The organism is Pseudomonas sp. B16120, from assembly GCF_044218845.1.
Classification (GTDB): Bacteria; Pseudomonadota; Gammaproteobacteria; order Pseudomonadales; family Pseudomonadaceae; genus Aquipseudomonas; species Aquipseudomonas paracarnis.
Genome location: NZ_CP162588.1, coordinates 1,083,707 through 1,138,639 on the forward strand (window position 1 = coordinate 1,083,707; position 54,933 = coordinate 1,138,639).

Below are 54,933 nucleotides of genomic sequence, written 5' to 3' on the forward strand. Positions count from 1 at the left end.
CATTGGCGCCTTGCCCAAAATCCCTGTCGTTGTTAGAGTTTGCCGCACTTTTTTACCCACGCGTTGCCTAGGGTCCTTTCCCCATGTTCAAGAAACTGCGTGGCATGTTTTCCAGCGATCTCTCCATTGACCTGGGCACTGCCAACACCCTTATTTACGTGCGCGAGCGCGGAATCGTTCTGAATGAGCCATCGGTTGTGGCCATTCGGACCCATGGTAATCAGAAAAGTGTCGTTGCCGTTGGCACCGAGGCCAAGCGCATGCTCGGCCGTACACCAGGCAATATTGCTGCCATTCGTCCGATGAAGGATGGCGTGATCGCCGATTTCAGCGTCTGCGAAAAGATGCTGCAGTACTTCATCAACAAAGTTCACGAAAACAGTTTCCTGCAGCCCAGCCCTCGCGTGCTGATCTGCGTTCCGTGCAAGTCCACCCAGGTGGAGCGTCGTGCCATCCGTGAATCGGCCCTTGGCGCCGGTGCCCGTGAAGTATTCCTCATCGAAGAGCCGATGGCGGCTGCGATCGGTGCCGGCCTGCCGGTGGAAGAAGCGCGCGGTTCGATGGTGGTGGATATCGGTGGTGGTACTACCGAAATCGCCCTGATTTCCCTGAACGGTGTGGTGTATGCCGAATCCGTGCGCGTGGGCGGCGACCGCTTCGACGAAGCGATCATCACTTATGTGCGTCGTAACTACGGCAGCCTGATCGGCGAATCCACCGCCGAGCGCATCAAGCAGGAAATCGGCACCGCTTACCCAGGCGGCGAAGTGCGCGAAGTCGATGTGCGCGGTCGCAACCTGGCCGAAGGCGTTCCACGTGCCTTCACCCTGAACTCCAATGAAGTGCTGGAGGCTCTGCAAGAGTCCCTGGCCACCATCGTTCAGGCTGTGAAAAGTGCCCTGGAGCAATCGCCGCCGGAGCTGGCTTCCGATATCGCCGAGCGTGGCCTGGTACTGACCGGTGGTGGCGCCTTGTTGCGCGACCTCGACAAGTTGCTGGCCCAGGAAACCGGCCTGCCGGTGATCGTCGCCGAAGACCCGTTGACCTGCGTTGCCCGTGGCGGTGGTCGTGCGCTGGAAATGATGGATAAACACACCATGGACCTGCTCTCCAGCGAATAAGATTGCCTGGATGGTTCATGCTTCGTCGGCAGGCAGCACTTTGCAGTGCTGCCTGTTGGCGTTTATCTTCTTCAATCTGCATCCAGGCCGGTTTGATGCCGTATGAATAAAGAGAACATTTGCCTGGGAGGAGCGGCTTATTAAACCGCTTTTCGCCAAAGGCCCCTCATTGGGTGTGCGCTTATTGGTGCTGACCGTGCTTTCGGTCGCGCTGATGGTGGTCGATGCCCGCTTTGCACTGCTCAAGCCGGTGCGCAGCCAGATGTCGCTGGTGTTGATGCAGACCTACTGGATCACCGACCTGCCGCAACGTCTCTTCCAGGGCGTGTCCAGCCAATTTGGCAGCCGCACCGAACTGGTCGCCGAGAACGAAAAACTCAAGACTGAAAACCTGCTGTTGCAGGGGCGCATGCAAAAGCTGGCGGCCCTCACCGAGCAGAACGTTCGGCTGCGCGAGTTGCTCAATTCTTCCGCACTGGTCAACGAAAAGGTCGAAGTGGCCGAACTGATCGGTATGGACCCCAACCCCTTTACCCACCGCATCATCATCAACAAGGGTGAGCGCGACGGTGTGGTGCTTGGTCAGCCGGTGCTCGACGCCCGTGGCCTGATGGGCCAGGTGGTGGAGTTGATGCCCTACACCTCGCGGGTGCTGTTGCTGACGGACACGACCCATAGCATTCCGGTACAGGTCAACCGTAACGGTTTGCGCGCGATTGCCAGCGGCACCGGTAACCCGGAACGCCTGGAACTGCGCCATGTGGCCGACACCGCTGACATCAAGGAAGGCGACCTGTTGGTCAGCTCTGGCCTGGGCCAGCGCTTCCCGGCGGGTTATCCGGTGGCGACGGTCAAAGAGGTGATCCACGATTCCGGCCAGCCGTTCGCTATCGTTCGGGCGGTACCGACTGCCGCGCTGAACCGCAGCCGTTACCTGCTGCTGGTGTTCAGCGACAACCGCACCCCGGAAGAGCGCGCTAACGACGCTGCCCAGGCCCAGGAAGCGGAGGACCAGCAGAATGGCACCGCGCCTATCGTGCCGGCCACGGTGCCAAAACCTGCTTTTGTTGGTCCGCCTGCACCCGCGCCAGCCACGTCACCTGCACCGGCAGCACCTGTGGCAACGCCGGCCAAACCTGCCGCGCATAACGCGCGCCCGGCTAAACCGACCGCCGCTCCGGCCACCACACCGCAGAGGGGGGACTAATGGCGGGTACTCATTCACGCAATGGCTGGATCGTCTGGCTGACCTTCGCCATCGGCTTGCTGCTCAGCGTTTCGCCGCTGCCGCAGTTCATGGAAATCCTGCGCCCGCTCTGGCTGGCCTTGTTGCTGGCGTTCTGGTCGTTGAACCTGCCGCACAAGGTGGGCATGGTCACGGCCATGTGCCTGGGGTTGGCCGAAGATGTGCTGTATGGCACCTTGCTGGGCCAGAACGCGTTGATCCTGACACTGATTACCTTCCTGGTGCTGTCGTTGCAACAGCGCCTGCGCATGTTCCCGATGTGGCAGCAGTGCCTGGTGATCCTGGTGATCTTCGGCCTGGCGCAGTTGGTGCAACTGTGGCTGAGCGCCTTGACCGGCAACCGTCAGCCTACGCTGGCGTTGGTCTTGCCGGCGCTGGTCAGTGCATTGTTGTGGCCCTGGATCAGTTTTGGCCTGCGCGGGCTGCGTCGGCGCTATAAAATCAATTGAATGGTTGCGAGGCTCTGCCTGGTTATCGAACTCAACAGGGAGAGGCTGCAATGAATTCGCTTTACCTGGCCTCGGGCTCCCCGCGGCGACGTGAGCTGTTGACCCAGATCGGTGTGCCCTTCACCGTGGTCAGCGCCGCTATTGATGAAACCCCTCTTGTCAACGAGCCTGCCGTTGCCTATGTCGAGCGCCTTGCGCGCGGCAAGGCGACGGCGGGTTTTATTGCGCTTGGCCAAACCTTGGGCGCCTGTGTATTGGGCGCCGATACGGCTGTGATCGTGGATGGCCAGATCCTGGGCAAGCCCGTTGACCAGGCCGATGCGCTGGCGATGCTGATGGCGCTTTCCGGTCGAGAACATGAAGTGCTCACCGCCATTGCCCTGACTGACGGCCAGCGTTGCGAAACCCGATGTGTAAGCAGTCGTGTACGTTTTCGCGAGGTGTCTGTTCAGGAGGCTACCGCCTACTGGCACAGTGGCGAACCGCAGGACAAGGCCGGCGGCTATGCTATCCAGGGGTTGGGTTCGGTGTTCGTTGCCGGGCTCAATGGCAGTTATTCCGCGGTGGTGGGCCTGCCTGTGTGCGAAACCGCGCAACTCCTGGCGCAATTCGGCATACCCTGTTGGCAAAACCTTACCGTGTGCTGAACGCCGTATTCCAGCGCCAAGCCTTAAGCGACCGGTCACTATTGTGAAAACGCCTGAACGAGACCCAGCCATGAGTGAAGAGATTCTGATCAATATCACGCCGATGGAATCGCGCGTGGCGGTGGTAGAGAACGGTGTTCTGCAAGAAGTGCATGTCGAACGCACCCAAAAGCGCGGGATCGTCGGCAATATCTACAAAGGCAAGGTGGTGCGTGTATTGCCGGGCATGCAGGCGGCCTTCGTCGACATCGGCCTGGACCGTGCAGCGTTTATCCATGCCTCGGAAATTTCCCTGCGCGAGGGCCCTGCGGTGGAAAGCATCAGCGCTCTGGTGCACGAGGGCCAGAGCCTGGTGGTGCAAGTCACCAAGGACCCTATCGGTTCCAAGGGCGCCCGCTTGACCACCCAGTTGTCGATTCCCTCGCGCTACCTGGTGTACATGCCGCGCACTGCCCATGTGGGCATTTCCCTGAAGATCGAAGATGAAGCCGAGCGCGAGCGCCTGAAGAAGGTGGTCAGCGACTGCGTCGCCGCCGAGGGCATCAAGGAAGCGGGTGGGTTTATCCTGCGCACCGCCGCAGAAGGCGCTGGCGCTGACGAGATCCTCATGGATATTCGCTACCTGCGGCGCCTGTGGGATCAGATCGACGCGCAGATCAAGACCATCGGCGCGCCCAGCGTCATCTATGAAGACCTTGGCCTGGCGCTGCGCACGCTGCGCGACCTGGTCAGCCCGAAGATCGAGAAAATTCGCATCGACTCGCGGGAAACCTTCCAGCGCACCACGCAATTTGTCGCTGAGTTGATGCCAGAAATCGCCGATCGCCTGGAACACTACCCCGGCGAGCGGCCGATATTCGACCTGTATGGCGTCGAAGACGAAATCCAGAAAGCCCTGGAACGCAAGGTGCCACTCAAGTCCGGCGGCTACCTGGTGGTAGACCCGGCAGAAGCCATGACCACCATCGACGTCAATACCGGCGCATTCGTGGGCCATCGCAACCTTGAAGAGACCATCTTCAAGACCAATCTCGAGGCGGCTACCGCTATTGCCCGCCAACTGCGCCTGCGCAACCTGGGCGGCATCATCATCATCGACTTCATCGACATGGAAGATGAAGAGCACCAGCGCCAGGTGCTGCGTACGCTTGAGAAGCAACTGGAGCGCGATCACGCCAAGACCAACATCATCGGCATCACCGAGTTGGGCCTGGTGCAGATGACTCGCAAGCGCACGCGTGAAAGCCTGGAACAGGTCCTGTGCGAGCCGTGCAGCAGTTGCCAAGGGCGCGGCAAACTGAAGACCCCGGAAACGGTTTGCTACGAGATTTTCCGCGAGATCCTGCGGGAGGCACGCGCCTATCAGGCCGAAGGTTATAGAGTACTTGCCAATCAGAAAGTGGTGGATCGCCTGCTGGACGAAGAGTCCGGTAACGTCGCCGAACTGGAAAGTTTTATCGGTCGCACGATTCGCTTCCAGGTCGAAACCATGTATTCCCAGGAACAATACGACGTGGTGTTGCTCTGATCCCCAACTGTGCACTTTCTTCGAGACCGGCAGACCTTGATCTGCCGTCCGCTAACTGTTTTTTGAGGGTCGCCTGACATGGAGCGTCTGATACGCTTTTTTGCCGCTTTGACCCGTTGGGGCCTGGGCCTGTGTGCGTTGTCGCTGGTATTGGCGGCGGTGTATGTGAGCCTGGGGCGCGAACTCACCCCGCTGGTGGCTGAATACCGCGCCGAAGTCGAGGCCAAGGCCCAGGCTGCGCTGGATACGCCGCTGCACATCGGTAGTCTTGAAGGCCGTTGGAGCGGGTTTGCCCCGGTATTGCTGGCCCACGACGTCATGGTCGGCGAGGGCAGCAGTGCCTTGCGCCTGGACCAGGTGGAAGTGGTGCCGGATATGTGGGCCAGCCTGATGGCCCGCGAAGTGCGTATCGCCCATCTGCAAGTCAGTGGCTTGCAACTGAGTGTCAAGGAGAACCAGGACGGCCGCTGGACCCTGCAAGGCTTGCCGGTGCAGGACGACCAGCCGTTGGACCCGCAACAACTGCTGACGCGCATGCAAATGGTCAAGCGCGTGTCGGTGCTGGACAGCCAGGTGACCCTGCAACCCTTCGACCAGGCACCAGTGACCGTGACCTATGTGGGCCTGAGCCTGCATACCGGCATGAGCCAGCAGCGTCTGGACGCTCGCCTGACATTGCCCGATGGCCAACCGTTGGCGGTCAGCCTGCGCAGCCGCATTCGCGCCAGTCAGTGGAAAGACGCTGAGGTCGATGCCTACCTGAGCCTGCCGCAAAGCGACTGGGCCAAGTGGATTCCCGCCAGGCTGACCCAGCAATGGAAGCTGACGCAATTGAAGGCCGGCGGTGAGTTTTGGCTCAGTTGGGCCAAAGGCACGGTGCAAAGCGCGGCGGTACGCCTCAATTCGCCCCAAGTGAAGGGCAGCTACGCCGACCGTAAGCCGGTGCACCTTGAAAACCTGTCCCTGACCGCCTACCTGCAACGCAGTGACACTGGCCTCAAGGTGCTGTTTGATTCCCTGGCGATGAACATTGGCGAAACCCGCTGGGAATCGCGCCTGCAATTGCAGCAAAACCTGGCGACCGACAAAGAACAGGAGGTGTGGAAATTGCAGGCCGACCGTCTCGACCTGGCCCCCATTACCCCGCTGCTCAACGCCTTGGCGCCGCTGCCGGACGGTTTCGCCAAGGCCGTCGAACACCTCAAAGCCACTGGCCTGTTACGCAATGTGCTGGTGGACTTCCGACCGCAAGACACCACCGACCGAAAACTCAGTTTTGCCGCCAACCTGGAACGTGTCGGCTTCGATGCCTACTTTGGCGCGCCAGCCGCACGCAATGTGTCCGGCAGCATCAGTGGCGACCTGGGCCAGGGCGAATTGCGCATGGACAGCAAGGACTTTTCCTTGCATCTGTATCCGATCTTCGCCAAGCCGTGGCAGTACATCCAGGCCAATGCACGCCTGACCTGGAAGCTGGACAAGCAAGGCTTCACCCTGATCGCCCCATATATCAAGGTACTGGGCGAGGAAGGCAAGGTGGCGGCGGACTTCCTGATTCGCCTGCATTTCGACCACAGCCAGGAAGACTACATGGACCTGCGGGTCGGCATGGTCGATGGCGATGGCCGTTTCACCCCCAAGTACCTGCCCGCCGTGTTGAGCCCGGCGCTGGATGAGTGGTTGCGCACAGCGATCCTCAAGGGCGCGGTGGACGAAGGCTTCTTCCAGTACCAGGGTTCGCTCAGCCACAATGCACTGCCCGCGTCGCGCAATATCAGCCTGTTCTTCAAGGTGCATGATGCCGAACTCGCCTTCCAGCCGGGCTGGCCTCATGTGAACAAGGTCAATGGCGAAGTGTTTGTCGAGGAGAGCGGCGTACGCATTCTGGCGAGCAAGGGCCAATTGCTCGACACCCAGGTCAAGGATGTCTACGTCAATATTCCCCACGCCCCAGCGGGCGGCGACAGCCATCTGCTGCTCACGGGCGGGTTCTCCGGCGGTTTGGGCGACGGCCTCAAGATCCTTCAAGAAGCCCCGATTGGCACGGCGTCTACGTTCGCTGGCTGGAAAGGCGAGGGCGACCTGCAAGGTAGCCTGGACCTGGACGTACCGCTGGCCAAAGGCACTGAGCCCAAGATCGTGGTGGACTTCAAGACCGACAAAGCGCGCCTGCAATTGGCGGAACCGCCGCTGGACCTGACCCAGCTCAAGGGTGATTTTCGCTTCGACAGCGCCAAGGGCCTGAGCGGGCAGAAGATCTCGGCCCAGGCGTTCGACCGCCCCATCACGGCGCAGATCTTTGCCGAAGGCAAACCGGGTAATATCAGCACGCGGGTGACTGCCAATGGCCAGGTCACCGTCAAGCGCCTTACGGACTGGTTGAAAATCAGCCAGCCGTTGCCGGTCTCCGGCGATATTCCGTACCAGTTGCAAGTGATCCTCGACGGCGCGGACAGCCAATTGATGGTCAACTCCAACCTCAAGGGTGTCGCGGTGGACCTGCCGGCACCGTTCGGCATGCCGGCCAGCCAGGGACGTGACAGCACCTTCCGCATGACTTTGCAGGGCGCTGAACGCCGTTACTGGTTTGATTACGGCGAGCTGGCTAACTTCACCTTTGCTGCGCCGCCGGACAAGTTCAATGATGGCCGCGGCGAATTGTTCCTCGGCGATGGTGATGCCGTGTTGCCCGGTGCCAAAGGCCTGCGCATTCGTGGCGTGCTGTCGGAACTGGATATCGATCCCTGGAAGAAACTCGTGGATCGCTACGCGGGCAATGATCCAGGTGGCAACGCCAAGCAACTGCTCAGCGGTGCGGACTTCAAAGTGGGCAAGCTGACCGGGTTTGGTACCCAGTTTGACCAGGTCAGCTTGCAGCTCGATCGCAAACCAGCGGCCTGGGGCCTGCAACTCGATAGCCAGCAAGCCAAGGGCGCGGTGAACCTGCCGGACGCCAAAGGCGCGCCGATTGCGGTCAACCTCAAGTATGTGAAATTGCCTGCGCCAGACCCGACCGCGCAGGCGGACGAAAACGCGCCGGACCCGCTGGCCGATATCGACCCAAAAAGCATTCCGGCACTGGATATTGCCGTCGACCAGCTGTTCCAGGGCTCGGACCTGATCGGGGCCTGGTCGCTGAGAATCCGCCCGACCGCCAAGGGCCTGGCCTTCAATAACCTCGACCTTGGCCTCAAGGGCATGCTGCTCAAGGGCGCTGGGGGTTGGGAAGGTGCGCCAGGCGCCAGCAGCAGTTGGTACAAGGGCCGCCTCGATGGGCGCAACATTGCCGACGTGCTCAAGGGCTGGGGTTTTGCGCCTACGGTGACCAGCGAAGACTTCCATCTGGACGTGGATGGCCGCTGGCCGGGGTCGCCGGCCTGGGTCGGGCCCAAGCGGTTTTCCGGCAGCCTGGATGCCGCGTTCCGTAAAGGTCAGTTCGTTGAAGTGGAGGGCGGGGCCCAGGCATTGCGAGTGTTTGGCCTGCTTAACTTCAACTCCATTGGCCGGCGTTTGCGTTTGGACTTTTCCGACTTGTTCGGCAAGGGCTTGAGCTACGACAGGGTCAAAGGCTTGTTGGCCGCCAGTAATGGCGTGTTCGTGACCCGCGAGCCCATCACCATGACCGGGCCTTCCACCAATCTGGAGCTTAACGGCACCCTGGATCTGGTTGCCGATCGCGTCGACGCCAAATTGCTGGTCACCTTGCCTGTGACCAACAACCTGCCGATTGCGGCGCTGATTGTCGGTGCGCCGGCCATTGGTGGTGCGCTGTTTTTGATCGACAAGCTGATCGGTGACCGGGTTTCGCGCTTCGCCAGTGTGCAATACAAGGTGCAAGGCCCCTGGAAGGATCCAAAAATCACCTTCGACAAGCCATTTGAAAAGCCAAACTGAGAGCCTGTGGAGTAGCATGGCCCCATGCCCTGTATGGAGTGTCGGCCCATGTCCTTTGCGGTAATTCAAATGGTCAGCCAGAGTGACGTGCTGGCCAACCTCGCCCAGGCGCGTCGCCTGCTGGAGCAGGCGGCGGCCGATGGCGCGAAACTCGCGGTGCTGCCAGAGAATTTCGCCGCCATGGGGCGCCGCGATGTGGCCGACATTGGCCGCGCCGAGGCGTTGGGGCAAGGCCCTGTGCTGCCCTGGTTGAAACAGGCCGCCCGCGACCTCACCTTATGGATAGTGGCCGGCACATTGCCGTTGCCGCCCAAGGACCAGCCCCATGCCAAACCCAATGCTTGCTCGCTGCTGATCAACGATCAGGGTGAAATAGTCGCTCGCTACGACAAACTCCACCTGTTTGATGTGGACGTAGCGGATGCTCGCGGTCGTTATCGCGAATCTGACGACTATGCTTTCGGTAACCAGGTGGTGGTGGCGGATACGCCGGTGGGCCGTGTGGGGTTGACGGTGTGTTACGACCTGCGTTTCCCCGAACTGTACAGCGAGTTACGTGCGGCGGGAGCTGAACTGATTACCGCGCCCTCGGCCTTCACGGCAGTGACCGGGGCTGCGCATTGGGATGTGCTGATTCGCGCACGTGCCATCGAAACCCAGTGCTACCTGCTGGCAGCTGCCCAGGGCGGTGTGCACCCAGGCCCACGGGAAACCTTTGGCCACGCGGCGATTGTCGACCCTTGGGGCCGAGTGCTGGCGCAACAGGATCAAGGCGAGGCGGTGTTACTGGCCGAACGCGATAGCAGTGAACAGGCGTCGATACGGGCGCGCATGCCGGTGGCCAATCACCGGCGCTTTTTCTCGCAGGGCGCGCAGCGGCCTGCTTCAGAACGATGAATTTAAGGCCAAACCTATGAGCGAGTTGTTGTCCTCAGTCAGTGATCACCTCCTGGCACCCGGTGGCGTGACCATCGAAAGCCTGCAAACCGTGCTCGGCGATCTGGCCGGGCCGGGTATCGATGCGGCTGACCTGTATTTCCAGGGGCAGATTTCCGAGTCCTGGGCGCTGGAAGATGGGATCGTCAAGGAAGGCAGTTTCAACCTTGACCAGGGCGTAGGCGTTCGCGCGCAATCGGGTGAGAAAACCGGCTTTGCCTACAGCAATGCGATCACCCTGGAGGCCCTGGGCCTGGCGGCGCGTGCCGCCCGTTCGATTTCCCGTGCCGGGCAGAATGGCACGGTGCAGGCGTTCAGTACCCAGGACGTGGCGCAGTTGTATGCGCCGGATAACCCCTTGGAAGTGATCAGCCGTGCGGAAAAGGTCGAGCTGCTCAAGCGAATCGACGCAGCCACCCGCGCCTTGGACCCGCGTATCCAGCAAGTGACCGTGAGCATGGCGGGCGTGTGGGAGCGCATCCTCGTGGCGTCCACAGACGGTGGGCTGGCGGCGGATGTACGGCCGCTGGTGCGTTTCAATGTGAGTGTGATCGTCGAACAGAACGGGCGCCGCGAGCGCGGTGGGCATGGCGGCGGCGGGCGCACCGACTACCGTTATTTCCTCGCTGACGACCGTGCCATGGGCTATGCCCGTGAGGCGCTGCGCCAGGCATTGGTCAACCTGGAAGCGATTCCGGCACCCGCCGGCACCTTGCCGGTGGTGCTGGGCTCGGGTTGGTCTGGCGTGTTGCTCCACGAAGCCGTGGGCCATGGCCTGGAAGGCGATTTCAACCGCAAGGGCAGTTCTGCCTACAGTGGGCGCATGGGCGAAATGGTTGCGTCCAAGCTGTGCACCATTGTCGATGACGGCACCCTGGCCGGCCGCCGTGGTTCGCTGAGTGTCGATGACGAAGGCACGCCGACCGAATGCACCACCCTGATCGAAAACGGCGTGCTCAAGGGCTACATGCAAGACAAGCTCAACGCGAGCCTGATGGGCGTGGCGCGCACCGGTAATGGTCGTCGTGAATCCTATGCGCATCTACCAATGCCGCGCATGACCAACACCTACATGCTCGGTGGCCAAAGCGATCCGGCAGAAATCATTGCCTCGGTAAAACGCGGTATCTACTGCGCCAACCTCGGCGGCGGCCAGGTGGACATCACCAGCGGCAAGTTCGTGTTCTCCACCAGCGAGGCGTACCTGATCGAAGACGGCAAGATTACCGCGCCGGTCAAAGGGGCGACGCTGATTGGTAACGGCCCGGAAGCCATGAGCAAGGTGTCGATGGTCGGTAACGACCTGTCGCTGGACAGCGGGGTGGGCACGTGCGGCAAGGATGGGCAGTCGGTGCCGGTAGGTGTCGGCCAGCCAACCTTGAAAATTGATGCGATCACCGTGGGTGGTACGGGATCGTAGGAACGCAAGCTTCGGGTGGCGAAGACCGCCACCCGGGGAAGAGGATCAGCGCAGGCCGCGTTGAGTCTCGTCCAGCTCACGGATGTATTTGAAGATTTTACGGCTGGTGGCCGGCGCCTTGTTATGCGCCAGCTCGTGCTGGGCCTGACGGATCAGGGAGCGCAATTGCTGGCGGTCCGCGTCCGGGTAGTCCAGTACGAATTTCTCCAGCACCGCGTCATCGCCCGAGATCAGGCGGTCACGCCAACGTTCCAGGTTGTGGAAGCGTTCGTTGTACTGGCGAGTGGAGGCATCGGTTTGATCGAGCAAAGTCAGAATGGCGTCAATGTCTTGGTCGCGCATCAGTTTGCCGATAAACGAGATGTGCCGTTTACGCGCGATATTCGCGGTGTGCTTGGGCGCATCCGCCAGGGCCCGACGCATTTCGTCGGTCAGTGGCAGTTTGGCGACCAAATCCTTTTTGAGCGTTGTAAGGCGCTCGCCAAGGTCAACCAGAGCATGCAGCTCACGTTTGACCTGGGTTTTGCTTTTCTCCCCATCGAGGGAGTCGTCGTAAGAATCAACCATGGTGGCAGTCCGCAAAGAAACGCCGCCATGATAACCAGTCGGGGGCCGCTTGTCCGGCCCGGTCGCTCGATGGCCATTACCGAAAGCAGAATTTGAGTGGAGAAAACCATGAGTGCAGCCCAAAGCGTCGGTCCACAAGCGTTACCGGCCCTGCAGGAACAAGTCGAGCAGATCCTTGCCGAGGCCAAGCGCCAGGGGGCCAGCGCCTGTGAAGTGGCGGTGTCGCTGGAGCAAGGGTTGTCGACTTCGGTGCGCCAGCGGGAAGTGGAAACGGTTGAATTCAATCGCGACCAAGGGTTTGGCATTACCTTGTATGCGGGCCAGCGCAAAGGCTCGGCCAGCACTTCCGCCAGTGGCCCTGAGGCGATTCGCGAGACCGTCGCCGCAGCACTGGCGATTGCCAAGCACACCTCCGAGGATGAAAGCTCGGGCCTGGCCGACAAGGCGTTGATGGCCAAGGATGTGCAGGATTTTGACCTGTTCCACGCCTGGGATATCACGCCTGAGCAAGCCATCGAGCTGGCGCTGACCTGCGAAGCGGCAGCCTTCGATGCCGATGCCCGCATCAAGAATGCGGACGGCACCACCTTGAGTACCCATCAGGGTTGCCGCGTCTACGGCAACAGCCATGGCTTTATCGGTGGCTATGCGTCCACGCGTCACAGCCTCAGTTGCGTGATGATCGCCGAAGCCAACGGGCAGATGCAGCGTGATTACTGGTATGACGTAAACCGCCAAGGCGATTTACTGGCAGACCCTGCAAGCATTGGCCTGCGTGCGGCGCAACGGGCTGCGAGCCGCCTGGGCGCGCGCCCGGTGCCGACCTGCGAAGTGCCTGTGCTGTTTTCCGCAGAGCTGGCCGGTGGTTTATTCGGCAGCTTTCTCGGCGCGATTTCCGGTGGCAACCTATATCGCAAGTCTTCGTTCCTGGAAGGCGCCATCGGCCAGAAGCTGTTCCCTGAGTGGCTGACCATCGACGAGCGCCCGCATCTGATGCGCGCGATGGGCAGTTCGTCGTTCGACGGCGATGGCCTGGCGACCTATGCCAAGCCGTTTGTCGAGCAAGGTGAGCTGGTGTCCTATGTGCTGGGCACTTATGCCGGTCGCAAGCTGGGCCTGCCAAGCACCGCTAACGCAGGCGGCGTGCATAACCTGTTCGTGACCCACGGTGATGAAGACCAGGCGGCGTTGTTGCGGCGGATGGGGCGTGGGTTGCTGGTGACTGAATTGATGGGCCATGGCCTGAACATGGTCACCGGTGACTACTCGCGTGGTGCGGCGGGCTTCTGGGTGGAGAATGGCGAGATTCAGTTCGCCGTCCAGGAAGTGACCATCGCGGGCAATATGCGCGATATGTTCAAGCAGATCGTTGCCGTGGGTAACGACCTTGAACTGCGCAGCAATATCCGCACGGGTTCGGTGCTTATTGAACGCATGACGGTCGCTGGCAGCTAATCCCTCCCGCACGTTCTGAAAGGCGCGCCATCGCAAAGATGGCGCGCCTTTTTTATTGCGCCTCTTTTGACAGGATTAATGGGCCACTCTTGTTTTGATTCTCAATATCATTTAATAATAAATATCATTACCGAATGAGTGTGTCTCATGAGTTCTGTCTTGCATGAGGATCCCTATCTGGAAAGCTGGCGTTGGATGAGCCGCCAGATTCGCTGTGGCCTGGATCCCAATGAACCCCGCCTGATTGAGCATTACCTGAACGAAGGTCGGTACCTGGCGTGTTGCACCGCAACCCATCCGTGGACCATCGCTGAAACCTCATTTCGTTTGTTGATCGACACCGCCGCTGATGTCGCCTTGCCCTGGCATTGGCGCTCTCTGTGCCTGGACCAGGCCTGGCGACCACTGCGCGACCTGGAAAAACTCTCCCACTGTGCCTGCCGCCTCAAGCGCTGGCAGACCTTTGCCTGGCAATTGGCGAGCTGCGAATTACTGCCTTCGATTTCCGTTTCTGACTTGGTGCAAGGATCTAATGATGAGTAACACCCGTATCGAACGCGACAGCATGGGCGAACTGCATGTGCCGCAAGAAGCTTTGTATGGCGCACAAACACAGCGTGCGGTGAACAACTTTCCGATCAGTCATCAACCCATGCCGGCGCAATTTATCCGCGCGCTGATCCTGGCCAAGACAGCCGCGGCCAAGGTCAACGTCGACCTCAAGCAAATCAGCGAAGGGCAGGGCAAGGCTATTGTCGATGCTGCCCAAGGATTGCTGGAAGGCGACTACATGCAGCACTTCCCGGTGGATATCTTCCAGACCGGCTCCGGCACCAGCTCCAACATGAACGCCAATGAAGTGATCGCGACCCTTGCCAGCCGTTTGCTGGGCGAGGCGGTCAACCCCAACGATCATGTGAATTGCGGCCAGAGCAGCAACGACATCATCCCCACCACCATTCACGTCAGTGCTGCGTTGGTGCTGCACGAGCAAACGTTGCCGGCCCTGCTGCATCTGGTGCAGGTCATCGAGCAAAAAGCCGAGGCGGTTCACCCGTTCATCAAGACCGGCCGCACGCATTTGATGGACGCCATGCCGGTGCGCATGAGCCAGGTGTTGAACGGCTGGGCGCAGCAGCTCAAGGCCAATATCGGTCACTTGCAGGACCTGCTACCGGCGCTGCAAGCATTGGCTCAGGGCGGCACGGCGGTCGGCACCGGGATCAACGCACACCCCGAGTTTGCCGGGCGTTTCAGCCAGCAACTGAGCCTGTTGACCGGAGTGAAGTTCACACCCGGCAAGAACCTGTTTGCGCTGATTGGCTCCCAGGACACCGCCGTTGCGGTCTCTGGTCAGTTGAAAGCCACGGCGGTGTCGCTGATGAAGATCGCCAATGACCTGCGCTGGATGAACTCCGGGCCATTGGCCGGCCTGGGTGAAATCGAACTGGAGGCGCTGCAGCCGGGCTCGTCGATCATGCCGGGCAAGGTCAACCCGGTCATCCCGGAAGCGACCGCCATGGTGGCCGCCCAGGTTATCGGCAATGACACAGTGATCACGGTGGCCGGTCAGTCGGGCAATTTCGAGCTGAATGTGATGCTGCCGATCATTGCCCAAAACCTGCTCAGCAGCCTGGAGTTGCTGGCCAATGCCAGCCGGTTGCTGGCGGACAAGGCCATTGCCAGCTTCAAGGTCAACGAACCCAAGCTCAAGGAAGCGCTGTCACGCAATCCGATCCTGGTCACCGCACTTAACCCGATCATCGGCTACCAGAAAGCCGCTGAAATCGCCAAGAAGGCGTATCAGCAAGGCCGCCCGGTGATCGATGTCGCCCTCGAACACACCGACCTGCCTCGCAGCCAACTGGAAGTCCTGCTGGACCCGGAAAAGCTCACCGCCGGCGGCGTGTAATCAACGACCCCGCTTTGGAGGCTCACCATGGAGCACTGGAAACGCACGATCGAACGGGCCAATCGCTGCTTTATGGCAGGCGAGTTGGTTGACGCTCGCGAGGCCTATCTGCAAGCCCTGGCCCTGGCCCAAGTGTTGTTCGAACGCTGGGCGGATGCTGACGAAGCAGTGGCGGCTTGCGTCATTTCCCATCACAACCTGGCGGACCTGCACTTGCGCCGGAACCAGCCTGAGGAAAGCGCGGAATACCTCTGCGCTATCCATCAGCGCCTCTTACAGACCATGCAGAACCCGCGACTCAGCCCGTCACTGCGCGAGGCCGCGCTGCGCCAAAGCAGCAAGACCTACGTCGAGCTGCTGAATTTCATCAGCGATCACGGCGAATACCCACGCACTCATCGGCTGCTGGGCAGTGCTGCGACGCCAACGTCCACGTCCCACTATGGAGCACATTGATATGACCTATACCTTGCCGGCCTTGCCTTACGCCTACGACGCCCTCGAGCCGCATATCGACGCGCAAACCATGGAAATTCACTACACCAAGCACCACCAGACCTACATCAATAACCTCAATGCTGCGGTCGAGGGGACTGAGTTCGCCGGCTGGCCGGTGGAGAAGCTGGTGTCCAGCGTCCAAACATTGCCGGAGAAATTACGCGCTGCTGTGGTCAACCAAGGAGGCGGGCATGCGAACCACTCGTTGTTCTGGGCAGTCATGTCACCGACAGGGGGCGGCAAACCCGAGGGCGCGCTGGGCAAGGCTATCGACGAGCAATTGGGTGGTTTCGACAGCTTCAAGGAGGCGTTCACCAAGGCGGCCTTGACGCGATTCGGCAGCGGTTGGGCCTGGCTGAGCGTTACGCCACAAAAAACGCTGGTGGTGGAAAGCAGCGGCAACCAGGACAGCCCGCTGATGAGCGGCAATACGCCGGTGCTGGGCCTGGACGTCTGGGAGCACGCTTACTACCTGCAATATCAAAACCGACGACCGGAGTACATCAATGCATTCTATAGCGTCATCAACTGGCCGGAGGTTGCCGCGCGCTATCAGGCCGCTTTGGCCTGACATTCACTCCATAACAAGATCTAAGGCCGACTATGGGCACTCAAACACTGGCGATCGGTAGCGTGCGAATGTTTCGTTATGCGTTTGGCACGCTGCTGCTATTGGCAGGTACTGCGTTATTGGTGGCCCATGGGCTGGCCTGGTTGAACCTGGAACCGCGCATACTGCGTGCTTTGCAGGGTGGGGCGATCTGCGCGCTTGGCACGGCGCTGGGCGCGGTGCCGGTGTTGGTGATTCGGCGCATGCCGATGGCGCTTAGCGACACCCTGCTGGGCTTTGGTGCCGGTGTGATGCTGGCGGCGACTGCGTTTTCTCTGGTGGTACCGGGCATCGCCGCCGCCGAAAGCCTGGGACTTTCACCTTGGGGCGCCAGTGGCTTGATCAGCTTCGGCATCATGCTCGGGGCGTTCGGCCTGTACCTCGTAGACCGCAAGGTTTCTGGCGCCAGCCCGGAAATGCTGGTGGGTACACCGGATAAACCGGTTATCCCGCCGCGTATTTGGTTGTTCGTGTTTGCCATCATTGCGCACAACATTCCGGAAGGCATGGCTGTGGGGGTTTCTGCGGGCGGAGGCATGGCGGATGCCGACAGCCTCGCCATGGGCATTGCCCTGCAGGATGTGCCTGAAGGGCTGGTGATTGCGCTGGTATTGGCTGGGGCGGGAATGTCGCGGATCAAAGCCTTTTTGATTGGCGCTGCATCAGGCTTGGTTGAGCCGGTATTTGCGGTGCTCTGTGCATGGCTGGTGAGCCTTGCCGAAGTGTTGTTGCCGCTGGGTTTGGCGTTGGCCGCCGGGGCAATGTTGCTGGTCGTGACTCATGAAGTCATCCCCGAGTCGCGCCGCAATGGCCATGAAAATCTCGCCAGCCTTGGGCTGTGCCTCGGGTTTTGCCTGATGATGGTGATGGATACGGCGTTAGGCTGAGGGTGGTTCCCTGTAGGAGGGAGCCTGCTCGCAAAAAAAACTGAGAGCACTGCGTTAACCAGGATGCCCGCGTTATCGTTGACGTTTTTCGCGAGCAAGCTCCTACAGTAGGGTTATTCGCCTTCGTCGAAGTAGTTGTTGATCAACGCGACCAGTGCGGCCATTGCTTCGTCTTCTTGCTCGCCTTCGGTGCGCAGATGGATTTTGGTGCCTTTGCCGGCCGCCAACATCATCATCGCCATGATGCTTTTGCCATCGACCATGGACTCTGGCGTACGCCCAGCACGGATCTGGCAGGGGAACTGCCCGGCCACGCCGACGAATTTAGCCGACGCCCGGGCGTGCAAGCCCAGCTTGTTGATGATTTCAATTTCCAGAGCAGGCATCGCGCAGGTGTTCCTTTCAACTCAGGTCGCGGTGGCGAACCTGGACGTTCTTGAGGGTTTGTTGCAGCACCTGGCCCAGCCGTTCAGTCAAATAGACCGAGCGGTGGTGGCCGCCGGTGCAGCCAATGGCAATGGTGACATAGGCTCGATTGCTGGCGGCAAAGCGCGGCAACCATTTGAGCAGGTAGCTGGAGATGTCCTGGAACATCTCTTCCACATCCGGTTGTGCGGCCAGGTAGTCGATCACAGGCTGATCCAGCCCGGACTGATCGCGCAACTCCGGCTTCCAGTAAGGGTTGGGCAGGCAGCGCACATCGAACACTAGGTCGGCATCTACCGGCATGCCGCGCTTGAAGCCAAATGACTCGACCAGAAACGCCGTCCCCGGCTCAGGCTGGTTCAGCAGGCGCAGCTTGATCGCGTCGCGCAACTGATACAGGTTCAGATTGGTGGTGTTGATCTTCAGGTCGGCCAGGTCAATGATCGGCCCGAGCAGCTTGGTCTCGTCCTCGATGGCTTCGGCCAGGGAGCGGTTGGCGCTGCTGAGGGGGTGGCGTCGACGGGTTTCGGAGAACCGCTTGAGCAAGGTCTCTTCGTCGGCATCCAGGTACAGCACATCGCAATGAATGTGCTTGGCACGCACTTCTTCCAACAGTTCCGGGAACCGCGAGAGGTGGCTAGGCAGGTTGCGCGCATCAATCGAGACCGCCACCAGCGGCTGCGCCAATTCGGTATGGATCAGTGCGCGTTCCGCCAGCTCTGGCAGCAGGCCGGCGGGCAGGTTGTCGATGCAATAGAAGCCGTTGTCCTCAAGCACATTGAGGGCGGTGCTCTTACCCGAGCCGGAGCGACCGCTGACGATGATCAAACGCATGATTACTGCCCGTTTTGTTCATCCAGGACAACTTGGTACAACGCTTCATTGCTGGAGGCGCTGCGCAGTTTGTCGCGTACATCCTTGCGGTCCAGCATGCTGGCGATCTGCCGGAGCAGTTCCAGGTGCGCATCGGTGGCGGCTTCCGGGACCAGCAGCACGAAGAGCAGGTCGACCGGGGCGCCGTCGATGGCGTCGAAATCAATGGGGTGATCCAAGTGCAGCAAGGCGCTCACAGGTGTTTCACAGCCTTTGAGGCGGCAGTGCGGAATGGCGATGCCGTTGCCAAAACCGGTGGAACCGAGTTTTTCACGGGCAATCAACGCTTCGAAGACATCTTGCATCTCCAGATCCGGCACTTCGCGTGCGATCAGGTTGGCAATTTGTTCGAGGGCTTTTTTCTTGCTGCCGCCCGGCACGTTCACGAGGGAACGGCCGGGGGTCAGGATGGTTTCAAGTCGGATCATGGGGGGAGAGTTAACGACCTGTACCTTGCATCAGGTGCAGATTCTTTTCCTTATGCTTTATGAGTTGGCGGTCGAGCTTGTCGTAGAGCGAGTCAATTGCCGCGTACATGTCTTCATGTTCTGCATTGGCAACGAGCTTGGCATTCGGTACGTGCAGGGTGGCCTCGATTTTCTGCTTGAGCTTATCGACCTCCATGGTGACCTGCACGTTGGTGATCTTGTCAAAATGTCCCGCAAGCTTGTTCAGTTTGCTCTCGGTGTATTCACGCAGGGGCTTGGTGACTACCAGCTGGTGTCCACTGATGTTGACTTGCATACAGCTTCTCCTTCGTTGCCAGTGCATAAAGCGGTGGGCAGGAATACCCACCACTGGAACGCTGTGGCCCGCCCGTCACATCAAACGCTTACGCTCGCTGGATGGCGCGATCCCTAGGGACTCGCGGTACTTGGCGACGGTTCGACGGGCGACCTGAATGCCTTGTGCCTCCAGTAAACCAGCGATCTTGCTGTCACTCAACGGCTTTTTCTGATTTTCAGCGGCAACCAGTTTTTTGATGATCGCGCGGATCGCCGTGGACGAGCATTCACCGCCTTCAGAGGTGCTGACGTGGCTGGAGAAAAAGTATTTCAGCTCATAAATACCCCGTGGGGTATGCATGAATTTCTGCGTGGTAACCCGGGAAATCGTCGATTCATGCATGCCGACGGCTTCGGCGATGTCGTGCAGCACGAGAGGCTTCATGGCCTCGTCGCCGTACTCCAGAAAACCGCGCTGGTGTTCGACGATCTGGGTTGCGACTTTCATCAGGGTTTCGTTGCGGCTTTGCAGGCTCTTGATGAACCACCGCGCTTCCTGCAACTGGTTGCGCATGAAGGTGTTATCGGCGCTGGTGTCGGCGCGGCGCACAAAACCTGCGTATTGCGGGTTGACCCGCAGGCGCGGTACCGACTCCTGGTTCAGCTCCACCAGCCAACGTTCGTTGTCCTTGCGCACGATGACGTCGGGCACTACGTATTCGGCTTCGCTGGATTCGATCTGCGAGCCTGGGCGCGGGTTGAGGCTTTGCACCAGCTCGATGACCTGGCGCAAGTCATCTTCCTTGAGCTTCATACGGCGCATCAGTTGGCTGTAGTCGCGACTGCCCAGCAGGTCGATGTAGTCACTGACCAGGCGTTGCGCTTCGGTGAGCCATGGGGTCTTGGCCGGCAATTGGCGCAGTTGCAGCAACAGGCACTCGCTGAGTGTGCGGGCACCAATGCCGGCGGGCTCGAATTGCTGGATGCGGTGCAGGACGGCTTCGATTTCGTCCAGTTCGATATCCAGTTCCGGGTCGAAGGCCTCAAGGATCTCCTCGAGGGTTTCGTCCAGGTAGCCCTGGTTGTTGATGCAGTCGATCAGGGTGACCGCGATCAGGCGATCGGTATCGGACATCGGCGCCAGGTTCAGTTGCCACAACAGGTGGCTCTGCAGGCTCTCGCCCACCGACGTACGGGTGGTGAAGTCCCACTCGTCATCATCGTTGCTCGGCAGGCTGCTGGCGCTGGTCTGGTAGACGTCTTCCCACGCGGTGTCCACGGGAAGCTCGTTGGGAATGCGTTCGTTCCAGTCGCCTTCCTCCAGGTTGTCCACCGTCGGGGCGGTTTCCTGATAGGAGGGTTCCTGCACGTCGGGATTGGGTTTTTGCTCGATGTTGTCGGCCAGCGGGTCTGCATTATCGAAGTCGTCGCCTTCTTCCTGGCGTTCGAGCATCGGATTGGACTCCAGGGCCTCCTGGATTTCCTGTTGCAGGTCCAGGGTCGACAATTGGAGCAGGCGGATGGCCTGTTGCAGCTGCGGTGTCATCGTCAGCTGCTGGCCCATTCTCAGGACTAGCGATGGTTTCATGGCAGGGGCTTAACACCTTATTCGCCGGCGCAATGCGCCATCCACGACAGGGCGCGTGAGCGCCAAACATAAGCAAATTATATGCCTGATCTCGGGGCCTTTGCCTAGAGCGCGGTAACAATAAAAAAACCGAGGTTTCCATTGACTCCCGCGCGCTCCAGGGAAAAGCGCGATACCCCTGTGTTTACAGGCGGAACTCGTGACCCAGGTACACTTCCTTCACCAGCTCGTTAGCCAGGATAGTCTCGGCATCGCCTTCGGCAATCAGCTGACCATCGTTGACGATATACGCTGTTTCGCAGATATCGAGGGTTTCGCGCACGTTGTGGTCGGTGATCAGCACGCCAATGCCCTTGGCCTTGAGGTGATGGATGATCTGCTTGATGTCACCCACCGAAATCGGGTCGACACCGGCAAAGGGTTCATCCAGCAGGATGAATTTCGGCGCGGTCGCCAGGGCGCGGGCGATTTCCACGCGGCGGCGCTCACCACCGGACAGGCTCATGCCGAGGTTGTCGCGAATATGGTTGATGTGGAATTCCTGCAGCAGGCTTTCCAACTCCTGGCGGCGGCCATCGCGATCGAGTTCCTTGCGGGTCTCGAGAATCGCCATGATGTTATCGGCTACCGACAGTTTGCGGAAGATCGACGCTTCCTGGGGAAGATAGCCGATACCTGCCCGTGCACGACCGTGCATGGGTTGATGGCTGACATCCAGGTCGTCGATCAATACACGACCCTGGTCTGCCTGGACCAGCCCGACGATCATATAGAAGCAAGTGGTTTTGCCGGCACCGTTGGGGCCGAGCAAACCGACGATCTGGCCGCTGTCGATCGACAGGCTGACGTCGCGTACCACCTGGCGGCTTTTATAGGCCTTGGCCAGATGCTGGGCTTTCAGGGTTGCCATTACTCGGCCTTCTTCTTCGGCTGGATAACCATGTCGATGCGCGGGCGCGGTGCAGTGACCTTGGAGCCGTTGGCGCGACCGGCGTTGGCGATCTGCTTGACGGTGTCATAGGTGATCTTTTCACCTTCGGTCGAGTTGCCGTCTGGGCTCAGTACCTTGGCCTGGTCGATCAACACGATACGATTCTGCTGGGCGTGATACTGGATAGTCTTGCCGTAGCCTTTCATCGGGCCGGTGTCGGTAGCGGACTGCTTCTGCTCGAAATAAGCCAGGTTGCCCACCGACGTCACCACGTCAATGTCGCCTGCCTGGGTGCGCGTCAGAGTCACCGTGTTGCCGGTAATCTTCATCGAGCCCTGGGTGATGATCACGCCGCCTGTATAGGTGGCAACACCTTTCTTGTCATCGAGCTGTGCATCGTCAGCCGAAATATGGATCGGTTGCTGGCTATCGTTCGGCAGAGCCCAGGCGCTCACGCTTCCCAGTGCTGCGCCCAGACCGAGCAAAATAGGGAGGGTTTTAACGAGCCTCATACTGTCCTCTTACGTTCGATAGCAGGTGTATCCTGCTTTCTTTCAAATACGCTTTCATTCCCTTGCCAGTCGATACACCGCCAGCGCCGTCGATTCTAACGTCTTGCTCGGTCTGCGCATATTGCTTCTGTGGGAATACGGTCATGCGACTGCTGGTAATGATGGTGTCGCGGTTCTGCGCGTCTGTACGTGCGACGCGAACCGAGTCGATCAGTTCAACTTCGGTGCCATCCGGGTTGACCTCGCCACGCTTGCTGGTGACGTGCCAGGGAAATTCGGTGCCGCGATACAGGTTCAGGTCCGGATTGGTCAGCAGGCTGACTTCGGAAGCCTTCAAGTGCTCGACCTTGTCCGATGTCATCTCATACTGCACCTTGCCGTCAGGCAGGTACTGAATGCTGTAGGCATTGGTGGCGTAATAGTCGATAAGACCTTCGTCAACCTGCGCAACAGGCTTGTCGAGAAAGCGCTCCGGGCTGATATTCCAGTAGCCCACCGCCAGGAGCAGCGCGGCGATGACCCCGAATAACAGGAAGTTGCGAATCTTTTTGCTCAGCATATAACGCTCTATAGGTAGGCGGCGTGGGCCGCTTCAAGACTGCCCTGGGCACGCAGGATCAACTCGCAGAACTCGCGGGCGGCACCTTCGCCGCCACGGGCGGTGGTGATGCCATGGGCGTGTTCGCGGACAAACGCCGCGGCATTCGCGACGGCCATGCCCAGGCCCACCCGGCGAATCACCGGCAGGTCTGGCAGGTCGTCGCCCAGATAGGCGACCTGTTCATAGCTTAGGTTGAGTTGGCCAAGAAGCTCGTCCAGCACCACCAGTTTATCCTCGCGGCCCTGATACAGGTGAGGAATACCGAGGTTTTGTGCGCGGCGTTCCACAACCGGTGTTTTTCGACCGCTGATAATTGCGGTTTGCACGCCCGCTGCCATCAGCATTTTGATGCCTTGGCCATCGAGGGTGTTGAAGGTCTTGAATTCGCTGCCGTCTTCGAGGAAGTACAGGCGGCCATCCGTCAGCACGCCGTCAACGTCGAAAATCGCCAGTTTGATGTTTTTACCGCGTTGCATCAGGTCGCTGATCATTTACATCACTCCTGCGCGCAGCAAGTCGCCTAGGTTTAGGGCCCCGATCGGCCGATCATCGTGGTCGACCACGATCAGTGCACCTATCCGGTGGTCTTCCATGATTTTCAACGCTTCAGCCGCGAGCATTTCGGCGCGGGCGGTCTTGCCGTGAGGGGTCATCACGGCGTCGATGGTCGCGGTATGGATATCAATGGTGCGGTCGAGGGTGCGACGCAGGTCGCCGTCGGTGAATATCCCGGCCAGCCGGCCATCGGTTTCGACGATGGCGGTCATGCCCAAGCCCTTGCGGGTCATTTCCATCAGCGCATCCCGAAGCAGAGTGCCGCGTGGAACGCTCGGCAGCTCGGCGCCGCGATGCATGACATTTTCCACTTTCAGCAGCAGGCGACGGCCCAGTGCGCCACCCGGATGTGAAAATGCGAAGTCCTCGGCCGTAAACCCGCGGGCCTCCAGCAATGCCACCGCCAGGGCATCGCCCATTACCAGCGCGGCGGTGGTGGAGGAGGTGGGCGCCAGATTCAGTGGGCAGGCTTCGTGGGTCACGTGCACGTTCAGGTTGACGTCGGCAGCCTTGGCCAACGTTGACTCAGGGTTACCTGTGAGGCTGATCATCTGGATGCCCAGGCGCTTGATCAGCGGCAACAGGGTCACGATTTCGTTGGTGGTGCCGGAGTTGGACAGCGCCAAAATCACGTCATCCTTGGTGATCATGCCCATGTCGCCGTGGCTGGCTTCGGCCGGGTGCACGAAAAACGCAGTGGTCCCCGTGCTCGCCAAGGTCGCCGCGATCTTGTTGCCAATGTGGCCGGACTTGCCCATGCCGACCACCACAACGCGGCCCTTGCTCGCCAGAATCATCTCGCAGGCGCGCACGAAATCCGCGTCGATATGGGCCAGCAAGCCTTCTACGGCTTCAAGCTCAAGGCGTATGGTGCGTTGTGCGGATTGAATAAGGTCGCTGGATTGGCTCATGTCTGAAATCGTATAGCCTGACGAAAAGTCGGCGATTATAGCGGTAATGATCGATTCCCTCACGCAAGTTCGTCAGGCTTTGTGCGCGGGATAACTGAAAAGCACCGTGGGCAACATAGCAAGCAACGTTTTTTCCCTGTCTCAAATCTGAACCAGCGCTGTTCCGGCCTTGGGCGCTCTGTACCAGCAGTGATATAGTTCGCCGCCAGTTCGGTCCGCCCAACCCATGTGCTCAACTATTGCGCATCTGTTGAAAACCAAAGTCGCACACATGGTGTCTGAGTGAAAGGCTGCATCCCAAGGAGATTAGATGAGTGCCGATAACGCCTACGCGGTCGAGCTGAAGGGTCTTACCTTCAAGCGCGGGACGCGCAGCATCTTCAATAACATCGATATTCGCATTCCTCGCGGCAAGGTCACGGGCATCATGGGGCCTTCCGGTTGCGGCAAGACCACCCTGTTGCGCCTGATGGGCATGCAATTGCGCCCCAGTGCCGGGGAAGTGTGGGTCAACGGCCAGAACCTGCCGACGCTGTCACGCAGCGATCTGTTCGATGCGCGCAAGCATATGGGCGTGCTATTCCAGAGCGGCGCGCTGTTTACCGACCTCGATGTGTTCGAAAACGTGGCCTTCCCGCTGCGGGTGCACACCCAGCTGTCCGATGAAATGATTCGTGACATCGTGTTGCTGAAGCTGCAGGCCGTAGGCCTTCGCGGCGCCATCGACCTGATGCCGGACGAGTTGTCCGGTGGCATGAAGCGCCGTGTCGCCCTGGCGCGGGCCATTGCCCTCGACCCACAGATCCTCATGTATGACGAGCCATTCGTGGGGCAGGACCCGATCGCCATGGGCGTGTTGGTGCGCCTGATCCGCCTGCTCAACGATGCACTGGGAATCACCAGTATCGTGGTCTCCCACGACCTGGCCGAAACCGCGAGCATTGCCGACTATCTGTATGTAGTCGGTGATGGTCAGGTGCTGGGGCAGGGTACGCCTGAAGAGTTGATGAACGCCGATAACCCGCGCATTCGCCAATTCATGACCGGCAACCCCGATGGCCCGGTGCCTTTTCACTTTCCGGCGGCGGACTACCGCTCAGATCTTCTGGGGAAGCGCTGATGCGCAAGACATCTCTTATCGAGAAGGTTCGCCTTTTCGGTCGTTCGGGCATCGACATCGTCGAAGTGCTGGGGCGTTCGACCATTTTCCTGTTTCACGCCTTGCTGGGGCGCGGCGGCATCGGCGGCGGCTTTGGCCTGCTGGTCAAGCAACTGCACTCGGTGGGGGTGATGTCCCTGGTGATCATCGTGGTCTCCGGCGTGTTCATCGGCATGGTGCTGGCCCTGCAGGGTTTCAATATCCTGTCCAGCTACGGCTCGGAGCAGGCGGTAGGGCAGATGGTGGCCCTGACCCTGTTGCGTGAGCTTGGCCCGGTGGTCACCGCCTTGTTGTTCGCTGGGCGTGCGGGCTCGGCGTTGACCGCTGAAATCGGCAATATGAAGTCCACCGAGCAGCTGTCCAGCCTGGAAATGATCGGCGTGGACCCGCTCAAGTACATCGTTGCCCCGCGCCTGTGGGCCGGCTTCATTTCCCTGCCACTGCTGGCAATGATCTTCAGCGTGGTGGGTATCTGGGGTGGTTCGTGGGTGGCGGTTGACTGGCTGGGGGTCTACGACGGCTCCTACTGGGCCAACATGCAAAACAGCGTGACCTTCACCGGTGACGTGCTCAACGGCATTATAAAGAGCATCGTCTTTGCCTTTGTGGTGACCTGGATTGCCGTATTCCAAGGCTATGACTGTGAGCCCACTTCAGAGGGGATCAGCCGTGCCACCACCAAGACCGTTGTGTACGCCTCGTTGGCGGTACTGGGCCTTGACTTCATTTTGACCGCCTTGATGTTTGGAGATTTCTGATGCAAAACCGCACTGTGGAAATCGGTGTCGGCCTTTTCTTGCTGGCTGGCATCCTGGCTTTACTGTTGTTGGCCCTGCGAGTCAGCGGCCTGTCGGCCAGCCCTACCGCCGATACCTATAAACTTTACGCGTACTTCGACAATATCGCCGGTTTGACGGTCAGATCCAAAGTGACCATGGCCGGTGTCACCATCGGCAAAGTCACGGCAATCGATCTGGATCGCGACAGCTTTACCGGTCGGGTGACGATGCAACTGGACAAGAAGGTAGATAATCTGCCAACTGACTCCACGGCATCTATCCTCACTGCGGGTTTGCTGGGCGAGAAGTACATCGGGGTCAGCGTGGGCGGGGAAACAGCCCTGCTCAAGGATGGTTCGACCATCCACGACACACAGTCGTCGCTGGTGCTTGAAGACCTGATCGGAAAATTTTTGCTCAATACGGTCAATAAAGACGCCAAATGAGGAATCTGTTCATGATCTCTACCTTGCGACGTGGCCTGCTGGTACTGCTTGCAGCATTGCCGATGATGGCCAACGCGGCAGGTTCTGCCCACGATTTGGTGCAGGACACCACCAGCAAAATGCTGGCTGACCTCAAGGCTAATAAAGAACAGTACAAGCAAGACCCTTCCAAGTTCTACAACGCGCTCAACACGATCGTTGGCCCTGTGGTCGATGCTGAAGGCATCTCCAAAAGCATCATGACGGTCAAGTATTCGCGCAAGGCTACGCCTGCGCAGATGCAGACGTTCCAGGAAAACTTCAAGAAGGGTCTGTTCCAGTTCTACGGCAACGCTCTGCTGGAATACAACAACCAGGGCATTATCGTTGATGCGCCCAAGGACGAGTCGGGCGACCGTGCTGAAGTCGGGATGAAAGTCTCCGGCAGCAATGGCGCCGTGTACCCTGTGTCCTACACCCTGACGAAGATCAACGGTGAGTGGAAGCTGCGTAACGTGATCATCAACGGTATCAACATCGGCAAGCTGTTCCGTGATCAGTTCGCCGACGCGATGCAGCGCAATGGCAACGATCTGGACAAGACCATCAACGGTTGGGCCGGTGAAGTGGCCAAGGCCAAGGAAGAAACCGACAAAGCTGCCGGGAAGCCTGCGCAATGACCGAGTCGGCTGTTCGTATCGGCGACGCCGGCGAGCTGTTCCTCAGCGGCGTGCTGGATTACCGCACCGGGCCTGACCTGCGCAAGCAGGGCCAGGCGTTAATCAAGGCCAGCAAAGCGCCAGAGCTGGTGCTTGATTGCTCGGCGGTGACCAAGTCCAGCAGCGTCGGCCTGTCGTTGTTGCTGTGCTTCATGCGTGATGCCGAGGCGGCGAAAAAACCGGTCAGTATCCGTGCGTTGCCGGAAGACATGCGCGAAATTGCCGAAGTTTCCGGTTTGACCGAGCTACTGGCGCATCCTTAATACACATTGTTAAAGAAGCCCCCCGTCAGAGTCCTGCTATGCGGGGTTCGCAGGCGCGGGGCTTTTTTGTATGATGTGCGACCCGTGCGCACTGGGCGCCGATAGAGGTTGAGCATGCAGGCCCTAGAAGTTAAGAGCTTCCTTGAAGGAAAGCTGCCTGAAACGACTGTAGAAGTCGAAGGCGAAGGCTGCAATTTCCAGCTGAACGTGATTAGCGATGAACTGGCGGCATTGAGCCCGGTCAAGCGTCAGCAGCAGATCTATGCCCATTTGAACCCATGGATCACCGATGGCAGCATCCATGCGGTCACTATGAAATTTTTCAGCCGCGCGGCCTGGGCCGAGCGCACCTGAGCCCCCAAGGCGTCGAGATTCTTATGGATAAATTGATTATTACCGGCGGTGCCCGCCTTGATGGCGAGATTCGCATTTCCGGTGCGAAAAACTCCGCCTTGCCGATCCTGGCAGCGACCCTGCTGTGCGATGGCCCGGTGACTGTGGCCAACCTGCCGCACCTGCACGACATCACCACCATGATCGAGCTGTTCGGTCGCATGGGCATTGAGCCGGTGATCGACGAGAAACTGGCCGTCGAAATTGACCCACGTACCATCAAGACCCTGATTGCCCCGTACGAACTGGTGAAAACCATGCGTGCGTCGATCCTGGTGCTGGGCCCGATGGTTGCCCGTTTCGGCGAAGCCGAAGTAGCCTTGCCTGGCGGTTGCGCCATTGGTTCGCGTCCGGTCGACCTGCACATCCGTGGCCTTGAGGCCATGGGCGCAGTCATCGACGTCGAAGGCGGCTACATCAAAGCCAAGGCGCCGGAAGGCGGCCTGCGCGGCGCGAACTTCTTCTTTGATACCGTCAGCGTCACCGGTACCGAGAACATCATGATGGCCGCTGCCCTGGCCAACGGTCGCAGCGTGTTGCAGAACGCCGCACGCGAGCCGGAAGTGGTCGACCTGGCCAACTTCCTCAACGCCATGGGCGCCAAAGTTTCCGGCGCTGGCACTGACACCATCACTATTGATGGTGTAGAGCGTCTGCACACCGCCACCTACAAAGTCATGCCTGACCGCATCGAGACCGGTACCTACCTGGTTGCCGCTGCCGTGACCGGTGGCCGTGTGAAGGTCAAGGACACCGATCCGACCATCCTGGAAGCCGTCCTGGAAAAACTCAAGGAAGCCGGCGCAGAGATCACCACCGGCGAAGACTGGATCGAGCTGAACATGCACGGCAAGCGGCCAAAAGCCGTCAACGTGCGTACCGCTCCGTACCCGGCGTTCCCGACCGACATGCAAGCGCAGTTCATCTCCTTGAACGCGATTGCCGAAGGCACCGGTGCTGTGATCGAGACCATCTTCGAAAACCGCTTCATGCACGTGTATGAACTGCACCGCATGGGCGCCAAGATCCAGGTCGAAGGCAACACCGCCATCGTCACCGGGATCGACAAGCTCAAGGGCGCGCCAGTAATGGCAACCGACCTGCGTGCCTCGGCCAGCCTGGTAATCTCGGCACTGTGCGCCGAAGGTGACACCCTGATCGACCGCATCTACCACATAGACCGTGGTTACGAGTGCATCGAAGAGAAACTGCAGATGCTCGGCGCGAAGATTCGCCGCGTACCGGGCTAGTCCCCGCTGCCCTGTAGGAGCGAGCTTGCTCGCGAAGGCCTCATGTGCACCGCGTTGACTCTGAATAAACGCGTTATCGTTGACGTTCTTCGCGAGCAAGCTCGCTCCTACAAACACTGGTTTGTTTCAAATCGAGGCTGTCATGGCCTCGATCTGTGTCTGGCGCCGTTTGCGACCGGACAGCAATAGCCTGATGAAGGACTGACATTTCCCATGTTGACCATCGCACTGTCCAAGGGCCGCATCCTTGACGACACGTTGCCGCTTCTGGCTGAAGCGGGCATCGTGCCGACCGAGAATCCGGACAAGAGCCGCAAGCTGATCATCCCCACGACCCAGGACGACGTGCGCCTGCTGATCGTGCGGGCTACCGACGTGCCGACCTACGTTGAACATGGCGCCGCCGACCTGGGTGTTGCCGGCAAGGACGTGCTGATGGAATACGGTGGCCAGGGCCTGTACGAGCCTCTGGACCTGCGCATCGCCCTGTGCAAGCTGATGACCGCTGGCCGCGTGGGTGATGTCGAGCCCAAGGGCCGCCTGCGGGTCGCCACCAAGTTCGTCAACGTTGCCAAGCGCTATTACGCCGAACAAGGCCGTCAGGTCGATATCATCAAGCTCTACGGCTCCATGGAGCTGGCACCGCTGATCGGGCTGGCCGACAAGATCATCGACGTGGTCGACACCGGCAACACCCTGCGTGCCAACGGTTTGGAGCCCCAGGATTTTATCGCTGACATCAGCTCCCGCCTGATCGTCAACAAAGCATCGATGAAGATGCAGCACGCCCGTATTCAGGCGTTGATCGACACCCTGCGCAAGGCAGTGGAGTCTCGACACCGCGGTTGACTCACCCGCGTAGCTGAAGAGCTGCGCCCGTCTATCCGCCTCATAGCCAGAATTCTCAGGTGCCCAAGCGGAAACGACTGCTAGTTTAGGGCGCCTGAGTTTTTGCCAATTCTATTGAGGCCCTCGCTATGACCACGTCCACTGCAATTGCCCGACTCAACGCTGCCGACCCGGATTTCGCCCATCATCTGGATCATCTGCTGAGCTGGGAAAGCGTGTCTGACGACTCGGTCAACCAGCGGGTGCTCGACATCATCAAGGCCGTGCGTGAGCGCGGTGATGCTGCGCTGGTGGATTTCACCCGCCAGTTCGACGGCCTGGACGTGCAGTCCATGGCTGACCTGATCCTGCCGCGTGAACGCCTGGAGCTGGCGCTGACGCGCATCACCGCACCGCAGCGCGAAGCCCTCGAAGTCGCTGCGGCGCGGGTACGCAGCTATCACGAAAAACAGAAGCAGGACTCCTGGAGCTACACCGAGGCCGACGGCACTGTGCTGGGCCAGAAGGTCACGCCACTGGACCGCGCCGGCCTGTACGTGCCGGGCGGTAAGGCGTCGTATCCATCGTCGGTGTTGATGAATGCGATCCCGGCCAAAGTCGCCGGCGTGACCGAAGTGGTCATGGTGGTGCCGACCCCCCGTGGCGAGATCAACGAGCTGGTGCTGGCTGCCGCCTGCATCGCCGGTGTCGACCGGGTATTCACCATTGGTGGCGCCCAGGCCGTTGCAGCGCTGGCCTATGGCACCGAAAGCGTGCCGAAGGTCGATAAAGTGGTCGGTCCCGGCAATATCTACGTCGCCACCGCCAAACGCCATGTGTTTGGCCAGGTCGGTATCGACATGATCGCCGGGCCCTCGGAAATCCTCGTGGTGTGTGACGGCCAGACCGACCCGGACTGGATCGCCATGGACCTGTTCTCCCAGGCGGAGCACGATGAAGACGCCCAGGCGATCCTGGTCAGTCCCGATGCCGAGTTCCTCGACAAGGTCGCCGCCAGCATCAATAAGCTGCTGCCGACCATGGAGCGTGCCGAGATCATCGAGAAGTCGATCAACGGCCGTGGTGCGCTGATTCGGGTGCGTGACATGGAGCAGGCCATTGAAGTGGCCAATCGCATCGCACCGGAGCACCTTGAGCTGTCCGTAGCGGACCCACAGGCCTGGTTGCCATCGATCCGTCACGCTGGGGCGATCTTCATGGGCCGTCACACCAGCGAAGCCCTGGGCGACTATTGCGCCGGCCCCAATCACGTGTTGCCAACCTCCGGCACTGCGCGTTTCTCGTCGCCGCTGGGGGTGTACGACTTCCAGAAGCGCTCGTCGATTATCTTCTGCTCGCCACAAGGCGCTTCCGAGCTGGGCAAGACCGCCTCGGTGCTGGCCCGTGGTGAATCCCTCAGCGCGCACGCACGCAGCGCTGAATACCGCATCGTCAAGGGAGCGTAAGGCATGAGCAAATTCTGGAGCCCTTTCGTCAAGGACCTGGTGCCTTACGTACCCGGTGAGCAACCGAAGCTGACCAAACTGGTCAAGCTCAACACCAACGAAAACCCCTACGGCCCATCGCCCAAGGCGCTGGCGGCAATGCAGGCCGAGTTGAACGACAACTTGCGTCTGTACCCGGACCCCAACAGCGACCTGCTCAAGCAGGCCGTGGCCAGGTATTACGGGATCGATGCCGGCAAGGTGTTCCTCGGCAACGGTTCTGACGAAGTCCTGGCGCACATCTTCCATGGCCTGTTCCAGCACGATCTGCCGCTGCTGTTCCCGGATATCAGCTACAGCTTCTACCCGGTGTACTGCGGCCTGTACGGCATTACGTTCGACGCGGTGTCACTGGACGAACAGTTCCAGATTCGGGCCGCTGACTATGCCAGGCCCAACGGCGGGATCATCTTCCCCAACCCTAACGCGCCCACCGGCTGCGTACTGGCGCTGGACGCGGTGGAGCAGATCCTCAAGGCCAGCCCGGACTCGGTGGTGGTGGTCGATGAAGCCTATATCGACTTCGGCGGCGAAACTGCCATCAGCCTGGTCGACCGTTACCCGAACCTGCTGGTGACCCAGACCCTGTCCAAATCGCGCTCACTGGCCGGTTTGCGTGTGGGCCTGGCTGTGGGCCACCCAGACCTGATCGAGGCGCTGGAGCGGGTCAAGAACAGCTTCAACTCCTACCCGTTGGATCGGTTGGCGATTGTTGGCGCGGCGGCCGCGTTTGACGACCGTGAATACTTTGAGAAAACCTGCCAGTGGGTGATCGACAGCCGCAACCAGGTCGTCGCGCAATTGGAAGCGAAGGGATTCGAGGTATTGCCATCGGCAGCGAACTTCATCTTCGCCCGTCACCCGCGGCATGACGCTGCAGGGCTGGCCGCCAAGTTGCGTGAGCAAGGGGTGATCGTGCGGCACTTCAAGCAGGAGCGGATTGCCCAGTTCCTGCGGATCAGCATCGGGACGCCGGAGCAGAACCAGGCGCTGATCGACGGGCTCGGTGAGCTCTGACAGACGCTGAAAATCAAATGTGGGAGCTGGCTTGCCTGCGATGACGGTGTAACAGTCGACCTATCTGTCGTTTGATACACCGCTATCGCAGGCAAGCCAGCTCCCACACTGATTTGCGTTTAGTCAGTTACAGCAGCGGCTCATCCGGCTTCTTGTTCTTCCAGCCATCATTGCCCGGTAGCAGCAAGTTCAAACCAATTGCCACCACCGCACACAGGGCGATGCCCTTGAGGCCGAAATCATCCGGGCCGGTGCCGGTACCCACCAGCACACCGCCAATCCCGAACACCAGCGTGACCGACACAATCACCAGGTTGCGCGCCTCGCCCAGGTCGATCTTGTGGCGAATCAGCGTGTTCATCCCCACCGCAGCAATCGAGCCGAACAGCAGGCACAGAATCCCGCCCATCACCGGCACGGGGATGCTCTGCAGCAGCGCGCCGAACTTGCCGATGAACGCCAGGCTGATGGCAAACACTGCCGCCCAGGTCATGATTTTCGGGTTGTAGTTCTTGGTCAGCATCACGGCGCCGGTCACTTCGGCGTAGGTGGTGTTCGGCGGGCCGCCAAACATGCCGGCAGCCGTGGTGGCGATACCGTCACCCAGCAGCGTGCGATGCAGGCCAGGCTTTTTCAGGTAATCGCGGCCGGTCACGCTGCCTACCGCAATCACACCCCCGATATGCTCGATCGCCGGGGCCAGTGCTACCGGGACGATAAACAGGATCGCCTGCCAGTTGAACTCCGGCGCCGTGAAGTGGGGCAGGGCGAACCAGGGGGCGGCGGCGATTTTCGCCGTGTCGACCACACCAAAGTAAAACGACATGGCAAAACCCACCAGCACGCCGGAAATGATCGGCACCAGGCGGAAAATGCCCTTGCCGAACACCGCCACGATCAAAGTGGTAAGCAGCGCTGGCATCGAGATCAGCATCGCCGTCTGATAGTGGATCAGCTCTGCACCGTCGCCAGACTTGCCCATGGCCATGTTGGCGGCAATCGGCGCCATGGCCAGGCCGATCGAGATAATCACTGGGCCAATCACCACGGGCGGCAGCAGCCGGTCGATAAAACCGGTGCCCTTGACCTTCACGGCCAGTCCCAGGAACGTATAGACGAAACCCGCCGCCATCACGCCGCCCATGGTCGCCGCCAGGCCGAACTGGCCCTTGGCGAGAATGATCGGGGTGATGAACGCGAAGCTCGATGCCAAAAATACCGGCACCTGCCGCCCTGTCACCACCTGGAACAACAACGTGCCCAGGCCTGCGGTAAACAGCGCGACGTTTGGATCAAGACCTGTGATCAGCGGCATCAACACCAACGCGCCAAATGCTACGAAGAGCATTTGTGCGCCAGACAGGATCTGGCGCCAAAGCGGGTCGTTGAATTCATCCTGCATGCTCACGCGTCCTTCTGCTTGGTGCCGAAGATCTTGTCACCGGCATCGCCCAGGCCCGGGATAATGTAGCCGTGTTCATTCAGGCGCTCATCGATGGATGCGGTGTAGATCTGTACATCCGGATGGGCCTTCTCGACGGCGGCGATGCCTTCTGGCGCGGCCACCAGCACCATGGCGCGGATGTCCCGGCAACCGGCTTTTTTCAGCAAGTCGATGGTGGCGACCATGGAACTGCCGGTGGCGAGCATCGGGTCGATGATCATGGCCAGGCGTTCGTTGATTTCCGGGACGAGTTTTTCCAGGTAGGTGTGGGCCTGCAGTGTTTCTTCATTGCGGGCTACGCCCACGGCGCTGACCTTGGCGCCCGGGATCAGGCTGAGTACACCTTCGAGCATACCGATACCGGCACGCAGGATAGGGACGACGGTAATTTTCTTACCGGCGATTTTCTCCACTTGTACGGGACCAGCCCAACCGGGGATCTCGTAGGTTTCCAGGGGCAAATCCTTGGTGGCTTCGTAAGTGAGCAACGCTCCGACTTCCTGAGCAAGCTCACGGAAGTTCTTCGTGCTAATGTCGGCACGGCGCATAAGGCCGAGTTTGTGTCGGATCAGCGGGTGGCGGATCTCGCGAGTGGGCATAGGAAAGGCTCCGGCGGCGGGCAAAAAAACCGGCCTAGATTAATCTATCCGAGGGTGTTGTCCTATAGACATCAAGTACGTTAGTCCATAAAGGCTTGATTGGAGCGCACGAGAAGCGTACCTTCGCCCGCTTTTCTTGCCACAGCACCCCCTTGGAGAGCGCCATGTCTGCTGATCTCGAGCATATCCGTCAAATCATGCACGAGGCTGACTGCCTGTACACCGAAGCGCAAGTCGAAGCAGCGATCGCCAAGGTTGGCGCGCACATCACCCGCGAAATGGCCGACACCAACCCGGTGGTCTTCTGCGTGATGAACGGTGGCCTGATCTTCGCCGGTAAATTGCTGACTCACCTGCAGTTCCCGCTGGAAGCCTCTTACCTGCACGCCACCCGCTATCGCAATGAGACCAGCGGCGGCGACTTGTTCTGGAAGGCCAAGCCGGAAGTGTCGTTCATCGACCGCGATGTGTTGATCATCGATGACATTCTCGATGAAGGTCACACCCTGGGCGCTATCATCGATTTCTGCAAACATGCCGGCGCACGCAAAGTGCACACCGCCGTGCTGATCGACAAAGACCACGACCGCAAGGCGCGCCCAGAGCTGAAAGCCGACTTTGTCGGGTTGCCGTGCGTCGACCGTTATATCTTCGGGTATGGCATGGACTACAAGGGCTACTGGCGTAATGCCAATGGCATCTACGCCGTTAAAGGAATGTAATCGATGGCCCGCTTTCTTGATCAGACGCTGTTTGCCGAGTTGGCCGAGAAAGCGGCCGCCAATCCCCGTGGTCGTCAAAACGTTAACTTCCATGAGATGCAAGAGCCTTGTCATCGCATGGCCGTCGGTTTGCAGCCCAGCACCTATGTACAGCCTCACCGTCACCTGAGTGCCGATAAGGCGGAGACGTTGCTGGTGCTCAAAGGGCGTCTGGGAATCCTGATTTTCAGCGAGACGGGGGAAGTGTTGAGCAAGCGTGTGTTGGAAGCGGGCGGGGAATGCCAGGGCGTCGACCTGTCGCCCGGCGTGTTCCATGGCCTGGTAGTGCTTGAGCCGGACAGCGTGATGTTTGAGTGCAAGGCTGGCCCTTACCGCGCTGTGGGTGAGGGTGAGCTGGCCGACTGGGCTCCCCGTGAAGGCGAGGCAGGTATGGCTGAGTATCATCGCTGGATGCTTGCCCAGTTCGACTGAGCAAGCCCCGTCCCACATTGCTTTCTCACCGCTTTCGAAGCCGGCGTCGCGCAGGTAGACTTCAAGCCCCGTGTAAATGTCTGCAGGCTGGAGTCGGTAATGCGTAAAGATAAGAAACAGGTGATTGGCGACGAAATCGGTGACGACCAGATCAAGTTGTTCCTGGACTTCGAGCCGGTTGATGCGACGTCGCCGTCCCTGCACAAACTGATCAAGGCCTATCGCGGCCTGCGTATCGACGACTTCGAGCGTTTCCTGGGCTTTTTCAAAGAAGCAGGCCTGGACCTGGACGGCAAGGACGAGCATGGCCAGACCTTCGTCGACCTGATCAAAGACCAGCGCAACGCCGCCGAATACATCGAGCTGATCGACAACGCCCGCGGCTGATTATCCGAGCCACAAAAAAACGCCCCGGCCTCATGAGAGGCCGGGGCGTTTCGCGCTCGTTCCCACGCTCTGCGTGGGAATGCATTCTGTGACGCTCTGCGTCACGACCTCACGCGTAGCTTTCAGCCTCGTTGCTTTGCTCCACCAGCTCCAGGCTGATGTTGTTCTGCGTGTTGAGCTTGCGATACAGCTCGGCGTCCGTCTCCAGCACTTTCTCGCGTGCCGGGAAGATCTCATGCAGCTTGGTAGCCCACTCACCGGCGGCTTTCTCCGGGAAGCAGCGCTCGATCAGCTCCAGCATGATCGAGACCGTGACCGAAGCACCAGGAGACGCGCCCAGCAGTGCCGCAAGCGAACCGTCCTTGGCCGCGACCAGTTCGGTGCCGAACTGCAGCACGCCGCCTTTCTTCGGGTCTTTCTTGATGATCTGCACGCGCTGGCCGGCCACTTCCAGGCGCCAGTCTTCGGCTTTCGCCTCGGGGTAGAAGCGACGCAGGGATTCCAGGCGCTGTTCCATGGACTGGCGCACTTCGCTGACCAGGTACTTGGTCAGGTCCATGTTGTCGCGGGCCACGGCCAGCATCGGGCCGATGTTGCCGGCGCGAATCGACATCGGCAGGTCAAGGAACGAGCCGTGCTTGAGGAACTTGGTGGTGAAACCGGCGTATGGCCCGAACAGCAGGGATTTCTTGCCATCCACCACGCGGGTGTCCAGGTGCGGCACGGACATCGGCGGCGAGCCAACGGCAGCCTGGCTGTAGACCTTGGCCTGGTGCTGCTTGACCACTTCCGGGTTGTCGCAACGCAGCCACTGGCCGCTCACCGGGAAGCCGCCGAAGCCTTTGCTCTCTTCGATGCCCGAAGCCTGCAGTAACGGCAGCGCCGCACCGCCAGCGCCGAGGAACACGAACTTGGCATCGACGTCGCGGCTGTTACCGCTGTTGACGTCCTTGATGCTCACGGTCCAGCCTGCGCCGTTGCGCTTGAGGCCGGTTACGCGCTTGCAGTACTTGACCTGGGCGTCTGGCGAACTGGTCAGGTGGCTGAGCAGCTGATTGGTCAGGGCGCCAAAGTTGACGTCGGTGCCGTTCATCACGCGGGTGGCGGCGATTTTTTCGTCGAGCGGGCGGCCCGGCATCATCAACGGCATCCACTCGGCCATTTCGCTGCGGTCTTCGGTGTAGTGCATGTCCGAAAACGCGTGGTGCTGGCTGAGGGTCTCAAAGCGCTTCTTGAGGAAGGACACGCCTTTGTCGCCCTGCACGAAGCTCAGGTGCGGCACCGGGCTGATGAACGACTTGGACGAGCCAAAGGTGCCTTTCTTGGTCAGGTAAGCCCAGAACTGCTTCGACACCTCGAACTGGGTGTTGATGTGCACGGCTTTCTTGATGTCGATGGAACCATCGGCGGCCTGTGGCGTGTAGTTCAGCTCACACAGCCCGGCATGGCCGGTGCCGGCGTTGTTCCACGGGTTGGAACTCTCCGCGGCACCCGAGTCCATCAGCTCAACGACTTCCAGCGTGAGGCTGGGGTCGAGCTCTTTGAGCAGTACGGCCAGGGTGGCACTCATGATGCCGGCCCCTACCAGTACTACGTCGACTGCTTCGTTATGCGCCATTTAACGCGTCTCCAAAATCTGCAGCACCAAATTGACGGCATGGCTGCCAGGAGTGATGGGGCGATTCACGTGTTGCCCCAGGTTACCCATGGCCAGGATCGCCATGTCCGTTTCGCAATTCTTTGCAACTTCAGCACACGCTTCCTGCCGGGCTAATCTGCCTATGAACGCATTCATGGGCGCCTGTGGCAATTCGACTTATGGTCAAAGCGTGCGATTCGTGCAACCAATCCGTAGCGGACAGGCTCAAGCTCCGGTTTTTGAGGATGGCTCGATCCTGTGTAATTGGGCTGACCCAGACGCTGATGGTGCTTGTACAAACGCCAAACTATTCATTTGCTCGCCACACTCTTGTGAAGTTGTGAAAACCCGTTTTTTCACGCTCTTTTGAAGACGTGAACCTCAAAAAAGGGCTGCCCCAGCCTGGCACCTGGCCCGTAAACCTCTGCCGACACGCGGCAAAACGGGCAAACAACTCAAGTGGCCGAGCGCAATGGCAGCTCTGGCAGATTCGATAAAAGACGGGGTGGTTTGCAAAGGAAACAGCAAGCACGCCAGCTTCACTCGATCTGTGTGGGCGGCTCTCTGTGGGCGATTTTGGGGGCTAATGCCTGGGCATTAACGATGCTGCGGGGCCCGATCAGGAGACGTCCTTATAATCGGGGGGAGATTGTAGCGAAGAACGCCAAGGAAATGGGCGTGTTTTATGACTTTTATTCGGGTCCCGGTCAGGAGGCCAACGCTTGCCGATGTTGTGCGCGAAAAACCTGCGGGCTGACCCGGGCGCTGGCCGGCAGTGGGCGGTGCATCCAGCCCAGGTGAGTCTCGGTCACTTCCACCCAGCCTTCACCGACGGGCGGCAGGCTGCACTGCTTGAATGCCTGGCAATGGCCTTTGGCATCGAGCAAGGCAAAGTGACGATGGCGGGTGTGTGACATGAACAGGGTCTTGAGAAGGCGCATGGCTGTGTACCTGGTGTGTTACATGCTTGAAGGTTGCCAGTGTGGCATGACACTGGGGTGACGAATTTATGCGAATTTGTAATTTGCACCGGGGCTTCAGCCGTCGTTCAGGATCGCTGGTGAGTGGCGCGCGTGCACCGTTATACTGGCGACCTGTCTGCACCTAGTCCTGGAGAAATGCGATGTTGCAACGCCTGTTGTTCGGTTTGATCACTGTGACCAGTTTGACCCTTGTCGGCTGCGCCAACAGCCCGCAACAACTCAGCCCGCAACCTAAAGTCACTGCGCCGTTGGCTGCGGTAGGTCATGGCCAGCCGGTGTCGGTGCGCGTGGTCGACGGTCGTCCGTCGCCGACCCTGGGCTCGCGTGGCGGCCTGTACCCGGAGACCGCACTGATTTCGGTGACCGGCCAGGATGTGCTGCCCAAGTTGCAGGCCCAGGCTGAAGCTGCTGTGCGTTTGTTGGGCTTTACGCCGACCAACTCGCCAGGCGTACCACAACTGACCGTGACCCTGGCCGAGCTTAAATACCAGTCGCCCAAAGACGGCCTGTATGTGACCGAGGCTTCCATCGGCGCCACCTTCAAGTCTGACGTCAGTGCCGGCACCCGCCGTTACAGTGGCCGCTACGCCGCCTCGCTCAACCAGCGTTTCGGCATGTCGCCCAACCAGGAAACCAACACCAAGCTGGTCAGCGACGTGCTCAGCGATGCCCTGACCCGCCTGTTCAAGGACCCAAGCATCGGCCAACTGCTCAGCGCGCAATAAGCCGCTCACAAAAAAACCGGGCTCATCGCTGAGCCCGGTTTTTTTATGCCTGTGGTTTTGTCATGCCGCCGTATCGACATAAAAGTCCAGCATGCTCACGCCGGTGAGCACATCCAGCTCCGGCAGATCGGCATGCTGGTGCCCGCCGAGGGCGCAATACACCAGCCAATGGCGGTCCTGAACGTTGAACGCGAGGCTGCCGATCAGCGCCTCCTGTTCATCGCTCTGGGCGATCAGATACAGCCGATCCTGGTTTTGCGCATGCAACATGACAAGCTCCTCAAGCGTCGAAGGGCAACAGAGTGGCTTGTTAAGGTGACGTTCAGGTGACGGCGTAAATTACTGGATACATTAGCCGTCCATGGGGAAGGAGCATTAAAGGCGCAGGAGGCGACTGTCGTTCAGGTGTGTATCTGGACTGATACCCGAACACTGGTTCACCGAGGTTTGCGATGGCGCTGCCCGCACTGCTCATTAATATTGTTGCCCTGTTGGTTGCCTGCTCGGGCGCCTGGGTGCTGTTCATCACCCGCCTGCATGCACAGCGTGCGATGGCCGACCTGGCCCTGCGCAGCGAAGAGCGCGCTATCGACCAGCCGATGCTGTTTCTGGATACACGCACCGAGCGGGCGCATCGCCTGGCATACCGCGTCGGGTTCGCCTGCCTTGGCTTGGCCCTGGCCATCTCCTGGCTCAGCACCCACTTTTAATTCCACTGCAAAACCAAATGTGGGAGCGGGCTTGCCCGCGAAGGCGGTGTATCAGCCGCTGAATCTTTAACTGACCCACCGCTATCGCAGGCAAGCCAGCTCCCACACTGGCCATGTACTGCCCACAGAATCAGCGCCTGCCCCATATCCCCAGTGGGCTCACATATTTGGGTTGGGTGTTTATAGAGGGATCCCAGCCTTGACTCGGTATTGGTTGCGTACCGGCGTCGCATACTGCACCACCAGATAAGGCCGGTGCTCCGCCGGGCACTCGTTCAAGCGCCGCTCCCATTCCGCCTTGGCCTTGGCCAGCTCATCGGCCGGGAATACGTCCGCCGCCTTGGGCACCTGCAATTGCGGGTCGGCGTCACTCCACTGCGCATATGCCAGGTAGTGCACCGGGAACAACCGATAGCCGCCCAGGATCTGCCGGTCCATTTCCACGGCCAGCAGCTTGGTGTCTTCGAAACGCTCGGTGATCGGCGGCGCAAAGTTCACGTGCACCCGGCCTTTATAGCCGGTAATGCCCAGGGCAATGCTCACATCATCCTCGCCCGGTGCCTTGCTGTAGGTACCGGTGGTGGCGCGGATATACAACTCGCGGGCTTTGGCGGCATCGCAAGGGTCGTACTCGTAGCTGATGGACACCGGCGTCAGGTTCAACGACTGTATGACCTCGGCAAATGGCTCGTCCTTGCGGCTGACGTGGAACATCTTGAGGATCGCCGATTCGGTACGGTCATCGCCATCCTTGGCCCGGCCTTCAGCCTGGGCAATCCAGATCGACTGGCAGTCGTTGCGGATCGAATGATTGATGTAGGCCGACAGCAGGTTGTAAGCCGCCATCTTCTCCTTTCGCCCGGTGATCGAACGGTGCACGATGAAGCTCTTGTTCAAGCGCATCAGGTCGCTGACAAACGGCTTTTGCAGCAGGTTGTCGCCGATGGCGATGCGCGGCGTCGGCAGGCCGGCGTGGTACACGGCGTAGTTGACGAAGGCCGGATCCATCACGATGTCGCGGTGGTTGGCCAGGAACAGGTAGGCGGTGCCGGATTTCAGTTGCTCGACGCCGGTATAGGTCACGCCGTCGGTCGCCCGGTCAATGGTGTGGTCAACGTAGTACTCGACCTTGTCCTGCAGCGTGGCCACGGTGGTGACGCCAGCGAACTCACGGCGCAGTTTGCGCGCGATCATTGGCTTGAGCAGCCAGCCCAGGGCGCCTGCAAAGCGCGGGAAGCGGAAGTGGGTCAGGATGTCCAGAAAGGCCTTGTCACTGAACAGGCGCGCCAGCACTGCCGGGACTTCGCTGTCGTTGTAAGGTCGGATGGTATCGAATTCGCCCATCATGCTCTCTTGTTAGAAACGGCTAGGGTAAGTAAAAGGAAATGTCAGGGTGCGGTCCGAATAAGGGGCCGGCCAAGAATAGCCCTGTAAATAGACCGGCGATTATACGCACAAGTCACCTGGGAGACTGCGATGCTCGAAACTGCGCTGTACGATTGTCCTTATTGTGGCGAAGAGGTCGAGACAACGGTGGATTTGTCCGGTGGTGACCAGACCTATATAGAAGACTGCCAAGTGTGTTGCCGGCCGATCACATTCGACCTGCAAGTTCATGGTGAAGAGTGGATGCTTGAAACCCGCAGCGAAAATGAATAATGCGCAGCGGGAACGAATAAAAAGGTACGCCCATGCAGCGAGTCTACGAACCGGAAAACCTGATGGAGGGCGAGTTGTTGCAGCAGATGCTTGCCAGTGAAGGCATCGAGGCGCATCTGGTGGGGCGCCACCTGCTCGGCGGCACGGGCGAGTTGCCGATCTTCGGCTTGCTGGGGCTGGAGGTCGATAACGATCAGGCGGCTGTTGCCCGCGAGCTGATCACTGCCTATATCGGCGCGCAACCGTTGCCCGGCGACGAACCCGACAGCTTCCCCGACGTATTGGTCTGTTAGGCTGTCGGTCGGTTTACCCCAAGAGTCGTGTTGCCCCATGTGTGGACGTTATGCCCTGTTTCGCTGGAACCCTGCCTTTGCTGCCTTGCCCGGCTTCCCCGCGGATCAGCAGGCCCAGTGGAACATTTCCCCCAATGATTCGGTACTGATCCAGCGCCTGAGCGAAGGCCAGCTCACCCTGGCGCGTGCCCGTTGGGGCCTTACGCCGCCTTGGCTGACAGACCTGTCGCGTACCCCAGCCCATGCCCGCGCCGAAACCCTGGCCGAACAACCGATGTTCCGTGAAGCGTTCCGCCAGCGCCGCTGCCTGCTGCCGGCCAACGGTTTCTACGAATGGCGCGGCACCCAGCGCAAGCGCCCGTATTGGCTCACGCCGGGGGAGGGCTCCACGTTGTTCTTTGCCGCAGTGTGGGAAGCGTATCCGGTGCAGGAGCAGGTATGGCTGAGTACGGCGGTGGTTACCCAAGCGGCGCAAAGTCAGCGCCGGCCATTGATCCTGGACGCGGCAGCGCAGGCCGCCTGGCTCGACCCCGAGACACCGCTGCATGTATTGCAGAGCCTGCTGGCGGCTGAGCCTGCCGTGCTGCGCGAGCGGGTGCTGGCCAATATGGTCAACGATCCGAAGCTCAATGGGCCCGAGTGCCTGACCCCGGCGTGAGCTTTGCCAGTCCGGTCGCGTTCGGATGTATCTGAAATTCAGCGGTTAAACGTCTGGTGTATCTGGCGCAGATACCAATGACCGCCTACGATACGCGCCATGTTTTCAGGGAGCGTGTTCATGAAGAAGTCATTGGTGGTAAGCGGTTTGGTTGCAGCGATGCTGCTGGCGGGTTGTCAGTCGGTCAATACCACCAGCGGCGGCGCCGTTGGGGTGGAGCGCAAGCAGTACATGTTCAGCATGCTGTCGAGCCAGGAAGTCGACCAGATGTATGCCCAGTCTTATCAGCAGACCCTGGGTGAAGCCAGCAGCAAAGGGGTGTTGGACAAGACCAGCGCCAACGCCAAGCGCGTGCAGGCCATTGCCAAGCGCCTGATCGCCCAGGCTCCGACTTTCCGCGCGGATGCGGCCCAGTGGAACTGGGATGTGAACCTGATCAAAAGCGATGAGATGAACGCCAACTGCGGGCCTGGCGGCAAGATCCTGGTGTACAGCGGCTTGATCGACAACCTCAAGCTCACCGATGACGAACTGGCCGCCGTGATGGGCCATGAAATCGCCCACGCCTTGCGTGAGCACGGCCGAGAAGCCATGTCCAAGGCTTACGGTATCCAGATGGCCAAGCAGGGCGCCGGGGCAATATTCGGTCTCGGCCAGGACAGCCTGGCACTGGCCGATACCGTGGCCAACTACGGCATGACCTTGCCCAACAGCCGCAGCAATGAAAACGAAGCCGACCTGATCGGCCTGGAACTGGCCGCCCGCGCTGGTTACAACCCGAACGCGGCCATCACCTTGTGGAACAAGATGGCCAAGGCTTCGGAAGGCGCACCGCCGGAATTCATGAGCACGCACCCGGCTTCCGACAGCCGCATCGCGTCCTTGCAGGCGGCGATTCCGAAGGTAATGCCGCTCTACCAGCAGGCCAAGAAGTCCTGATCGACGCCCTGTGGCAGCGAGTTCGCTCGCGAATGCGGTGTTGCAGTGACTCATTCAGTGACTGATACCTCGCCTTCGCGGGCAAGCCCGCTCCCACAGGTCCTATGCCAGGCGCTGATTCTGGACCACTGTGGGAGCTGGCTTGCCTGCGATAACGCCCGTTCAGCAACAGATTCAGTGACTGATACGCCGCTATCGCGGGCAAGCCCGCTCCTCCCGCCCTGATCGGTTTACAGCCAGCCGCTGCTCTGCATAGCCTTGTACACCGCAATAATCGCCAGCACGAAGAACGCCGTAGCCGCCAAGCGACGAATCAAGGTCAGCGGCAGCTTCTCCGCGGCAAAATTCCCCGCCAGCACCACCGGAACGTTGGCAATCAACATGCCCAGGGTGGTACCGATAATCACCAGCCAAAGTTCCGGGTATTGCGCCGCCAGCATCACCGTGGCGATCTGGGTCTTGTCACCGATTTCGGCGAGGAAGAATGCAATCAAGGTGGTCAGGAAGGGCCCGAACTTACGGGTGGTACTGGCTTCGTCATCATCGAGTTTGTCCGGCACCAGAGTCCACAGCGCCGTGGCGCAGAAGCTCGCGGCGAGGATCCAGTGCAGCACCGCATCCGAGAAGAAACTCCCGAACCAGGCGCCCACGGCACCGGCCGCCGCATGGTTGGCCAGGGTCGCGGCGACGATACCGGCGATGATCGGCCAGGGCTTGCGAAAGCGCGCAGCAAGGATGAGTGCGAGCAGTTGCGTCTTGTCGCCGATTTCGGCCAAGGCAACGATTGCGGTAGGAACGAGTAGTGAATCCAGCATCAGGTAGTTTCCAGGGGCGGGTCGACACGGCTATGACACGTACAGCCTTCCCGCCCCGGGTAAGGTGTGCGTGTCATAGGTCTTGTCAAACCCCGGTCCGTCTGTGCGGACTCCTGGGTCGCATACGCCATGGTCTGCTGACCAAGTATGTTGACGTATGCCGGACGAGCATGGCGCTCGTGGGAGACTACTCCCCTAGGACGCTGCGGATTCTGCCTAGGCAAAATCCATTCGGCAAGCGTTCTTTTTCAAACCTCCGTCAGGGACGCTTGGCGCGGTAAATGCGAAAACCATTGCCTTCGGCCTTGATTGCGCAGATGCCCAAATGCTCTTCGATCAGTGGCTGGTACTTCAGGAAACTATTGGCGACCAGGCGAAGTTCGCCACCTTTTGCCAGGTGTTTCGCCGCTTTTCGCAGCAGGTTCTCCGTGGCGAAATAATCGGTGTGCACGCCGACATGGAACGGCGGATTGCTCAAAATCGCGTTCAAACCCATGGGCGCGGCGTCGATGCCGTCACCGGTCAACACATCAGCTTCCAGGCCGTTCGCTGCCAGCGTCAGGCGACTGCTGGCGGCGGCGAAGGCATCCACATCCAGCATCGTCACGGTGTTATGCGGGTAGCGGCGTTTGACCGCAGCCCCCAACACCCCGGCGCCGCAACCGAAATCGAGCAGGTTGCCGCTGGGCAGCTTGTCCAAGTGCTCCAGCAACAACTCGGTGCCGCGGTCCAGGCGACCATGGCTGAACACCCCTGGCAAGCTCACCACCTTCAGCGGGCCTTCGGCCAGCGGTACGTCGAAGACCTGTGCCAGGCTCTCAAGCTCCACGGCGTGCGGCGCGTTGGCGACGGTGACCTGCCACAGCTGGCAATGCCGTGCACTATCGAGCTTGCGCGGTTTGCCGAACGGAACCATCTGTTTGGCGGCGCTTTCGATACCCCCCTTTTTCTCGCCCACCAGAAACAGCTCAGCGCCAGGCAGGCGCGCGGCCACGGCGTTGAGCAGGTAGTCGGTGAGGTCTTTGGACTTGGGCAGGAAAATCACCGCCGCATCAAAGGCGCGCTCGGGCACCGTCACGCCAAACTGGCTGCGTTCGGCGAAGCGCGCATCGAGCGCCGCCTGGTCACCGGCATGCCAGCACCAGCCGTGGGCATTGGGCAGGCGCCCAAGCAAATCGTCGGCAGGCAAACCTACGAGCAGCAGGTTGCCTTGAAAAAGTTCGGCCTGGCGAAGCAGTACTTCACTGCGCGGATCCATAGTCTGCTCCTTGAAAAGGCGCGCAGTTTATCAACTGACGACGCGCAGCGGGGCGCCGTTGAAAAAGCTCTGGGCGTTTTCCGTGAGCTGGCCGACGATGCGCTGCCGCGCTTCGCGACTGCCCCAGGCGTTGTGGGGTGTGACGATCAAGCGTGGAATGTTTCCCGCCAGCAGCGGATTACCAGTGACTGGCGGCTCGACACTCAACACGTCAGTCGCGGCGCCGCCAAGATGACCACTGCGCAGCGCGTCGGCCAGGGCCTGTTCATTGATCAAGCCACCGCGTGCGGTGTTGACGATAAACGCGCCGGGCTTGAGCAGCGCCAGTTCACGGGCGCCGATAAAGTCGCGGGTGTGTTCATTGAGTGGGCAATGCAGGGTCAGCGCATCGACCTGGGTCAGCAATTCGTCCAGCGGCACACGGTCGGCGCGGGCAGGGCGCCCAGGTATCGCGCCGAGCACCACGCGCATGCCGAACGCTTCAGCCAGGCGTGCCACGGCACTGCCCAATTCACCGTGGCCGAGCAGGCCGAGGGTTTTGCCTTCCAGTTCGACGATCGGATGGTCCAGCAGGCAAAACTGTTTGGCCTGCTGCCATTTGCCAGCGGCCACATCCTGTTGATAGTCCTTCAAGCGCGTGGCGAGGTTGAGCAGCAGCATGATCGTATGTTGTGCCACCGACGGCGTGCCATAGCCCTGGCAGTTGCTCACGGTGATGCCGTGGGCGCGGGCCGCTTCAAGGTCGATATTGTTGGTGCCAGTGGCCGACACCAGGATCAGTTTGAGCTCGGGGCAGGCGGCCAGGGTTTGCGCCGTGAGCGGGATTTTATTGCTGATGGCGACTTGGGCGCCCTGCAAGCGCTCCAGCACATTTTCTGGCGTGGTCTGTTCAAACAACTGAAGCTGGCTGAAGCAGTCATGCAAACCGCTGAGGTCGAGGTCGCCCAAGTCCAGGGAAGGGTGGTCGAGGAAGACGGCGCGGCGATTGTTCATGATCAACTGTACCTTTTGCGACGAGGTTCGAAGGCGTAATCTGCCGAGCCTATCAGATGAAATAATCAGTTACTTAATGGAGTGAGCATGTACGTCGCCGAGTTTTTGACCGTAGCCTTGATTCACTTGTTGGCAGTGGCGAGCCCCGGCCCGGATTTCGCCGTGGTGGTGCGTGAAAGCGTGACCCACGGCCGCCGTGCCGGAACCTGGACGGCCTTGGGCGTCGGTTCGGCGATTTTCCTGCATGTGGGTTACTCGTTGCTGGGTATCGGCTTGATCGTGTCCCAGTCTATTGTGCTGTTCAATGCGTTGAAGTGGGCCGCAGCCGCGTACCTGCTGTACATCGGCTTCAAGGCCCTGCGCGCTCAGCCGGCCAAGCCTGCGGCCGAGGGCGAGCTGCACCGTGAAGCGGGCGAGCGCACTCCACGCGGCGCGTTTACCGCAGGCTTTGTGACCAATGGCTTGAACCCCAAGGCCACGCTGTTCTTCCTGTCGCTGTTCACCGTGGTGATCAACCCCCACACGCCGCTGGCGGTACAGGCTGGTTACGGTGTGTACCTGGCGGTGGCCACGGCCCTGTGGTTTTGCCTGGTGGCCATGTTGTTCAGCCAGCAGCGCGTGCGCGCCGGGTTTGCAAAGATGGGTCATTGGTTTGATCGGACCATGGGCGCGGTGTTGATTGCCATCGGGGTGAAGCTGGCCTTTACCAGCATGAAATAATCACTTTTCTCAAGTCAGCACAGTCCAAATGTGGGAGCGGGCTTGCTCGCGAATGCGGTGGTTCAGTCAAAGATATACTGGCTGACACTCCGCATTCGCGAGCAAGCCCGCTCCCACATTGGGTCTCATTAGGTCCTCGGTAATGGCGTAACGCTAGCATTTGCTGGTCCCTGCAAATCATTCCTTTGGCTGATTTGGCTGAAACATAAGCGCTCTACAGTGCAGGTCTTCAAGCCAAGACCGTGCAGTCATTAAAGGGATTCTTATGTTGCAGACCCGTGTTATCCCGCCCGCCGAAGGTGCGTACCAGTACCCGCTGTTGATCAAGCGCCTGTTGATGTCCGGGACTCGCTACGAGAAGACCCGGGAAATTATCTACCGCGACAAGCTGCGCTACAGCTACCCGACGCTGATCGAGCGCGTTGCGCGCCTGGCCAATGTGCTGACCGAAGCCGGGGTCAAGGCTGGTGATACTGTGGCGGTGATGGACTGGGACAGCCACCGTTACCTGGAGTGCATGTTCGCCATCCCGATGATCGGCGCGGTGATTCACACCATCAACGTGCGCCTGTCGCCAGAACAGATTCTGTACACCATGAACCACGCCGAAGACCGCTTTGTGCTGGTCAACAGTGAGTTCGTGGGGCTCTACCAGGCCATTGCCGGGCAGCTCACCACCGTCGACAAGACCTTGTTGATTACCGATGGTGACACCCTCACCGCCGAGCTACCCAACCTGGTGGGTGAGTATGAAACCCTGCTGGCCGCGGCCAGCCCCATCTATGACTTCGAGGATTTCGACGAAAACTCGGTCGCCACCACCTTCTACACCACCGGCACCACCGGTAACCCCAAGGGCGTGTACTTCACCCACCGGCAACTGGTGCTGCACACCATTGGCGTGGCGACCATCATGGGCAGCGTCGACAGTGTGCGCCTGTTGGGCACCAACGATGTGTATATGCCGATCACGCCGATGTTCCACGTACACGCCTGGGGCTTGCCGTATGTGGCGACCATGCTCGGGCTCAAACAGGTGTACCCCGGCCGCTACGACCCCGAATACCTGGTGGAACTGTGGCGCAAGGAGAAGGTGACGTTCTCCCACTGTGTGCCGACCATTCTGCAAATGGTGCTCAACGCCAAGGCTGCGCAGAACGTGGATTTCGGCGGCTGGAAAATCGTCATCGGCGGCAGCGCCCTCAACCGTTCGCTGTATGAAGCTGCCAAGGCTCGTGGCATTCAGCTGACCGCTGCGTATGGCATGTCCGAGACCGGGCCGCTGGTGTCCTGCGCTCACCTCAATGATGAGCTGATGGCCGGCAGCGAAGATGAGCGCACCACCTACCGCATCAAGGCCGGTGTGCCGGGCCCGTTGGTCGAGGCGGCAATCATGGACACCGACGGTCGTTTCCTACCCGCCGATGGCGAAACCCAGGGCGAACTGGTGCTGCGCGCGCCGTGGCTGACCGAGGGTTACTACAACGAGCCGCACAAGGGCGCCGAGCTATGGGCCGGTGGCTGGCTGCACACCGGTGATGTGGCCACGCTGGATGCCTTCGGTGTGATTGATATCCGCGACCGCATCAAGGATGTGATCAAGACCGGCGGCGAATGGATCTCTTCCCTGGCACTCGAAGATCTGGTCAGCCGCCACCCGGCGGTACGGGAAGTGGCGGTGGTGGGCATTGCCGACCCGCAATGGGGCGAGCGGCCCTTCGCCTTGTTGGTGGTGCGTGAAGGGCATGTGATCGATGCGCGAGAGCTCAAGGAACACCTCAAGCCTTTTGTCGAGCTGGGCCATTTGAGCAAGTGGGCGATCCCGAGCCAGATCGCCGTTGTTACTGAAATTCCCAAGACCAGTGTCGGCAAACTCGACAAGAAACGTATCCGTGTCGACATCATCGAATGGCAGGCCAACAACAGCACGTTCCTGTCCACGCTCTAAACCTTCTCGCCGCGCCCGTTCGGGCGCGGCAATGCTCTATATCAAGCCTTTACTTGTGATTTGCCGAATTTCAGCCATCCTTCCCGCGTCGACCTTCGTCGGCGTGGCGAAAGGGTTGTGGCAGACAGGTTGGTGATGCAAATCACACTTTAGAGGGATCAAGCACTACCCCCCTCTGGCTATAGTCCCTTTCAGAGTTTTTCGCGGATGTTGCGCTTCGAGCCATGGAGGCTCGGTGGCGATGCGGCATTGGAATCGTTGTATCCCGGCCGTTACATCTGAAGAAAGGGCTCACTGCCATAACAATAAAATATGCACATGGAGTAGCGTCGATGACCTCAGTAAACCAGTTCTGGCGCCGGGCAAGACTGCCCCTGGCCGTCAGCCTCGCTTCTACGCTCGCCGGGCCGGCATTCGGCGTCAGTTTCAACATTGGTGAAATCGAAGGGAGCTTTGACTCGTCGCTTTCCGTGGGGGCGAGCTGGTCCACGGCCAAACCCAATCGTGACCTGATCGGTGCCAACAACGGCGGCAAGGGCCTGTCCCAGACCTCCGATGACGGGCACTTGAACTTCAAGCGCGGCGAGACGTTCTCGAAGATCTTCAAGGGCATCCACGACCTGGAACTGAAGTACGGCGACACCGGTGTGTTTGTGCGGGGCAAGTACTGGTACGACTTTGAACTCAAGGACGAAAGCCGTCCGTTCAAGGACATCAGCGACAACAACCGCAAGGAAGGCGCCAAGTCTTCGGGCGGGCAGATTCTCGACGCATTCGTCTACCACAACTACTCGATTGCCGATGCGCCGGGTTCCGTGCGTTTTGGTAAGCAGGTGGTGAGCTGGGGCGAAAGTACCTTCATCGGCGGCGGCATCAACTCCATTAACCCGATCGACGTGTCGGCGTTTCGCCGTCCGGGGGCCGAGATCAAGGAAGGCTTGATCCCGGTGAACATGTTCTACGTGTCCCAGTCGCTCACCGACAACCTGTCGGCCGAGGCGTTTTACCAGCTGGAGTGGGACCAGACCGTGACCGATAACTGCGGCACGTTCTTCTCGCAGCCGGACGTGATCTCCGATGGTTGCAGCAATAACCTGCGGGTACTGAACAAGCGTTCGACCATTCCTGCCGCCGCCCTGCCGACCCTGGGTGCCTTGGGGGTGGACGTGAACAGCGAAGGCGTGCTGGTGCGCCGTGGGCCGGACCGTGATGCCCGCGACAGCGGCCAGTTTGGCGTGGCCATGCGCTACAACTTCGAACCGCTGGATACCGAATTCGGCGCCTACTTCATGAACTACCACAGCCGTGCGCCGATCTTCAGCGCGCAGGGCGCGCCATCGGCGGCCTACACGCGTCCGCTGGGGCCACTGGGGGCCTTGCGACCGTTGATCGTGGCGGGTAGCTCGAACTACTTCGTCGAGTACCCGGAAGATATTCGCCTCTACGGCCTGAGTTTCTCCACCACCTTGCCTACCGGCACCGCCTGGAGCGGTGAGTTGAGCTACCGTCCGAATGCGCCGGTGCAGTTGAGCACCACTGACATTCTGTTCGCCGGTGTCACGCCGATCCCCGGCTTTGGCAATGCGTCCGTGCTCAAGGGCACGCCGGGCCAGGACCTGCACGGCTACAACCGCAAGGAGGTCACCCAGTTCCAGACCACCTTCACGCACTTCTTCGATCAGGTGATGGGCGCCAGCCGCCTCACCACCGTCGGTGAAATCGGCGTGACCCACGTGGGTGGCCTGGAAAGCAAATCCCAGGCTCGTTACGGCCGCGACCCGGTGTTCGGCCCAGGCACGCTGCCAGGTGGGTTCTGCAACGCCCTCAACAACTCCACCGCCAACGGCGCCGGCTTGCCCAACGCTGCTGGCCTGAACACCAACTGCAACAACGACGGCTACACCACCGCAACGTCCTGGGGCTACCGCGCCCGTGCCATCTGGGAATACCCGGACGTGTTCGCGGGCGTGAACCTCAAACCCAACGTGGCCTGGTCCCATGACGTCAAAGGTTACTCGCCAGGCCCTGGCGGCAACTTTGAAGAAGGTCGCAAGGCGGTCAGCCTGGGCCTGGATGCCGAATACCAGAACACCTATACCGCGAGCCTGGCGTACACCAACTTCTTTGGTGGCAAGTTCAGCACTGTGGATGACCGCGACTTTGTCGCCTTGAGCTTCGGCGCCAACTTCTAAGCACACTCTTTTCAAGTGGCATGTATTCAGGAAGACCAGAGCATGAAAATAACAAAAAGTCTGTTGCACGTGGGTGTGCTTGGGCTGTCGATCCTGGCGAGTAACGTCATGGCGGCAGTCTCGGCAGATGAAGCCGCCAAGCTCGGCACGACCCTGACCCCGATGGGCGCCGAGATGGCCGGTAACGCGGCCGGCACCATTCCAAAATGGTCGCCATTGCCGACCAATGCCGGTGCGGTCGACGCCCGTGGTTTCCTCGCCAACCCGTATGCCAGCGAGCAACCGCAGTTCACCATCACCGCGCAGAACGTCGAGCAGTACAAAGACAAGCTGGCCCCCGGGCAATACGCGATGTTCAAGCGTTACCCGGACAGCTTCAAGATGCCGGTGTACCCGACCCATCGCGGCGCCACCGTGCCGGCCGAGGTGTTTGCCTCGATCAAGAAAAACGCCACCACCACCAACCTGGTGTCCGGCGGCAACGGTCTGGAAAACTTCGAAACCGCCGTCCCGTTCCCGATTCCCAAGAGCGGCGTTGAAGTGATCTGGAACCACATCACCCGTTATCGCGGTGGCAGCGTGACCCGCCTGGTTACCCAGGCCACCCCGCAAACCAACGGTTCCTACAGCCTGGTGTACTTCCGCGACCAGTTCGTGTTCCGCGACAAGATGAAGGACTTCGATCCGAAAAACCCAGGCAACGTGCTGTTCTACTTCAAGCAGCAAGTGACTGCGCCAGCGCGCCTGGCCGGTGGTGTGCTGCTGGTGCACGAAACCCTGGACCAGGTCAAAGAACCGCGTTCGGCCTGGGTCTACAACGCCGGGCAGCGCCGTGTGCGTCGGGCGCCGCAAGTGTCCTATGACGGGCCGGGTACTGCCGCCGACGGCCTGCGCACCTCCGACAACCTCGACATGTACAACGGTGCGCCGGACCGCTACGACTGGAAGCTGGAAGGCAAGAAAGAAATCTACATTGCCTCCAACAGCTACAAGATCGACGATCCCAAGCTCAAGTACGCCGATATCATCAAGGCTGGCCACATCAACCAGGACCTGGCTCGCTACGAGCTGCGCCGTGTCTGGCACGTGGTCGCCACCTTGAAGGAAGGCCAGCGCCACATCTACGCCAAGCGTGACTTCTACATCGACGAAGACACCTGGCAGGCAGCGGTGATCGACCACTACGACGGTCGTGGCCAACTGTGGCGCGTCGCCGAGGCCCATGGCGAGAACTACTACGACAAGCAAGTGCCGTGGTACGCCCTGGAAACCCTCTACGACCTGCAGTCCGGCCGCTACCTGGCCCTGGGCATGAAGAACGAAGAGAAGCAGGCCTATGACTTCGGCTTCACCGCCAGCACCAGCGACTTCACCCCAGCGGCCCTGCGCCAGGACGGTGTTCGCTAACCTCTGCTGATGCTCTCTGAATGATCGCTCCCACGCTCTGCGTGGGAGTGCTTCCTGTGACGCTCTGCGTCACGCCTCAAAAGTCGACGCGCAGCGTCGAAGTCTGCATTCCCACGCAGAGCGTGGGAACGATCATTCCTGGATGGGCGCGTTTTTTTTTGTGCTTCGCGAGCAAGCTCGCTCCTGCTTCTTGCTTGGCGGCTGGAAGGGATATTTCTTGTCGCAGTTCTTTTTCAGCCATTTGTTGCAAAGATCTACAATCCCGCCGCTTTTACCGCTAGTCTGCGGACATCTGCAATGCCGACAACAGCCTTCTACAAGAGCCCGGCGATGACTGATCTGTCCCGAACCCATGGGCCTGCCAGTGTGGTGATGCCGCCGCTGGAAGGCCGCTTCTACCGGCCCCCGTTGCCTGACGGCTACGTGCTGCGCCCGCGCCTGTGCGAACGGCTGAATGCGGGCCTTGATGGGCGACTGTTGCTGGTCAGCGCGCCCGCGGGGTTCGGCAAGAGTTCGTTGGCGGTGGAGTTCTGCCAGGGCTTGCCAGCCCAGTGGCAAAGCCTGTGGTTGGGCCTGAGCCCTCGTGACAGTGACCCCGGCCGTTTCCTGGAGCGGCTGCTCGACGGCTTGCAACAGTATTTTCCGCAACTCGGCGCCCAATCCCTGGGGTTGCTGAAAATGCGCCAGCGTCACCAACCCTTTGCCTTCGAAGAATGGCTCGATGGCCTGCTCGACGAACTGGCCGTGCACCTGTCTGCACGTTCGCCGTTATTGCTGGTGCTGGATGACTATCACCTGGCCCAGGGCCCGGTGCTGGATCGCTGCCTGCAGTTTTTTCTCAATCATTTGCCTGATGGCCTGGTGGTGCTGGTCACCAGCCGGCAGCGTCCGGACTGGCACCTGGCACGCCTGCGTCTGTCGCGACACCTGTTGGAACTGCATGAGCAAGACCTGCGCCTGACCCATGACGAATCCCTGGCGGTGCTGGATGGACACGGCAATGCATTGCGCGGTGAGGCGTTGGAAAACCTGATCCGTCGTAGCGAGGGCTGGGTCGCCGGCCTGCGCTTCTGGTTGTTGGCGGCCTCCGAAGCCGGCAGTGAGGGCGCCTTGCCGCAAAGCCTGCACGGTGGCGAAGGGCTGATTCGCGATTACCTGCTCGAAGAAGTCATCGACTGCCTGCCCGCAGAAGTGCAAGCGTTCCTGTATGACACCGCACCTCAGGAGCGTTTTTGCAGCGAATTATGCGACGCCGTCCGCGAGGCCCATGACAGCGCAGAAATCCTGCGCTATTTGCAGGCTCATCAAGTGTTCCTGGTGCCGTTGGATGAGCAAGGGCACTGGTACCGTTATCACCATTTGTTCTCCGACCTGCTGCGTACCCGCCGCGAGAAAAGCGCCACCTTGCCGCCGGCCAGCCTGCACTTGCGCGCCTGTCGCTGGTTTAACACCCAGGGCTTGATCGACGAGGCGGTGGAGCAGGCGCTGCGGGCCGGGCATCTGGATGTGGCGGCTAACCTGGTGCAGAACCTGTCCGAAGAGCAACTGCTGGCAGAGCAGAACATCGGCATGCTGCTGCGCTGGAAGATGGACTTGCCCGACAGCCTGCTGATCAGCACGCCGCGTTTGATCGTGCTGTACAGCTGGGCGCTGGGGCTCGCATGCCAATTGGATGCAGCGCAGGAGCTGTCCAGCTACCTCAGCCGCTTCCTGCCGGCGCCATCGGCCACCGCGCAAAAAT

Annotated in this window: 59 protein-coding genes and 1 riboswitch (1 of these 60 running past the window's edge); of the genes, 38 read left to right on the top strand and 21 right to left on the bottom strand. The window is 60.1% G+C overall.

Annotated elements, in window-relative coordinates; genetic code table 11:
• Positions 1–83 precede the first annotated feature (83 nt).
• The 8 genes from mreB to tldD all read left to right on the top strand — a co-directional run bounded on the left by mreB (position 84) and on the right by tldD (position 11,241).
• Positions 84–1,121 carry a rod shape-determining protein MreB gene (gene mreB, locus AB4P90_RS05250; RefSeq protein WP_002555108.1) on the top strand — a complete coding sequence of 346 codons (1,038 nt, stop codon included), beginning with the start codon at positions 84–86 and terminating at the stop codon, positions 1,119–1,121.
• Positions 1,122–1,290: 169 nt separating this feature from the next.
• A complete protein-coding gene (gene mreC, locus AB4P90_RS05255) occupies positions 1,291–2,328 on the top strand; it encodes a rod shape-determining protein MreC (protein ID WP_020301269.1) in 1,038 nt (345 codons plus the stop codon).
• Positions 2,328–2,816, top strand: coding sequence for a rod shape-determining protein MreD (gene mreD, locus AB4P90_RS05260; protein WP_003188558.1), 489 nt, complete (start codon positions 2,328–2,330; stop codon positions 2,814–2,816). Before mreC ends, mreD begins: the two co-directional genes overlap by 1 nt.
• A gap of 50 nt (positions 2,817–2,866) precedes the next feature.
• Positions 2,867–3,463, top strand: a complete 597-nt coding sequence (locus AB4P90_RS05265) for a nucleoside triphosphate pyrophosphatase (protein WP_103451294.1) — start codon at positions 2,867–2,869, stop codon at positions 3,461–3,463.
• Positions 3,464–3,533: 70 nt separating this feature from the next.
• A complete protein-coding gene (rng, locus tag AB4P90_RS05270; protein ID WP_003188562.1) occupies positions 3,534–4,991 on the top strand; it encodes a ribonuclease G in 1,458 nt (485 codons plus the stop codon).
• 78 nt (positions 4,992–5,069) lie between these two features.
• Entirely contained in the window at positions 5,070–8,885 is a 3,816-nt protein-coding gene (locus AB4P90_RS05275) for a YhdP family protein (RefSeq protein WP_395605717.1), read from the top strand.
• Positions 8,886–8,933: 48 nt separating this feature from the next.
• Positions 8,934–9,782: a carbon-nitrogen hydrolase family protein gene (locus tag AB4P90_RS05280; RefSeq protein ID WP_014716924.1), complete on the top strand. Its 849-nt coding sequence runs from the start codon at positions 8,934–8,936 to the stop codon at positions 9,780–9,782.
• A 16-nt stretch (positions 9,783–9,798) separates the two neighbouring features.
• Positions 9,799–11,241 (top strand): metalloprotease TldD, encoded by a 1,443-nt coding sequence (gene tldD / locus AB4P90_RS05285; RefSeq protein WP_395605718.1) that lies wholly within the window; start codon positions 9,799–9,801, stop codon positions 11,239–11,241.
• 45 nt (positions 11,242–11,286) lie between these two features.
• On the opposite strand, the gene yjgA is transcribed toward tldD, so the two are convergent.
• The gene (yjgA, locus tag AB4P90_RS05290; RefSeq protein WP_003188568.1) at positions 11,287–11,808 is read right to left on the bottom strand and encodes a ribosome biogenesis factor YjgA; all 522 of its coding nucleotides are present in this window, start codon (positions 11,806–11,808) and stop codon (positions 11,287–11,289) included.
• A 108-nt stretch (positions 11,809–11,916) separates the two neighbouring features.
• Here yjgA and pmbA point away from each other — a divergent pair, with 108 nt between their 5' ends.
• The 6 genes from pmbA to AB4P90_RS05320 all read left to right on the top strand — a co-directional run bounded on the left by pmbA (position 11,917) and on the right by AB4P90_RS05320 (position 17,170).
• The gene (gene pmbA / locus AB4P90_RS05295; RefSeq protein ID WP_014716925.1) at positions 11,917–13,263 is read left to right on the top strand and encodes a metalloprotease PmbA; all 1,347 of its coding nucleotides are present in this window, start codon (positions 11,917–11,919) and stop codon (positions 13,261–13,263) included.
• Positions 13,264–13,410: 147 nt separating this feature from the next.
• Positions 13,411–13,806 (top strand): hypothetical protein, encoded by a 396-nt coding sequence (locus AB4P90_RS05300; protein ID WP_003188570.1) that lies wholly within the window; start codon positions 13,411–13,413, stop codon positions 13,804–13,806.
• A complete protein-coding gene (locus AB4P90_RS05305) occupies positions 13,799–15,175 on the top strand; it encodes a lyase family protein (protein WP_020301266.1) in 1,377 nt (458 codons plus the stop codon). Before AB4P90_RS05300 ends, AB4P90_RS05305 begins: the two co-directional genes overlap by 8 nt.
• Positions 15,176–15,202: 27 nt before the next feature.
• Positions 15,203–15,631, top strand: a complete 429-nt coding sequence (locus AB4P90_RS05310; RefSeq protein WP_395605719.1) for a hypothetical protein — start codon at positions 15,203–15,205, stop codon at positions 15,629–15,631.
• Between the two features lies 1 nt (position 15,632).
• Positions 15,633–16,244 (top strand): superoxide dismutase, encoded by a 612-nt coding sequence (locus AB4P90_RS05315; RefSeq protein WP_014716929.1) that lies wholly within the window; start codon positions 15,633–15,635, stop codon positions 16,242–16,244.
• A gap of 32 nt (positions 16,245–16,276) precedes the next feature.
• A complete protein-coding gene (locus AB4P90_RS05320; RefSeq protein ID WP_014716930.1) occupies positions 16,277–17,170 on the top strand; it encodes a ZIP family metal transporter in 894 nt (297 codons plus the stop codon).
• A gap of 113 nt (positions 17,171–17,283) precedes the next feature.
• Here the strand turns inward: AB4P90_RS05320 and AB4P90_RS05325 are convergent, their stop codons facing one another.
• The 10 genes from AB4P90_RS05325 to AB4P90_RS05370 all read right to left on the bottom strand — a co-directional run bounded on the left by AB4P90_RS05325 (position 17,284) and on the right by AB4P90_RS05370 (position 24,292).
• The gene (locus AB4P90_RS05325) at positions 17,284–17,556 is read right to left on the bottom strand and encodes an HPr family phosphocarrier protein (RefSeq protein WP_014716931.1); all 273 of its coding nucleotides are present in this window, start codon (positions 17,554–17,556) and stop codon (positions 17,284–17,286) included.
• Between the two features lie 16 nt (positions 17,557–17,572).
• The gene (gene rapZ, locus AB4P90_RS05330) at positions 17,573–18,430 is read right to left on the bottom strand and encodes an RNase adapter RapZ (protein WP_019816957.1); all 858 of its coding nucleotides are present in this window, start codon (positions 18,428–18,430) and stop codon (positions 17,573–17,575) included.
• Between the two features lie 2 nt (positions 18,431–18,432).
• Positions 18,433–18,897, bottom strand: coding sequence for a PTS IIA-like nitrogen regulatory protein PtsN (gene ptsN / locus AB4P90_RS05335; protein WP_014716933.1), 465 nt, complete (start codon positions 18,895–18,897; stop codon positions 18,433–18,435).
• A 10-nt stretch (positions 18,898–18,907) separates the two neighbouring features.
• Positions 18,908–19,213: a ribosome hibernation-promoting factor, HPF/YfiA family gene (gene hpf, locus AB4P90_RS05340; protein WP_014716934.1), complete on the bottom strand. Its 306-nt coding sequence runs from the start codon at positions 19,211–19,213 to the stop codon at positions 18,908–18,910.
• Between the two features lie 75 nt (positions 19,214–19,288).
• On the bottom strand, positions 19,289–20,782 hold the full coding sequence (locus tag AB4P90_RS05345; protein WP_014716935.1) for an RNA polymerase factor sigma-54: 1,494 nt from the start codon (positions 20,780–20,782) through the stop codon (positions 19,289–19,291).
• 184 nt (positions 20,783–20,966) lie between these two features.
• Entirely contained in the window at positions 20,967–21,692 is a 726-nt protein-coding gene (gene lptB, locus AB4P90_RS05350; protein WP_003188582.1) for an LPS export ABC transporter ATP-binding protein, read from the bottom strand.
• The gene (gene lptA, locus AB4P90_RS05355; protein WP_014716936.1) at positions 21,692–22,225 is read right to left on the bottom strand and encodes a lipopolysaccharide transport periplasmic protein LptA; all 534 of its coding nucleotides are present in this window, start codon (positions 22,223–22,225) and stop codon (positions 21,692–21,694) included. Before lptA ends, lptB begins: the two co-directional genes overlap by 1 nt.
• Positions 22,212–22,784, bottom strand: a complete 573-nt coding sequence (gene lptC, locus AB4P90_RS05360; protein ID WP_014716937.1) for an LPS export ABC transporter periplasmic protein LptC — start codon at positions 22,782–22,784, stop codon at positions 22,212–22,214. Before lptC ends, lptA begins: the two co-directional genes overlap by 14 nt.
• Before the next feature lie 8 nt (positions 22,785–22,792).
• Positions 22,793–23,317, bottom strand: a complete 525-nt coding sequence (locus tag AB4P90_RS05365) for an HAD family hydrolase (protein ID WP_014716938.1) — start codon at positions 23,315–23,317, stop codon at positions 22,793–22,795.
• Positions 23,318–24,292 (bottom strand): KpsF/GutQ family sugar-phosphate isomerase, encoded by a 975-nt coding sequence (locus AB4P90_RS05370; RefSeq protein ID WP_014716939.1) that lies wholly within the window; start codon positions 24,290–24,292, stop codon positions 23,318–23,320.
• A 310-nt stretch (positions 24,293–24,602) separates the two neighbouring features.
• Between AB4P90_RS05370 and AB4P90_RS05375 the strand changes: the two genes are divergently transcribed.
• The 10 genes from AB4P90_RS05375 to hisC all read left to right on the top strand — a co-directional run bounded on the left by AB4P90_RS05375 (position 24,603) and on the right by hisC (position 32,630).
• Complete coding sequence (locus tag AB4P90_RS05375; RefSeq protein ID WP_038448939.1) at positions 24,603–25,412, top strand: ATP-binding cassette domain-containing protein; 810 nt, start codon at positions 24,603–24,605, stop codon at positions 25,410–25,412.
• Entirely contained in the window at positions 25,412–26,209 is a 798-nt protein-coding gene (gene mlaE / locus AB4P90_RS05380; protein WP_003188592.1) for a lipid asymmetry maintenance ABC transporter permease subunit MlaE, read from the top strand. The genes AB4P90_RS05375 and mlaE overlap by 1 nt, the downstream gene beginning before the upstream one ends.
• A complete protein-coding gene (mlaD, locus tag AB4P90_RS05385) occupies positions 26,209–26,676 on the top strand; it encodes an outer membrane lipid asymmetry maintenance protein MlaD (protein WP_003188593.1) in 468 nt (155 codons plus the stop codon). Before mlaE ends, mlaD begins: the two co-directional genes overlap by 1 nt.
• An 11-nt stretch (positions 26,677–26,687) precedes the next feature.
• Positions 26,688–27,335: a phospholipid-binding protein MlaC gene (locus AB4P90_RS05390; protein WP_014716940.1), complete on the top strand. Its 648-nt coding sequence runs from the start codon at positions 26,688–26,690 to the stop codon at positions 27,333–27,335.
• A complete protein-coding gene (locus AB4P90_RS05395) occupies positions 27,332–27,637 on the top strand; it encodes a lipid asymmetry maintenance protein MlaB (protein WP_003188596.1) in 306 nt (101 codons plus the stop codon). The genes AB4P90_RS05390 and AB4P90_RS05395 overlap by 4 nt, the downstream gene beginning before the upstream one ends.
• A 114-nt stretch (positions 27,638–27,751) precedes the next feature.
• Positions 27,752–27,991: a BolA family protein gene (locus AB4P90_RS05400; RefSeq protein ID WP_003188597.1), complete on the top strand. Its 240-nt coding sequence runs from the start codon at positions 27,752–27,754 to the stop codon at positions 27,989–27,991.
• A gap of 23 nt (positions 27,992–28,014) precedes the next feature.
• Positions 28,015–29,280, top strand: coding sequence for a UDP-N-acetylglucosamine 1-carboxyvinyltransferase (murA, locus tag AB4P90_RS05405; protein ID WP_003188598.1), 1,266 nt, complete (start codon positions 28,015–28,017; stop codon positions 29,278–29,280).
• A 213-nt stretch (positions 29,281–29,493) separates the two neighbouring features.
• Positions 29,494–30,129, top strand: coding sequence for an ATP phosphoribosyltransferase (gene hisG, locus AB4P90_RS05410; RefSeq protein WP_003188599.1), 636 nt, complete (start codon positions 29,494–29,496; stop codon positions 30,127–30,129).
• 128 nt (positions 30,130–30,257) lie between these two features.
• Positions 30,258–31,574, top strand: coding sequence for a histidinol dehydrogenase (hisD, locus tag AB4P90_RS05415; RefSeq protein WP_020301263.1), 1,317 nt, complete (start codon positions 30,258–30,260; stop codon positions 31,572–31,574).
• Between the two features lie 3 nt (positions 31,575–31,577).
• Entirely contained in the window at positions 31,578–32,630 is a 1,053-nt protein-coding gene (hisC, locus tag AB4P90_RS05420; RefSeq protein ID WP_014716942.1) for a histidinol-phosphate transaminase, read from the top strand.
• A gap of 127 nt (positions 32,631–32,757) precedes the next feature.
• Here the strand turns inward: hisC and AB4P90_RS05425 are convergent, their stop codons facing one another.
• Both AB4P90_RS05425 and upp read right to left on the bottom strand, forming a co-directional pair.
• A complete protein-coding gene (locus tag AB4P90_RS05425) occupies positions 32,758–34,032 on the bottom strand; it encodes a uracil-xanthine permease family protein (protein ID WP_003188606.1) in 1,275 nt (424 codons plus the stop codon).
• Between the two features lie 2 nt (positions 34,033–34,034).
• Entirely contained in the window at positions 34,035–34,673 is a 639-nt protein-coding gene (gene upp / locus AB4P90_RS05430; RefSeq protein ID WP_003188608.1) for a uracil phosphoribosyltransferase, read from the bottom strand.
• Positions 34,674–34,837: 164 nt separating this feature from the next.
• Here upp and AB4P90_RS05435 point away from each other — a divergent pair, with 164 nt between their 5' ends.
• From AB4P90_RS05435 to AB4P90_RS05445, 3 genes are all read left to right on the top strand, one after another.
• Positions 34,838–35,395: a hypoxanthine-guanine phosphoribosyltransferase gene (locus tag AB4P90_RS05435; RefSeq protein ID WP_003188610.1), complete on the top strand. Its 558-nt coding sequence runs from the start codon at positions 34,838–34,840 to the stop codon at positions 35,393–35,395.
• Between the two features lie 3 nt (positions 35,396–35,398).
• Positions 35,399–35,866 carry a WbuC family cupin fold metalloprotein gene (locus AB4P90_RS05440; RefSeq protein WP_014716943.1) on the top strand — a complete coding sequence of 156 codons (468 nt, stop codon included), beginning with the start codon at positions 35,399–35,401 and terminating at the stop codon, positions 35,864–35,866.
• Between the two features lie 99 nt (positions 35,867–35,965).
• Positions 35,966–36,253 carry a PA4642 family protein gene (locus AB4P90_RS05445; RefSeq protein ID WP_003188614.1) on the top strand — a complete coding sequence of 96 codons (288 nt, stop codon included), beginning with the start codon at positions 35,966–35,968 and terminating at the stop codon, positions 36,251–36,253.
• A gap of 109 nt (positions 36,254–36,362) precedes the next feature.
• Here AB4P90_RS05445 and mqo read toward each other — a convergent pair whose 3' ends face one another.
• Both mqo and AB4P90_RS05455 read right to left on the bottom strand, forming a co-directional pair.
• Positions 36,363–37,871, bottom strand: coding sequence for a malate dehydrogenase (quinone) (gene mqo, locus AB4P90_RS05450; RefSeq protein WP_014716944.1), 1,509 nt, complete (start codon positions 37,869–37,871; stop codon positions 36,363–36,365).
• Positions 37,872–38,599: 728 nt separating this feature from the next.
• Positions 38,600–38,833: a hypothetical protein gene (locus tag AB4P90_RS05455; RefSeq protein ID WP_014716945.1), complete on the bottom strand. Its 234-nt coding sequence runs from the start codon at positions 38,831–38,833 to the stop codon at positions 38,600–38,602.
• Positions 38,834–39,015: 182 nt separating this feature from the next.
• Here AB4P90_RS05455 and AB4P90_RS05460 point away from each other — a divergent pair, with 182 nt between their 5' ends.
• Entirely contained in the window at positions 39,016–39,600 is a 585-nt protein-coding gene (locus tag AB4P90_RS05460; protein ID WP_014716946.1) for a YajG family lipoprotein, read from the top strand.
• Between the two features lie 60 nt (positions 39,601–39,660).
• Here the strand turns inward: AB4P90_RS05460 and AB4P90_RS05465 are convergent, their stop codons facing one another.
• Complete coding sequence (locus AB4P90_RS05465; RefSeq protein WP_014716947.1) at positions 39,661–39,870, bottom strand: hypothetical protein; 210 nt, start codon at positions 39,868–39,870, stop codon at positions 39,661–39,663.
• 182 nt (positions 39,871–40,052) lie between these two features.
• On the opposite strand from AB4P90_RS05465, the gene AB4P90_RS05470 reads away from it, so the two are divergent.
• Positions 40,053–40,310: a hypothetical protein gene (locus AB4P90_RS05470; RefSeq protein WP_014716948.1), complete on the top strand. Its 258-nt coding sequence runs from the start codon at positions 40,053–40,055 to the stop codon at positions 40,308–40,310.
• Between the two features lie 180 nt (positions 40,311–40,490).
• Here the strand turns inward: AB4P90_RS05470 and AB4P90_RS05475 are convergent, their stop codons facing one another.
• Entirely contained in the window at positions 40,491–41,654 is a 1,164-nt protein-coding gene (locus AB4P90_RS05475) for a 1-acyl-sn-glycerol-3-phosphate acyltransferase (protein ID WP_014716949.1), read from the bottom strand.
• A 132-nt stretch (positions 41,655–41,786) separates the two neighbouring features.
• Here AB4P90_RS05475 and AB4P90_RS05480 point away from each other — a divergent pair, with 132 nt between their 5' ends.
• The 4 genes from AB4P90_RS05480 to AB4P90_RS05495 all read left to right on the top strand — a co-directional run bounded on the left by AB4P90_RS05480 (position 41,787) and on the right by AB4P90_RS05495 (position 43,859).
• Positions 41,787–41,969 carry a CPXCG motif-containing cysteine-rich protein gene (locus AB4P90_RS05480; RefSeq protein ID WP_014716950.1) on the top strand — a complete coding sequence of 61 codons (183 nt, stop codon included), beginning with the start codon at positions 41,787–41,789 and terminating at the stop codon, positions 41,967–41,969.
• Between the two features lie 32 nt (positions 41,970–42,001).
• Positions 42,002–42,262 (top strand): putative signal transducing protein, encoded by a 261-nt coding sequence (locus AB4P90_RS05485; protein ID WP_014716951.1) that lies wholly within the window; start codon positions 42,002–42,004, stop codon positions 42,260–42,262.
• Positions 42,263–42,299: 37 nt separating this feature from the next.
• Entirely contained in the window at positions 42,300–42,920 is a 621-nt protein-coding gene (locus tag AB4P90_RS05490) for an SOS response-associated peptidase (RefSeq protein WP_014716952.1), read from the top strand.
• Between the two features lie 120 nt (positions 42,921–43,040).
• Entirely contained in the window at positions 43,041–43,859 is an 819-nt protein-coding gene (locus AB4P90_RS05495; RefSeq protein WP_014716953.1) for a M48 family metallopeptidase, read from the top strand.
• Between the two features lie 230 nt (positions 43,860–44,089).
• Here the strand turns inward: AB4P90_RS05495 and AB4P90_RS05500 are convergent, their stop codons facing one another.
• The 3 genes from AB4P90_RS05500 to AB4P90_RS05510 all read right to left on the bottom strand — a co-directional run bounded on the left by AB4P90_RS05500 (position 44,090) and on the right by AB4P90_RS05510 (position 46,928).
• Entirely contained in the window at positions 44,090–44,674 is a 585-nt protein-coding gene (locus AB4P90_RS05500; protein WP_014716954.1) for a TMEM165/GDT1 family protein, read from the bottom strand.
• 88 nt (positions 44,675–44,762) lie between these two features.
• Positions 44,763–44,882: riboswitch (yybP-ykoY riboswitch) on the bottom strand.
• A gap of 51 nt (positions 44,883–44,933) precedes the next feature.
• Positions 44,934–45,932: a class I SAM-dependent methyltransferase gene (locus tag AB4P90_RS05505; protein WP_014716955.1), complete on the bottom strand. Its 999-nt coding sequence runs from the start codon at positions 45,930–45,932 to the stop codon at positions 44,934–44,936.
• A 30-nt stretch (positions 45,933–45,962) separates the two neighbouring features.
• Complete coding sequence (locus tag AB4P90_RS05510; protein WP_275967789.1) at positions 45,963–46,928, bottom strand: 2-hydroxyacid dehydrogenase; 966 nt, start codon at positions 46,926–46,928, stop codon at positions 45,963–45,965.
• 84 nt (positions 46,929–47,012) lie between these two features.
• Here AB4P90_RS05510 and AB4P90_RS05515 point away from each other — a divergent pair, with 84 nt between their 5' ends.
• The 4 genes from AB4P90_RS05515 to AB4P90_RS05530 all read left to right on the top strand — a co-directional run bounded on the left by AB4P90_RS05515 (position 47,013) and on the right by AB4P90_RS05530 (position 53,192).
• Positions 47,013–47,645: a LysE family translocator gene (locus AB4P90_RS05515; protein ID WP_014716957.1), complete on the top strand. Its 633-nt coding sequence runs from the start codon at positions 47,013–47,015 to the stop codon at positions 47,643–47,645.
• A 265-nt stretch (positions 47,646–47,910) separates the two neighbouring features.
• A complete protein-coding gene (locus tag AB4P90_RS05520) occupies positions 47,911–49,593 on the top strand; it encodes a fatty acid--CoA ligase (protein ID WP_014716958.1) in 1,683 nt (560 codons plus the stop codon).
• 332 nt (positions 49,594–49,925) lie between these two features.
• A complete protein-coding gene (locus tag AB4P90_RS05525) occupies positions 49,926–51,785 on the top strand; it encodes a DUF1302 domain-containing protein (protein ID WP_003188640.1) in 1,860 nt (619 codons plus the stop codon).
• 42 nt (positions 51,786–51,827) lie between these two features.
• Complete coding sequence (locus AB4P90_RS05530; protein ID WP_014716959.1) at positions 51,828–53,192, top strand: DUF1329 domain-containing protein; 1,365 nt, start codon at positions 51,828–51,830, stop codon at positions 53,190–53,192.
• A 76-nt stretch (positions 53,193–53,268) separates the two neighbouring features.
• Here the strand turns inward: AB4P90_RS05530 and AB4P90_RS05535 are convergent, their stop codons facing one another.
• Complete coding sequence (locus tag AB4P90_RS05535) at positions 53,269–53,433, bottom strand: hypothetical protein (protein WP_153649474.1); 165 nt, start codon at positions 53,431–53,433, stop codon at positions 53,269–53,271.
• Between the two features lie 89 nt (positions 53,434–53,522).
• Here AB4P90_RS05535 and AB4P90_RS05540 point away from each other — a divergent pair, with 89 nt between their 5' ends.
• Positions 53,523–54,933, top strand: the 5' portion of a protein-coding gene (locus tag AB4P90_RS05540) for a LuxR C-terminal-related transcriptional regulator (protein ID WP_014716960.1). It continues 1,319 nt past the right edge of the window; 1,411 of the gene's 2,730 nt are visible here — the first part of the coding sequence; it begins with the start codon at positions 53,523–53,525; the stop codon falls past the right edge of the window.

Bases quoted from the DNA above. Each gene is read 5' to 3' on its own strand.
- AB4P90_RS05315 (WP_014716929.1), top strand. From the start codon at position 15,633: ATGACCTATACCTTGCCGGCCTTGCCTTACGCCTACGACGCCCTCGAG.
- AB4P90_RS05530 (WP_014716959.1), top strand. From the start codon at position 51,828: ATGAAAATAACAAAAAGTCTGTTGCACGTGGGTGTGCTTGGGCTGTCG.
- AB4P90_RS05280 (WP_014716924.1), top strand. From the start codon at position 8,934: ATGTCCTTTGCGGTAATTCAAATGGTCAGCCAGAGTGACGTGCTGGCC.
- AB4P90_RS05475 (WP_014716949.1), bottom strand. From the start codon at position 41,654: ATGGGCGAATTCGATACCATCCGACCTTACAACGACAGCGAAGTCCCG.
- hisG (WP_003188599.1), top strand. From the start codon at position 29,494: ATGTTGACCATCGCACTGTCCAAGGGCCGCATCCTTGACGACACGTTG.
- AB4P90_RS05390 (WP_014716940.1), top strand. From the start codon at position 26,688: ATGATCTCTACCTTGCGACGTGGCCTGCTGGTACTGCTTGCAGCATTG.
- lptA (WP_014716936.1), bottom strand. From the start codon at position 22,225: ATGAGGCTCGTTAAAACCCTCCCTATTTTGCTCGGTCTGGGCGCAGCA.
- AB4P90_RS05460 (WP_014716946.1), top strand. From the start codon at position 39,016: ATGTTGCAACGCCTGTTGTTCGGTTTGATCACTGTGACCAGTTTGACC.
- AB4P90_RS05320 (WP_014716930.1), top strand. From the start codon at position 16,277: ATGGGCACTCAAACACTGGCGATCGGTAGCGTGCGAATGTTTCGTTAT.
- AB4P90_RS05435 (WP_003188610.1), top strand. From the start codon at position 34,838: ATGTCTGCTGATCTCGAGCATATCCGTCAAATCATGCACGAGGCTGAC.
- AB4P90_RS05440 (WP_014716943.1), top strand. From the start codon at position 35,399: ATGGCCCGCTTTCTTGATCAGACGCTGTTTGCCGAGTTGGCCGAGAAA.
- AB4P90_RS05370 (WP_014716939.1), bottom strand. From the start codon at position 24,292: ATGAGCCAATCCAGCGACCTTATTCAATCCGCACAACGCACCATACGC.
- AB4P90_RS05445 (WP_003188614.1), top strand. From the start codon at position 35,966: ATGCGTAAAGATAAGAAACAGGTGATTGGCGACGAAATCGGTGACGAC.
- upp (WP_003188608.1), bottom strand. From the start codon at position 34,673: ATGCCCACTCGCGAGATCCGCCACCCGCTGATCCGACACAAACTCGGC.
- AB4P90_RS05345 (WP_014716935.1), bottom strand. From the start codon at position 20,782: ATGAAACCATCGCTAGTCCTGAGAATGGGCCAGCAGCTGACGATGACA.
- mreD (WP_003188558.1), top strand. From the start codon at position 2,328: ATGGCGGGTACTCATTCACGCAATGGCTGGATCGTCTGGCTGACCTTC.
- hisC (WP_014716942.1), top strand. From the start codon at position 31,578: ATGAGCAAATTCTGGAGCCCTTTCGTCAAGGACCTGGTGCCTTACGTA.
- rng (WP_003188562.1), top strand. From the start codon at position 3,534: ATGAGTGAAGAGATTCTGATCAATATCACGCCGATGGAATCGCGCGTG.
- AB4P90_RS05480 (WP_014716950.1), top strand. From the start codon at position 41,787: ATGCTCGAAACTGCGCTGTACGATTGTCCTTATTGTGGCGAAGAGGTC.
- AB4P90_RS05520 (WP_014716958.1), top strand. From the start codon at position 47,911: ATGTTGCAGACCCGTGTTATCCCGCCCGCCGAAGGTGCGTACCAGTAC.
- AB4P90_RS05535 (WP_153649474.1), bottom strand. From the start codon at position 53,433: ATGGCTGAAAAAGAACTGCGACAAGAAATATCCCTTCCAGCCGCCAAG.
- AB4P90_RS05455 (WP_014716945.1), bottom strand. From the start codon at position 38,833: ATGCGCCTTCTCAAGACCCTGTTCATGTCACACACCCGCCATCGTCAC.
- AB4P90_RS05365 (WP_014716938.1), bottom strand. From the start codon at position 23,317: ATGATCAGCGACCTGATGCAACGCGGTAAAAACATCAAACTGGCGATT.
- AB4P90_RS05490 (WP_014716952.1), top strand. From the start codon at position 42,300: ATGTGTGGACGTTATGCCCTGTTTCGCTGGAACCCTGCCTTTGCTGCC.
- AB4P90_RS05515 (WP_014716957.1), top strand. From the start codon at position 47,013: ATGTACGTCGCCGAGTTTTTGACCGTAGCCTTGATTCACTTGTTGGCA.
- hisD (WP_020301263.1), top strand. From the start codon at position 30,258: ATGACCACGTCCACTGCAATTGCCCGACTCAACGCTGCCGACCCGGAT.
- lptB (WP_003188582.1), bottom strand. From the start codon at position 21,692: ATGGCAACCCTGAAAGCCCAGCATCTGGCCAAGGCCTATAAAAGCCGC.
- AB4P90_RS05525 (WP_003188640.1), top strand. From the start codon at position 49,926: ATGACCTCAGTAAACCAGTTCTGGCGCCGGGCAAGACTGCCCCTGGCC.
- AB4P90_RS05470 (WP_014716948.1), top strand. From the start codon at position 40,053: ATGGCGCTGCCCGCACTGCTCATTAATATTGTTGCCCTGTTGGTTGCC.
- AB4P90_RS05395 (WP_003188596.1), top strand. From the start codon at position 27,332: ATGACCGAGTCGGCTGTTCGTATCGGCGACGCCGGCGAGCTGTTCCTC.
- AB4P90_RS05275 (WP_395605717.1), top strand. From the start codon at position 5,070: ATGGAGCGTCTGATACGCTTTTTTGCCGCTTTGACCCGTTGGGGCCTG.
- AB4P90_RS05305 (WP_020301266.1), top strand. From the start codon at position 13,799: ATGAGTAACACCCGTATCGAACGCGACAGCATGGGCGAACTGCATGTG.
- AB4P90_RS05495 (WP_014716953.1), top strand. From the start codon at position 43,041: ATGAAGAAGTCATTGGTGGTAAGCGGTTTGGTTGCAGCGATGCTGCTG.
- mreB (WP_002555108.1), top strand. From the start codon at position 84: ATGTTCAAGAAACTGCGTGGCATGTTTTCCAGCGATCTCTCCATTGAC.
- AB4P90_RS05505 (WP_014716955.1), bottom strand. From the start codon at position 45,932: ATGGATCCGCGCAGTGAAGTACTGCTTCGCCAGGCCGAACTTTTTCAA.
- lptC (WP_014716937.1), bottom strand. From the start codon at position 22,784: ATGCTGAGCAAAAAGATTCGCAACTTCCTGTTATTCGGGGTCATCGCC.
- hpf (WP_014716934.1), bottom strand. From the start codon at position 19,213: ATGCAAGTCAACATCAGTGGACACCAGCTGGTAGTCACCAAGCCCCTG.
- AB4P90_RS05300 (WP_003188570.1), top strand. From the start codon at position 13,411: ATGAGTTCTGTCTTGCATGAGGATCCCTATCTGGAAAGCTGGCGTTGG.
- pmbA (WP_014716925.1), top strand. From the start codon at position 11,917: ATGAGTGCAGCCCAAAGCGTCGGTCCACAAGCGTTACCGGCCCTGCAG.
- murA (WP_003188598.1), top strand. From the start codon at position 28,015: ATGGATAAATTGATTATTACCGGCGGTGCCCGCCTTGATGGCGAGATT.
- AB4P90_RS05500 (WP_014716954.1), bottom strand. From the start codon at position 44,674: ATGCTGGATTCACTACTCGTTCCTACCGCAATCGTTGCCTTGGCCGAA.
- AB4P90_RS05465 (WP_014716947.1), bottom strand. From the start codon at position 39,870: ATGTTGCATGCGCAAAACCAGGATCGGCTGTATCTGATCGCCCAGAGC.
- yjgA (WP_003188568.1), bottom strand. From the start codon at position 11,808: ATGGTTGATTCTTACGACGACTCCCTCGATGGGGAGAAAAGCAAAACC.
- tldD (WP_395605718.1), top strand. From the start codon at position 9,799: ATGAGCGAGTTGTTGTCCTCAGTCAGTGATCACCTCCTGGCACCCGGT.
- AB4P90_RS05425 (WP_003188606.1), bottom strand. From the start codon at position 34,032: ATGCAGGATGAATTCAACGACCCGCTTTGGCGCCAGATCCTGTCTGGC.
- AB4P90_RS05265 (WP_103451294.1), top strand. From the start codon at position 2,867: ATGAATTCGCTTTACCTGGCCTCGGGCTCCCCGCGGCGACGTGAGCTG.
- rapZ (WP_019816957.1), bottom strand. From the start codon at position 18,430: ATGCGTTTGATCATCGTCAGCGGTCGCTCCGGCTCGGGTAAGAGCACC.
- AB4P90_RS05485 (WP_014716951.1), top strand. From the start codon at position 42,002: ATGCAGCGAGTCTACGAACCGGAAAACCTGATGGAGGGCGAGTTGTTG.
- AB4P90_RS05325 (WP_014716931.1), bottom strand. From the start codon at position 17,556: ATGCCTGCTCTGGAAATTGAAATCATCAACAAGCTGGGCTTGCACGCC.
- AB4P90_RS05310 (WP_395605719.1), top strand. From the start codon at position 15,203: ATGGAGCACTGGAAACGCACGATCGAACGGGCCAATCGCTGCTTTATG.
- AB4P90_RS05375 (WP_038448939.1), top strand. From the start codon at position 24,603: ATGAGTGCCGATAACGCCTACGCGGTCGAGCTGAAGGGTCTTACCTTC.
- ptsN (WP_014716933.1), bottom strand. From the start codon at position 18,897: ATGATCCGACTTGAAACCATCCTGACCCCCGGCCGTTCCCTCGTGAAC.
- mlaD (WP_003188593.1), top strand. From the start codon at position 26,209: ATGCAAAACCGCACTGTGGAAATCGGTGTCGGCCTTTTCTTGCTGGCT.
- mlaE (WP_003188592.1), top strand. From the start codon at position 25,412: ATGCGCAAGACATCTCTTATCGAGAAGGTTCGCCTTTTCGGTCGTTCG.
- mqo (WP_014716944.1), bottom strand. From the start codon at position 37,871: ATGGCGCATAACGAAGCAGTCGACGTAGTACTGGTAGGGGCCGGCATC.
- AB4P90_RS05400 (WP_003188597.1), top strand. From the start codon at position 27,752: ATGCAGGCCCTAGAAGTTAAGAGCTTCCTTGAAGGAAAGCTGCCTGAA.